Origin of the sequence: Shewanella sp. 6_MG-2023, assembly GCF_030547195.1 — a bacterium.
In the GTDB taxonomy this organism is placed as follows: Bacteria; Pseudomonadota; Gammaproteobacteria; order Enterobacterales; family Shewanellaceae; genus Shewanella.
Window position 1 is genome coordinate 1 of sequence record NZ_JAUOQU010000012.1, and the last position, 57,671, is coordinate 57,671.

Annotated in this window: 49 protein-coding genes, 5 tRNA genes and 1 pseudogene; 22 read left to right on the top strand and 33 right to left on the bottom strand. The window is 42.1% G+C overall.

The annotated features are described in order from the left end of the window. Window position 1 precedes the first annotated feature (1 nt). The 6 genes from Q4533_RS08765 (at window position 2) to Q4533_RS08790 (ending at window position 1,255) form a co-directional block, all read left to right on the top strand. A tRNA-Gln gene (locus Q4533_RS08765) sits at window positions 2–76 on the top strand. Between the two features lie 25 nt (window positions 77–101). After that, window positions 102–176: transfer RNA gene (locus Q4533_RS08770), tRNA-Gln, on the top strand. Window positions 177–181: 5 nt separating this feature from the next. Beyond that, window positions 182–258: transfer RNA gene (locus Q4533_RS08775), tRNA-Met, on the top strand. A 106-nt stretch (window positions 259–364) separates the two neighbouring features. After that, a tRNA-Leu gene (locus Q4533_RS08780) sits at window positions 365–449 on the top strand. A 56-nt stretch (window positions 450–505) separates the two neighbouring features. Beyond that, window positions 506–580 (top strand) — tRNA-Gln (locus Q4533_RS08785). 192 nt (window positions 581–772) lie between these two features. Further along, a complete protein-coding gene (locus tag Q4533_RS08790; RefSeq protein ID WP_102477092.1) occupies window positions 773–1,255 on the top strand; it encodes a GNAT family N-acetyltransferase in 483 nt (160 codons plus the stop codon). A 101-nt stretch (window positions 1,256–1,356) separates the two neighbouring features. Here Q4533_RS08790 and Q4533_RS08795 read toward each other — a convergent pair whose 3' ends face one another. The 15 genes from Q4533_RS08795 to Q4533_RS08865 form a co-directional block, all read right to left on the bottom strand. Further along, window positions 1,357–2,352, bottom strand: coding sequence for an AgmX/PglI C-terminal domain-containing protein (locus Q4533_RS08795; RefSeq protein WP_303502607.1), 996 nt, complete (start codon window positions 2,350–2,352; stop codon window positions 1,357–1,359). Window position 2,353: 1 nt separating this feature from the next. Beyond that, entirely contained in the window at window positions 2,354–2,884 is a 531-nt protein-coding gene (locus Q4533_RS08800) for a biopolymer transporter ExbD (protein WP_102438967.1), read from the bottom strand. Next, window positions 2,881–3,429 (bottom strand): biopolymer transporter ExbD, encoded by a 549-nt coding sequence (locus Q4533_RS08805; RefSeq protein ID WP_303445583.1) that lies wholly within the window; start codon window positions 3,427–3,429, stop codon window positions 2,881–2,883. Before Q4533_RS08805 ends, Q4533_RS08800 begins: the two co-directional genes overlap by 4 nt. 5 nt (window positions 3,430–3,434) lie before the next feature. Continuing rightward, window positions 3,435–4,088: a MotA/TolQ/ExbB proton channel family protein gene (locus tag Q4533_RS08810; RefSeq protein WP_102438963.1), complete on the bottom strand. Its 654-nt coding sequence runs from the start codon at window positions 4,086–4,088 to the stop codon at window positions 3,435–3,437. Between the two features lie 109 nt (window positions 4,089–4,197). Then, entirely contained in the window at window positions 4,198–4,536 is a 339-nt protein-coding gene (locus tag Q4533_RS08815; protein WP_102477096.1) for a hypothetical protein, read from the bottom strand. 1 nt (window position 4,537) lies between these two features. Next, window positions 4,538–5,419, bottom strand: a complete 882-nt coding sequence (locus tag Q4533_RS08820) for a tetratricopeptide repeat protein (RefSeq protein WP_303502608.1) — start codon at window positions 5,417–5,419, stop codon at window positions 4,538–4,540. Further along, window positions 5,394–8,651, bottom strand: coding sequence for a tetratricopeptide repeat protein (locus Q4533_RS08825; protein WP_303502609.1), 3,258 nt, complete (start codon window positions 8,649–8,651; stop codon window positions 5,394–5,396). The genes Q4533_RS08820 and Q4533_RS08825 overlap by 26 nt, the downstream gene beginning before the upstream one ends. Continuing rightward, window positions 8,651–10,852 carry a CDC27 family protein gene (locus Q4533_RS08830; protein ID WP_303502610.1) on the bottom strand — a complete coding sequence of 734 codons (2,202 nt, stop codon included), beginning with the start codon at window positions 10,850–10,852 and terminating at the stop codon, window positions 8,651–8,653. The genes Q4533_RS08825 and Q4533_RS08830 overlap by 1 nt, the downstream gene beginning before the upstream one ends. Before the next feature lie 5 nt (window positions 10,853–10,857). Further along, window positions 10,858–11,511: an AraC family transcriptional regulator gene (locus tag Q4533_RS08835; protein WP_303413813.1), complete on the bottom strand. Its 654-nt coding sequence runs from the start codon at window positions 11,509–11,511 to the stop codon at window positions 10,858–10,860. 47 nt (window positions 11,512–11,558) lie between these two features. Next, a complete protein-coding gene (locus Q4533_RS08840) occupies window positions 11,559–12,755 on the bottom strand; it encodes a DUF3570 domain-containing protein (RefSeq protein WP_303502611.1) in 1,197 nt (398 codons plus the stop codon). Further along, window positions 12,700–12,948: a DUF4266 domain-containing protein gene (locus tag Q4533_RS08845; protein ID WP_368389875.1), complete on the bottom strand. Its 249-nt coding sequence runs from the start codon at window positions 12,946–12,948 to the stop codon at window positions 12,700–12,702. The genes Q4533_RS08840 and Q4533_RS08845 overlap by 56 nt, the downstream gene beginning before the upstream one ends. 4 nt (window positions 12,949–12,952) lie before the next feature. After that, entirely contained in the window at window positions 12,953–13,456 is a 504-nt protein-coding gene (locus tag Q4533_RS08850; protein ID WP_102438952.1) for a TlpA disulfide reductase family protein, read from the bottom strand. 76 nt (window positions 13,457–13,532) lie between these two features. Continuing rightward, a complete protein-coding gene (locus tag Q4533_RS08855) occupies window positions 13,533–14,231 on the bottom strand; it encodes an outer membrane beta-barrel domain-containing protein (RefSeq protein ID WP_303502612.1) in 699 nt (232 codons plus the stop codon). A gap of 23 nt (window positions 14,232–14,254) precedes the next feature. Further along, on the bottom strand, window positions 14,255–15,016 hold the full coding sequence (locus Q4533_RS08860; protein ID WP_303502613.1) for an SH3 domain-containing protein: 762 nt from the start codon (window positions 15,014–15,016) through the stop codon (window positions 14,255–14,257). Window positions 15,017–15,162: 146 nt separating this feature from the next. Continuing rightward, a complete protein-coding gene (locus Q4533_RS08865; protein ID WP_303502614.1) occupies window positions 15,163–17,925 on the bottom strand; it encodes a hypothetical protein in 2,763 nt (920 codons plus the stop codon). Window positions 17,926–18,178: 253 nt separating this feature from the next. Here Q4533_RS08865 and Q4533_RS08870 point away from each other — a divergent pair, with 253 nt between their 5' ends. The 3 genes from Q4533_RS08870 (at window position 18,179) to Q4533_RS08880 (ending at window position 23,591) form a co-directional block, all read left to right on the top strand. Continuing rightward, a complete protein-coding gene (locus Q4533_RS08870; protein ID WP_303502615.1) occupies window positions 18,179–19,465 on the top strand; it encodes a hypothetical protein in 1,287 nt (428 codons plus the stop codon). A 2-nt stretch (window positions 19,466–19,467) separates the two neighbouring features. Further along, a complete protein-coding gene (locus Q4533_RS08875; protein ID WP_303502616.1) occupies window positions 19,468–21,912 on the top strand; it encodes a LamG domain-containing protein in 2,445 nt (814 codons plus the stop codon). A 101-nt stretch (window positions 21,913–22,013) separates the two neighbouring features. Continuing rightward, a complete protein-coding gene (locus tag Q4533_RS08880) occupies window positions 22,014–23,591 on the top strand; it encodes a general secretion pathway protein GspF (protein WP_102438942.1) in 1,578 nt (525 codons plus the stop codon). 1,602 nt (window positions 23,592–25,193) lie between these two features. Here Q4533_RS08880 and Q4533_RS08885 read toward each other — a convergent pair. The 4 genes from Q4533_RS08885 to lolB form a co-directional block, all read right to left on the bottom strand. Beyond that, the gene (locus Q4533_RS08885) at window positions 25,194–26,198 is read right to left on the bottom strand and encodes an FAD:protein FMN transferase (protein WP_102438938.1); all 1,005 of its coding nucleotides are present in this window, start codon (window positions 26,196–26,198) and stop codon (window positions 25,194–25,196) included. A 205-nt stretch (window positions 26,199–26,403) separates the two neighbouring features. Next, window positions 26,404–27,351: a ribose-phosphate pyrophosphokinase gene (locus tag Q4533_RS08890; protein ID WP_076543115.1), complete on the bottom strand. Its 948-nt coding sequence runs from the start codon at window positions 27,349–27,351 to the stop codon at window positions 26,404–26,406. A 97-nt stretch (window positions 27,352–27,448) separates the two neighbouring features. Beyond that, the gene (gene ispE, locus Q4533_RS08895) at window positions 27,449–28,318 is read right to left on the bottom strand and encodes a 4-(cytidine 5'-diphospho)-2-C-methyl-D-erythritol kinase (RefSeq protein WP_303502617.1); all 870 of its coding nucleotides are present in this window, start codon (window positions 28,316–28,318) and stop codon (window positions 27,449–27,451) included. A 98-nt stretch (window positions 28,319–28,416) separates the two neighbouring features. Further along, a complete protein-coding gene (lolB, locus tag Q4533_RS08900) occupies window positions 28,417–29,052 on the bottom strand; it encodes a lipoprotein insertase outer membrane protein LolB (RefSeq protein WP_241900962.1) in 636 nt (211 codons plus the stop codon). Between the two features lie 315 nt (window positions 29,053–29,367). Between lolB and hemA the strand changes: the two genes are divergently transcribed. The 7 genes from hemA to kdsA all read left to right on the top strand — a co-directional run bounded on the left by hemA (window position 29,368) and on the right by kdsA (window position 36,313). Then, entirely contained in the window at window positions 29,368–30,618 is a 1,251-nt protein-coding gene (gene hemA, locus Q4533_RS08905) for a glutamyl-tRNA reductase (RefSeq protein ID WP_102438932.1), read from the top strand. A gap of 14 nt (window positions 30,619–30,632) precedes the next feature. After that, window positions 30,633–31,718 (top strand): peptide chain release factor 1, encoded by a 1,086-nt coding sequence (prfA, locus tag Q4533_RS08910; protein ID WP_076543119.1) that lies wholly within the window; start codon window positions 30,633–30,635, stop codon window positions 31,716–31,718. A gap of 9 nt (window positions 31,719–31,727) precedes the next feature. Continuing rightward, on the top strand, window positions 31,728–32,585 hold the full coding sequence (prmC, locus tag Q4533_RS08915) for a peptide chain release factor N(5)-glutamine methyltransferase (RefSeq protein WP_102438929.1): 858 nt from the start codon (window positions 31,728–31,730) through the stop codon (window positions 32,583–32,585). 202 nt (window positions 32,586–32,787) lie between these two features. Beyond that, a complete protein-coding gene (locus Q4533_RS08920) occupies window positions 32,788–33,183 on the top strand; it encodes a SirB2 family protein (protein ID WP_076543121.1) in 396 nt (131 codons plus the stop codon). A 9-nt stretch (window positions 33,184–33,192) separates the two neighbouring features. Then, complete coding sequence (locus Q4533_RS08925) at window positions 33,193–33,981, top strand: SirB1 family protein (RefSeq protein WP_102438925.1); 789 nt, start codon at window positions 33,193–33,195, stop codon at window positions 33,979–33,981. Between the two features lie 167 nt (window positions 33,982–34,148). Next, window positions 34,149–35,402 carry a DUF819 domain-containing protein gene (locus Q4533_RS08930; RefSeq protein ID WP_076543123.1) on the top strand — a complete coding sequence of 418 codons (1,254 nt, stop codon included), beginning with the start codon at window positions 34,149–34,151 and terminating at the stop codon, window positions 35,400–35,402. A gap of 62 nt (window positions 35,403–35,464) precedes the next feature. Continuing rightward, window positions 35,465–36,313 carry a 3-deoxy-8-phosphooctulonate synthase gene (gene kdsA / locus Q4533_RS08935; RefSeq protein ID WP_102438923.1) on the top strand — a complete coding sequence of 283 codons (849 nt, stop codon included), beginning with the start codon at window positions 35,465–35,467 and terminating at the stop codon, window positions 36,311–36,313. Window positions 36,314–36,515: 202 nt separating this feature from the next. Here kdsA and Q4533_RS08940 read toward each other — a convergent pair. The 4 genes and pseudogenes from Q4533_RS08940 to Q4533_RS08955 form a co-directional block, all read right to left on the bottom strand. Then, window positions 36,516–36,689, bottom strand: a pseudogene (locus Q4533_RS08940) (transposase); the annotation flags it as partial. A gap of 68 nt (window positions 36,690–36,757) precedes the next feature. Further along, on the bottom strand, window positions 36,758–37,459 hold the full coding sequence (locus Q4533_RS08945) for a phosphatase PAP2 family protein (protein ID WP_303502618.1): 702 nt from the start codon (window positions 37,457–37,459) through the stop codon (window positions 36,758–36,760). Between the two features lie 25 nt (window positions 37,460–37,484). Next, a complete protein-coding gene (locus tag Q4533_RS08950; protein ID WP_303502619.1) occupies window positions 37,485–38,540 on the bottom strand; it encodes a ketopantoate reductase family protein in 1,056 nt (351 codons plus the stop codon). Window positions 38,541–38,557: 17 nt separating this feature from the next. Further along, the gene (locus tag Q4533_RS08955) at window positions 38,558–38,935 is read right to left on the bottom strand and encodes a VanZ family protein (protein ID WP_102438911.1); all 378 of its coding nucleotides are present in this window, start codon (window positions 38,933–38,935) and stop codon (window positions 38,558–38,560) included. Window positions 38,936–39,104: 169 nt separating this feature from the next. Here Q4533_RS08955 and Q4533_RS08960 point away from each other — a divergent pair, with 169 nt between their 5' ends. Beyond that, window positions 39,105–39,590 carry a YajQ family cyclic di-GMP-binding protein gene (locus Q4533_RS08960; protein ID WP_102438909.1) on the top strand — a complete coding sequence of 162 codons (486 nt, stop codon included), beginning with the start codon at window positions 39,105–39,107 and terminating at the stop codon, window positions 39,588–39,590. A gap of 120 nt (window positions 39,591–39,710) precedes the next feature. Here Q4533_RS08960 and Q4533_RS08965 read toward each other — a convergent pair whose 3' ends face one another. The 4 genes from Q4533_RS08965 to Q4533_RS08980 form a co-directional block, all read right to left on the bottom strand. Next, a complete protein-coding gene (locus tag Q4533_RS08965) occupies window positions 39,711–41,117 on the bottom strand; it encodes an MFS transporter (RefSeq protein ID WP_102475581.1) in 1,407 nt (468 codons plus the stop codon). 257 nt (window positions 41,118–41,374) lie between these two features. Continuing rightward, window positions 41,375–41,713: a hypothetical protein gene (locus tag Q4533_RS08970; protein WP_102475590.1), complete on the bottom strand. Its 339-nt coding sequence runs from the start codon at window positions 41,711–41,713 to the stop codon at window positions 41,375–41,377. Window positions 41,714–42,004: 291 nt separating this feature from the next. After that, window positions 42,005–42,589 (bottom strand): peptidylprolyl isomerase, encoded by a 585-nt coding sequence (locus Q4533_RS08975; protein WP_102475580.1) that lies wholly within the window; start codon window positions 42,587–42,589, stop codon window positions 42,005–42,007. 14 nt (window positions 42,590–42,603) lie between these two features. Further along, window positions 42,604–43,170 carry a YajG family lipoprotein gene (locus Q4533_RS08980; protein ID WP_102438903.1) on the bottom strand — a complete coding sequence of 189 codons (567 nt, stop codon included), beginning with the start codon at window positions 43,168–43,170 and terminating at the stop codon, window positions 42,604–42,606. A gap of 222 nt (window positions 43,171–43,392) precedes the next feature. On the opposite strand from Q4533_RS08980, the gene Q4533_RS08985 reads away from it, so the two are divergent. Continuing rightward, window positions 43,393–44,430 (top strand): DUF2804 domain-containing protein, encoded by a 1,038-nt coding sequence (locus Q4533_RS08985; RefSeq protein WP_102532193.1) that lies wholly within the window; start codon window positions 43,393–43,395, stop codon window positions 44,428–44,430. A gap of 87 nt (window positions 44,431–44,517) precedes the next feature. Then, window positions 44,518–45,432 (top strand): sterol desaturase family protein, encoded by a 915-nt coding sequence (locus tag Q4533_RS08990; protein WP_303502620.1) that lies wholly within the window; start codon window positions 44,518–44,520, stop codon window positions 45,430–45,432. 209 nt (window positions 45,433–45,641) lie between these two features. On the opposite strand, the gene Q4533_RS08995 is transcribed toward Q4533_RS08990, so the two are convergent. From Q4533_RS08995 to Q4533_RS09010, 4 genes are all read right to left on the bottom strand, one after another. Beyond that, entirely contained in the window at window positions 45,642–46,943 is a 1,302-nt protein-coding gene (locus Q4533_RS08995) for an MFS transporter (protein ID WP_102475577.1), read from the bottom strand. Further along, window positions 46,940–47,287: a cupin domain-containing protein gene (locus Q4533_RS09000; RefSeq protein WP_102438895.1), complete on the bottom strand. Its 348-nt coding sequence runs from the start codon at window positions 47,285–47,287 to the stop codon at window positions 46,940–46,942. The genes Q4533_RS08995 and Q4533_RS09000 overlap by 4 nt, the downstream gene beginning before the upstream one ends. A gap of 25 nt (window positions 47,288–47,312) precedes the next feature. Further along, window positions 47,313–49,604 (bottom strand): polysaccharide lyase 6 family protein, encoded by a 2,292-nt coding sequence (locus Q4533_RS09005; RefSeq protein ID WP_303502621.1) that lies wholly within the window; start codon window positions 49,602–49,604, stop codon window positions 47,313–47,315. Between the two features lie 110 nt (window positions 49,605–49,714). Next, window positions 49,715–50,020 (bottom strand): hypothetical protein, encoded by a 306-nt coding sequence (locus tag Q4533_RS09010; protein ID WP_303502622.1) that lies wholly within the window; start codon window positions 50,018–50,020, stop codon window positions 49,715–49,717. A 374-nt stretch (window positions 50,021–50,394) separates the two neighbouring features. On the opposite strand from Q4533_RS09010, the gene Q4533_RS09015 reads away from it, so the two are divergent. Next, window positions 50,395–51,135 carry a FadR/GntR family transcriptional regulator gene (locus tag Q4533_RS09015; RefSeq protein WP_102438889.1) on the top strand — a complete coding sequence of 247 codons (741 nt, stop codon included), beginning with the start codon at window positions 50,395–50,397 and terminating at the stop codon, window positions 51,133–51,135. A gap of 912 nt (window positions 51,136–52,047) precedes the next feature. On the opposite strand, the gene Q4533_RS09020 is transcribed toward Q4533_RS09015, so the two are convergent. Next, a complete protein-coding gene (locus tag Q4533_RS09020; protein ID WP_102532196.1) occupies window positions 52,048–53,199 on the bottom strand; it encodes a methyltransferase in 1,152 nt (383 codons plus the stop codon). A gap of 274 nt (window positions 53,200–53,473) precedes the next feature. Here Q4533_RS09020 and Q4533_RS09025 point away from each other — a divergent pair, with 274 nt between their 5' ends. Both Q4533_RS09025 and Q4533_RS09030 read left to right on the top strand, forming a co-directional pair. Beyond that, complete coding sequence (locus Q4533_RS09025; RefSeq protein WP_102475573.1) at window positions 53,474–53,881, top strand: hypothetical protein; 408 nt, start codon at window positions 53,474–53,476, stop codon at window positions 53,879–53,881. Between the two features lie 228 nt (window positions 53,882–54,109). Continuing rightward, window positions 54,110–55,855, top strand: a complete 1,746-nt coding sequence (locus Q4533_RS09030; protein WP_277870005.1) for an ABC transporter transmembrane domain-containing protein — start codon at window positions 54,110–54,112, stop codon at window positions 55,853–55,855. Window positions 55,856–55,963: 108 nt separating this feature from the next. Here Q4533_RS09030 and Q4533_RS09035 read toward each other — a convergent pair whose 3' ends face one another. Continuing rightward, window positions 55,964–57,562 (bottom strand): AMP-binding protein, encoded by a 1,599-nt coding sequence (locus tag Q4533_RS09035; protein WP_303458902.1) that lies wholly within the window; start codon window positions 57,560–57,562, stop codon window positions 55,964–55,966. Window positions 57,563–57,671: the final 109 nt, after the last annotated feature.

A 57,671-nucleotide genomic window follows, 5' to 3' on the forward strand; every position in this document is an offset into this window, starting at 1 on the left:
TTGGGATATCGCCAAGTGGTAAGGCACCGGGTTTTGATCTCGGCATCCCCAGGTTCGAATCCTGGTATCCCAGCCATTTTAAAGTAAGTAGACAAGATTATTGGGATATCGCCAAGTGGTAAGGCACCGGGTTTTGATCTCGGCATCCCCAGGTTCGAATCCTGGTATCCCAGCCATCTTAGGCAATGTAGCTCAGCTGGTTAGAGCACAGCATTCATAATGCTGGGGTCGCAGGTTCAAGTCCCGCCATTGCTACCATGTTTAAAGGTAGATTAGTGGGTAACGCTATGCTACTTAGTTAGAAAAGAGCAACAACAGAGTTTGCACTATATATAATTAGTGTATATTCTGAGAAAGATTTGATGCGGGAGTGGTGGAATTGGTAGACACGCCAGATTTAGGTTCTGGTGCCGTAAGGTGTGAGAGTTCAAGTCTCTCTTCCCGTACCATCAAATTTTTTCAATATGTAAACCTTCCTTTATGAAAAGTTATACATAACCAATTTTGGGATATCGCCAAGTGGTAAGGCACCGGGTTTTGATCTCGGCATCCCCAGGTTCGAATCCTGGTATCCCAGCCAAATTTAGCCTCACGGTTAAAGCAAGAGCCCGTCTTATGACGGGCTTTTTGTTGCCTGAAATTTATGATTTATCTTCTTATATTTATCCATTATCACTTATCGATTGAGGCATATGATTATTTTTGTATGATGGATAAGTCATACGTTCCAAATTATTACTTTCTAAATTATTACATTCAGAGTCTGCCCGAAATGCCAATTAATCCAATTACAGAGTCAATGTGGCCTGAAATCTATAAACTCCAATCGCAAGTGTATGTGGATATTGAACCAGAGCCGCTCGAAGTCCTTCGGGATAAATGGCAGCATTCTGCTCACTGCTGTTTTGTCTATCAAAATGAAGAGCAAAAGGTAATGGCTTATCTATTGGCTCATGTTTGGGCTAATGAAACGCCTCCTAAGCTCTATCAGACACTTTCTGAGAAAAAGGAGGGTAATAAATTGTTTCTACATGATTTAGCGGTATCTGCTCTATTAAAAGGCTCAGGAGTCGGTAAGCAAATGGTTGAGCAGTTAAAATTAATTGCTAAGCAATACAATTACTCACAAATACAACTTGTGGCAATACAAGGCTCAGTCCCTTTTTGGCAAAAAATGGGCTTTGAGATTGATCATGAGCAGGCGGCTAACGCAAGTTATGGCCCTGATGCTAAGATTATGAAGCAAGTGCTTTAATCTGTTTTACTTTCTAAGCCTTAAGCAAATAAAAAAATACGGCCAATTGGCCGTATTGTTAACTGATAAAAATTAATTAATCATTTATCGCTTACTTCTGTCTAGCTGGGTAAGAAGTCGATCGCCCAAATGGTTGTCATTGTTGCAACATCTTCTACTGGGAAGGTGATTGAACGTAACACAACCTTTAGTTGGCGCTCTAATTTGGCATTGTTAAGCTGGCTTGATTGAATATCAACCCGACTAATGCTGCCATTAGGCAGGATCTCAATCTCAAACATGACTTTACCTTTGAGGAAAGGGTCTTTACGCAGAGCTCGATTATACAAGGCATATAAACGTGCTTTGTTCGCCTCAAGTGTGCGGCGTAATGCTGCCTCTGAACGTTGGCTTCCCGCAGAAGCCAGTTGCTCTTCCTCGGCAATTGCCCCTTGAGTAGCTAACACCTCCTCTTCTGCCAACCTAATTTGTTGGGTGTTTTTAGTGCTTAAAGCATCTGACACAACGGTTTGATTGACGGTAGAGGTGGTTAAACTCTCACTTTGGGTATTGGCCGAAGCTGCTAACATCTTACGTTTGACTTTCACTTCTTGCGCCTGCGTTTGTTCAAGGGCACTTTGAGATGCCGGCTTGATATCAAACGCTTCACGCATTGAAAAAAGCTCATCTTTCATGGCTGCTAGCCCTGAAGTTTGTGCTTTTTCTTTTGCGGCCTCACGGGTCATTGTCGGCTGTACTATTGGCTTTTCAACAGGTTTATCGATAGGCTTCTCTTCAACCTTTTCCGGTTCTTTTTCAAGTTCTGGCTCAGGTTCAGGAATAACTTCTGGCTTTTCAGGCACTGGAAGTTGTTTTTCTTTAAGCATTATTTTCGCTAACTGCGGTGGTAATTGCTCTTTAACTTCTCTTGGCACTTCAACTTGCTCAAGTAAAGGCACACCGATGCCGAACACAGCGTAAATGACCAGTAGTAACACTAAGATCTGTTTAAATAACCTATCTTGTTTACTGGGCTTAAATAAATCACCTATGTCGTTAAAGCTATTACCATTTGGGCTACTGCCATTAAACGAATGGGATAAGCTTGCTGCTGTCATGCTAACTCTCCTCAGCCGTTTTACTGGCTTGGCGTTCCACGGCTAATGACATATTTCTATATCCCGTTTCAGCACAAGCAGCCATAATTTGCTTTAACGCCATATAAGGTGTGCTGCTATCGCCAATAATGGTGACGGCACGGCCTTTTTCCTTTTCTGACTCTGTTAACTCAGTACGTTTACTCGCTTGGTATGTAAGCTCAGTAGTCATCGCTTCGATAAACTCAAGGTTTTCTTGTTCACTGAAGTTAGGCTTATCAGCACTATTTTGCCAAACAGCTCGCTCTTGGATAAGCACTGTATCTTTAAGTACTGTGATAACCAGGTTTTCAACTGGCAGTTCTTCAGCAATAGAGACAGGTAACTTTATCTTTTCGATATTTTGTAGAACGCGTACTTCAGATTGATTCACAATCAAGAAGAATACCAAAATCGTAAAGATATCCATCAAGGCAACTAAGTTAAGTTTGCCACCTGATTTAAAGCGCTTATGGTGCTTAGCAAGTCGTTTAGCTCTGGGTGATTGCTTCATGATTTGCCTCCTGTGGTTTCACTTACTTGTGTTTCAGCAAGTGATTCTTCAGGTGCATCGCCTAATGAGATAAGCGGAAACAGTTCAGCATCGACTAGATTAGCCGCAACCACTGCTTTGTATGAACGCACGGTATCCATTGCAGTCACAATGGTCTGATAATCGATATTAGATTCAAGCAAAAGCACTATGTCATTTTTATCGATTTCTTGTTGTTGAAAAGTCAGTTTAAGGTCTTGTAAGTACACAGACAAAGCCTTGAAATCATAACCTTGTTCTGTTGTTTCAAAACGTTTAAGTAATATGCCCGCAGGGTAGTTGAGCTCAAGACTTTGCTGAGTAATGACCAGTTCCAATACTTTAGGTTCTTGATCATCTTCAGCTTGTTGAGATTCTGACATAACAGGCAATTGCAGATTTAGTATCCGTACTTGTGAAAATACCAAACTCAGTAATAACACAGGCACGAGCACGATCATCAAATTCATAAATGAAGTGATATCGAGTTCTGCATCTTCGGTATTAGGGCGACGACGGCGTCTCATAATTATTAGCCTCGGTCCGAATCCGCTTGCTTAGAAAATGACAGTGAATTAAGTAATTTAATGCCAGCCATTTCAATTGAATCAACAATAGTCGCAGTTTTAGTTTGCAGTGTTGAGTGAAATAGAATTAGCGGAATAGCGGTAATAAGACCAAATGCAGTGGTGTTCATTGCAACAGAAATACTGGAAGACAGCAGGTTAGCTTTTTCAGCTGGATCTGCACTGGCTACCGCAGAGAACGCTGCAATCAGCCCCATAATGGTACCCAGTAGACCAAGTAGCGTAGCAATATTGGCTAAGGTAGCAATAAATGGCGTGCGCTTTTCAAGTCTCAACATGTACTCCATGATGGTTTCTTCCATGGCGTATTCCACATCTTCACGGCGATTAGCTTGTGAAATTCTGACGATACCAGATTGCAATACATCAAATACAGGGGCTTTATTATTTTGCGCATGTTGACTGATTGTCGCGACATCACCGCTTTTAAGTGCTTCTTTGATTAACGAGAATGCTTTTTGGTTAGTGCGATGAGCTGAACTGAGATATAACCAGCGTTCGATAGTGATGGCCAAACCGACGACTAATACTAGGGCGATAGGGTATATGAACGGGCCACCATTTTGTAAAAATGCAATAATATGGTCGGTAAAACTCATGATATTTTCCTTTTTATAGAGTCGAACGAAGTTGTTTTTGACTCGTCCTAAATGTAGTTATTTTTTGTTACTGCTTTGGGTTAAACTTTTATCTTGGTGAATACACCCTTTATTGTTTTGATGAAGTATTCACACTGAAATCACGTACCTCTTGTTGGAACTTTTTAGGGTTAATCGGTTTGAATTGCGGCAAGATGATTTGCATATTGTTATCTTGTATTGCTACAGGGTTGGTAATTCCTTGCCAAGGCATGATGTAAAGCACTTTGGGTTGCTCTTGCGTGCCGGTCACTTTACTTTCAATTAATACGGGTTTGTTTGCTGTGCTGACGGTTTCAGCGGCATTAAGCTGGCCAATGCTAATGACTGATAGCAGCAAGAGTGTCATAACAGCAATAACAGCTGCGTTAACGCGGTATGTTGTCATCGGGGTTAATGAACTAACCATCTTATCCTTCTCCTTGTTGCAAATTGAGCCCAGCGCGCTGAATTTTTATTTCAACGCCAGCCAACCATCGCTGGGCTTGACCATCATCAGGTTTTAGCAATAAATAGGATTGATAATAACGTCTAGAATCCAATAGTTTTCCTCGGTATAGCTCGAGCAAAATAGCGAGGTTAACTTGTGCTTCTGGATAATTAGGCCAAATAGATAATGCGGTTAAATAATCTTTTTCTGCCTGTTCAAATTGACCTTGCTTTCTTGCTACAAGGGCCTTCAACTGAAAGGCGTAAGGGTTTTTATCGTTAACGGCAATGGCTTGATCTAACAAAGATTCAGCCTGACTAAAGTCACTTTTATTAATGGCGATTAAGGCTTTGTTTACTAATGCACCTGATAGGGTTGGCTGCGCCAAGAGTACCTGATCAAATAATGCATCAGCTTGATCAAATTGCTGTTGTTTCATCAGAGCAAGTGCATCTTGATACTGAGTTAACACCGTACTGGGTACATTGGCTAAACGTTGCTGTGCTTGCTCAGCATATAAGTTGTAATTGTTGGCTGTTAAGTCATTTAAAGCGCCATTACTTGCCGTTTGCTTGTTCGAGCTGTTCCCTACAGAGCCATTTGCCACAGAGCTAGCATTGCCATCATCTGTGTTGACCATATCCACCATACTGCTATCTAGGGCATCAATACCGTTAGCTTCGGCGTTTTCACTCGCTTGATCATTCGTCATCGTTGAGCATGCAGACAAGATCATTAGGCTGAAACCCAGTAATAACTTGATGGTGACATGAGCTGAGGAAAGTGTGTTATTCACTTTATTATTCACTCGCCTGTTTACTCTCTTACTTAAAGGTTTAGTGAATTGATTCAACGACATCATGTGTCACCTCCTGTTTGTTATATAACGCAGGTGACAGCTCAGTTAAGGTTGCGAAGCTTTTGCCAATCCATTGGTCATAGATATTTTGCCAAGCCCGCTCAGTGTTACTGATATGAATTTCAATAGCCTTTTCCTCAAATGGATAGGCGAGCTCTTCAAGCAATATTTCGTACTCTTCCAGCGCTAATTCATCTAGGTCACTAGGGCGCTCAGAGTCCATAACATCAGCCGCTAACTGGCGATACATTTCAGCTAAGTTAAAGGTCGCTTGCGGCACATATTGTGCTCGTTGAAAGTCCAACACTTGCTGGTAATAACCAATAGCTTGTTTCATCGCGTCTTGTTTACGCTTCAAGGTTTTATTTAATGGCGCGGTTAGCTTAATCGCGATAAATGTTTGCTGGTGTGCTTGGGCTAATTCAGAAGCTGCAATTGAGGCAATTTCAATTTCTCGCCCAGCAAAGGTATTCGCTTTAGCTTGCTGCTTAGCGTGGAAGGTTAATATCTGGCGATACCAGTAATATTCCTTGTTGGGCTCGTTAGAAACTTGATAAAACTCGCTCATTTTAAGGCGTACTTCTTGTGCTACATCAAAAGGCTCAGGGTAATCTTTAGCGTATGTTCGATAGGTTAAGCGGGCTTTTTCGGTTTCGCCTGCTTTGAGGTAGTACTCCGCAGCAGTATATTGCGCCTCACGCTTTAGCGCTCCTTTGGGTTCATTGGCAACAATAATCAACAGTTGCTCAGCAGCCAATTCCCATTGTTCTAATGCTTCATATGACTGAGCAAGTTTTGCTGGGATTGATGCACTGAAGTGATGTTTAGGGTAACGCTTTTGAAATGGCACCAATACCGTAATAGCTTGTTGCCATTGCTGTTGCGAAAGCAAGATATTCGCCGCTTCAAACTCGCCACTGACTGCATATTTTGATTCAGGCACAGCTTTGCTAATCCGTAATAAATCGACAACAGCAAGTTGCGGATTGTCGTTCTTGTTAGCCTGTGCTTGGAAGTAAATGCTTGATGCTAATAAATCGCGCATTTCAACTCGTGATGTCGCTTGCTGCGCTGTCGGTGTTTGACTGACACTTAAATATTTTAACGCCAGATTATAAGATTGCTCAGCAAGGGCATATTGGCTTTGCTGATATAACCCGTGAGCATATAACTGAGTCACAAGTTGTACTTGTTTTAATTGAGTTTTAGGCAGCTGTTTACCGTGCTCTACTGGATTGATAACACTTGATTTATCTAGGGCGATATAAGCCTGAGGTTTTTGTACACTGGCTAATTCATCAGGTGTTTGTCGCGCTACTACCGCTATTTGTTCTGCACTTTTCTCAGAGGGTTGATTAATGACACCGTGAGTCACTAATACAAATTCGCTGAACTGGGCTAAATCCAGGTAATTTTTCGATGCAAATGAATATTGGGCGCCGTGAGTTGCAAGCTCTAGAGCGCGTTTATCATCTGGATAGTTGGCGATAAACTGTTTATCTAAGGCGACCCTCTCTTGGACAACGACCTGAGTGCTATCCAAATTTGCATTAGCTTGATTTTGCAGCGGCGTTAGGATTTCTCGAATTGTGATTGTGGTTGCATAAGCAGCCTGCTTTTTGAGGGCTATCTGCTCTTGGTTTAGCTGCTTATTTGGTTGGCTTAAGTGATCAGCTTGTTGGTTTGGCTGGTCTGCTTGAACCGAATCATCAATAGAACTGATTTCACCATAAGCGATAGTTTTATAACTGTTAAGTGCTTGTCTAAATTGCTTGGCTTCAAAATTAGCATCAGCAAACAGGTATTCATCAGTGTGAATATCTTTGCTGAGTAAGCTGCTTGCCTGTGGCAATTTTGCGAGTTGTAAGTAAGTACTTAATGCATTTGCAGCCGCTTTAAAAGCGCTTACTCGGCCAATGCCTGCAGGCTGATTTTGCGCGTTGGCGTAAACTCTGCGGCTATGCTCATCACTAAATGCCAGTAAATGAGGCAGTAACTCTTGTTGATGCTTTGCACTTGCTTGACTCCAAAAAGTGCTATTTAACCCGTACTGGTTAATATAATCATTTTTGAGTTTATGCATTGAAGCAAATTTACCTTGGCGCTGATAAAGCTCAAGTAAAGCCAATGAGTAACGAGCAGACCAAATGTTATCTTGTGCCAAATCGATATAGGCTTGATAGGCCAGCTCTGCATCATGTTGCAGCTCTTGTTTCAGTAAGAATTTTGCTAAGTTATCAAATAGAACATGTTGATAAATAGGTAAGTAACGCGTGTCTTGTTTTGATGTCACCAGTGCAACTAAGGATACGGATTGTTGCTGCTGACTGAGTGAAATACTTAAAACTCGCTGCGCATCAATTGCTAGGTTTTGCTCGCGACTGCTCAAACTGGCAAAACTGAAATCCGTTGCGGTTAACTCATTTTGCTTTGGTTTATGGTTAGCTAAAATCGTATCGAACACGGCTAAAAAGGTACTATCAGCCTCAGGTAAGCGATTCAGTTTAAACAGTGACCAGCCAGACATATAAATGCTGTTGAGTAAATATTTATCATTGTTATCAGCTGATTGAACCTGTTTATAAGCGCTTATCGCAGCAGGGTAATCTTGCAAGTTGTAATAGATTTCGCCGCGCCTAAAGTTAAGCTCCGCTAAATATTGAGTGTTAGGGTAGCGGGATAATAACGATTCCATCTCGATTAAGCTTTCATCTAGCTGGCCTTGCAAATCTAGCGCTTTTGCCAGTTGATACTGCAGATGCTCGTTATCAGCGCGATTAGGGTAGCGCTGTAATAGTGTTTGATACTCAGCGATTAATTTTACTAGCTGTTGATCGTTTTGCTTGAATTGTTGCAAAGCTTTTTGCTCTGCAGCTAACGGGTTAACCCCTGTATCTTCATCAAGAACTGTGGTTTCAAGCTCACCAAACATTTGCTCTTCAAGATTTTCAGTCTTAATTTGAACCAGACGATATTCAACGTGTGTTCTGACTTCTGGGTTGGGTTCTAATGTCAGTAATTGCTGATAAATTTGCGCAAGTTTTTGGCTTCGCTGCGCTTTTGTCAGAGCAAGTGAGTCCAATGAAACTTGGGGTTGTTGTTTGGCTAAATCAGTTAATGTCGCTCTTTTGGGATTGTTATTAGCTTGAGTATCTAGGGTGCTTTTACAACCGCTGACGCCAGCAATGATCATGCAGCTAACGAGTAGAGATAGCGTTGGTTTTGATGGGGTCATTATAATTTCTCCCCATTTATAACAGGTTGGGACATTTGCTCTAATACAGCCGCCATTTCATGGCGAGAGGCCAGTAATAACTGTTCAAGCTGAATTTGTTGCTCAGAAACAAAGGCTGAGATTTTTTGTTGAATTTGAGCTTTGGTTGAGGATTCAAGTGCTGCGATATTTTGAATTGTTGTAACCAGTCTCGTTTCTGCTTGAGCTTGGCGCTGCTCAAACGCAGTGGTTTGTTGCTGAGAATTGGCTAACTGAGCAAAGCGTTGTTGCTGCAGACTTACCAGTACGAGTTGTTGGTCGACTTGTTTAAGTAATTTTTTATGTTGCCATAACCTTTGAGGAAATTGCTGTTGCAACTCCCAGTTAAGGACTGCTTTAACGCGGTTTAGTCTTTGTTGATACTCTTCAGTGCTGCGCTGACCACGAATAGCCTTGATAACGTTTTCACTTTCATTGACGCGTTTAAGCCATGCTTGCTCTGCGTCATTGGCAAAAATATCTGCGTTTTCTTGTGCCTCAGCCTCAGTAATCATTTGTGCTAACAGCTGCTTTTGATTGGTTAACTGCTGAATCAATTCAGGATACTGGGTTTGGCTTTGCTGTTCGATGATGCGAGCTTGACGCTGTTTATTGAGTGTTAAGCTCTCTTTTATCCAGGCATTTTTTTGCTGCTGACGGTCAATATTGCTCGTTAACAGTGATAACTCAGATAAGGTATCGATATCGTGTTTCAGCTCTGGATTTTCTAAGGCTTTTTGCAGCCATTGACCATTAGCTCCCGTTTGAGCGTTTACATTACTGTTGAACAATAATGGCGTTAATTCTGTTTGCTTAATATCGGTATGAAAGCGTGCTAAGTCAGCTAATTGTTCAACATAGAGTTGCTCGGCTTGTTGATAGCTATATAGGCTCTCAGAAAGTGTGTTTTGCTGTTTGATTTGAGCAGAAATGAGTAATGCTGATTGCCAACCGAGCTGGGAGTATTGATAGTCACGTTTTAATAAATCAAGCAATGCCAGTGAAGTGTCATATCGCTTGATCTGCTGAGCTGAGAAGGCAAATAGAAATAGTGCAGACTCAGTGTAATGACTGTGCTCAGGAAAATCTTGTAATTGATCGAATGCTGCTTGGTATAGACCTTGTTTAACATACAGTTGGGCTAACAATAATTGAGCATAATCATTAATGGCTTGCTGCTGGATTTGTTTGTCTGCCTTTAATTCATCAGCTGTCATTATGCTTATGTCAGTGATTTCTTTATTAACATTTTTACTAGAAACTTGAGCTCGTTGTTGTGGACTCTTTTCGGTAAATAAGCTTTGCCAGAAATTCGTTTCAGTTGCTGCTAAGTTTATGTTTTTAATGCGTACCAGCAGTGTTTCTGCGCGTTGATAATCCTTTGCTTGCATCAATTGCAGTGCTTGGTTAAGCATGACGTAAGCAGATAATGCTGACTTTGCAGTTAATTCAGTATCTGCTTGGTTTGATCCCGCGGCTGACTCATCAAGTATTTTCGCTGAAGGAGTCACAGATGCAGGCCAATATGCCAATTGATGTAGGATCTGATATTGCTCAGCATATGAAGCAGGCAGTTGAGTGATATTAGCGAGGGTTTGCTGGGCAGCACTGTGTTTACCTTGCTCTATTTGTTGTTCTGACAACTGTAGTAGCGCGATAAGCTTTAGCTCATCAGCAGAGGTGGCAGTTTTATTGCCTTGTTTATCTTCGGTTGGTGGCTCAATACCTGCCAACTTATCGTCTGCTTGTTGTTGAATTAATGCTTGCTCGAACGTGGCCAACGTCTCTGTAGCTTGATGATGTAAACCGATGGATACCTGTAAGCCAGCTTCAAACAAATGGCTTTTTGCGGTATCAGCATCAAAGCGCTGTCTGTTTAGGCTAACTTGGCTTAATGCGGCGTTGTAATCACCTTCAAAATAAAAGTATAAGGCTTGGCGATAAAGTTTATTGCGCAGGTTAGCTTGCTGAGCAAGGGTTAAATTAGTTGCAGTCGTTGCATTAGCAACTTCAGTTGGTTGCTTATTTAGTTCATCAGTTGAGACATCAGTGGGCATATCAGCACTGATAGCTGCAGTTGAAAAACAGCCGCTAACGATAAGCAGTAATATCGCTTTTAGCTGAGGCGTTGCTACTGCATAGCGGCTAAAGTCACGGAAAGCTTGGTTCATATTAACTGGCATAACCGTTATAAAACCCACTCTTCAACTTTCACATCTGCACGATAACTGGATTCATTATCTTCAAGTTTCAATTCCACCATCACGGTTTCATCTGTCTTTTCAAATTGATGAGTCACTGCTCTTTGTACGGTGCGACCTTCTGCATCAACACCGGTAAAAATAGCGGTAAGCTGATGCTGTCCCATTTTCAAATTTCCCATATAGACTTTTTGAATGCCGCCTTTTTCCAGTGCACGACGTTGGCGTTGGGTATATAAAAAACCGGCTACATTTTGCTGATTAATTTTTAGCTCGACACTGTCTAGGGTAAAAAAACGTCCAATATCCACTGACACAAATACAGCTATTTGAGTGCTTGCGGGGAACAATAAGTCTTCTTCAAGAATGAATAAATCACGATTTAATTTAATGACTTGGCTTTTGATGTTTTCAAGATCGCTTGCTACCTGACTCTGACTATCAGCGCTACCATTACCATTAGTCATTGCATTAGCACTCGCGTCACTATTAGTATTGGCTAACGCGGCACTTGGCTGCATCGCGCTCCAGAACACGGTTATAAATAGCCCCAAAGTGAGCCATATTTTAAAATTTGTAGATGACTTAACAGTGTTACCCTGCGCTGTACCTTGTCCAGTACCTTGATCTGTGTTGTTCATATTCCTACCTTGAAAATGGGCTAAATCGCTAACATTACGCAAAATGATTAAAAGTAAACGCTATAAAAAGCGCGGATGACGTTAGCGGAAAAATTGTAAAACGGTTCGTTACCTACGCCACCATCAGCAGTGGGATCTCTAAAGTTGTTGTAGTCGAAGGTGATGTAGTCCCATTGAATACTGGCTTCTGAACGAGTATCTCCAAAAGATAAGCTTTCAGGCATTAAATAAGTGACACCTAGGCCTAAGGTTAAGTCATTAAAGTCACTTAACTCTTTATCGCGGGCTAGGTAGTTTTGTGCATCTTGATAAGGGAATAAGTCACTATAAAATTCAGCTTGAGTTTGCTGGTAGTAACGCACTTTAAATTCAAGTTCTAAGAAGTCACCAATAGGGTGGCGGTATCCGAGTTCGACATCATTAGCATCAATTTCCCAGCTGTCGTTGAAGTAGCGATAATGAAAAAATAACGCCGCGCGATAGGGCAGAAAGTAGCTTGCCGATAATTTGGTTGAAAACGAGTTACGAGTCTCTGGATAGATTTCAGACTGATAGCCAACACCGGATGGGTTAGTTGTATCTATGTAGCGTACCGTACGGTATGGGTTATTGAGGTAACCTTCGTCAGCAATGGCTTCAAAGTTAAGTTGCGCGGTTAAGTTGCGAGTTAAAATTTGACTTATGCCTGCGCGAATACGGTACTGCTGGCTTTGTTCTTCAAATTGGTCATCGCCATTGCGGCGTATTTCATTATCACCATATGACACACCAAGACTTAAATTGGTTAAATCGCCAAAGGTATCTTGAGATACATTAACGCTAAAGGATTGTGCGAGGTAATCGTCTTCATCACTCTGGCGGGCATTAAAGGTCATTAAGGTCTTATCGTTGAGGTATTCGACCCCAACTTGGCCTTCATGGCGCTTTTCGCTATATGGACTTGCTGTACTGAGCACATCTACAGAGGCCGAAGAAATGCTATCGAGGTAGTAGTAGCCAGTAAACGCCAATGATTCTGAGGTCTTTTTTCGAAGCAATACCGAAGGACCGTCAATTTTCATCCCGCCGCCTTCATAGCTGTGATAAAGCACATCAGCGCGATCAGGCTCTAGCACTGCTGCTAGGCTGAGTGGCGAGCAGAGAATTAATCCTGTCAGTGTGGCTGTCTTTAATAAGCACTTGAGCATCTTAGTTACAACCACAGCCACCGCCTCCAGTTCCTTCTGCTCCGCGAGCAGACTCACGGGCCTCCAATACATGCGCTACGTGCATATTGGCAATGGGGTGCCTACCAAATCGCATAATAGGATCGGCAAGGTTTTGGCGTTCATAAGGTTTTACCCAAGGTTCTATGTCTAAACTTGAGCAGCCCGATATTATGAATAGTGACGACAGGGCCGTTATGAGCATGAGCATTTTTTTGATTGGATTCATCATAGGGTTACTCTCTGATCAGCTTTTTAATCGCAGCGGCGTATTTTTTCTCGTAACCGTCTTGATAACCTAAGAACACATATCGCACTTTGCCGTCGCGATCGACAATCACAGTCGTTGGCATGGCTTTTACATCGTAGGTCTGAGATAGGCTGTTTGTTTCGTCAAAAAAGATGTCAAAACTTAAATTAAGATCGGCTAGAAAGTCTTTACCTGCTTGGTTTTCTTGCTCAACATTGACGCCCCAAACGGCAACGCCTAAATCTCGATATTTGTCTTCAAGCTTTTGCAGTACTGGCATCTCTTTTCTACAAGGTCCACACCAAGATGCCCAGAAGTTAATCAGGATGATATTGCCGCGCTGCTCAGAGAGTTTAAGGTTCTCACCTTGCATGTTTTTTAAGGTGAAATCTGGTGCCATATCGCCTTCTGATAACGCATTGGCTTGAATCGATACACTTAAAGTAAATAGGGTAAACAGGGCAATGAACCCACGCTTAAATAACATCATTGATAATCCTTTTTTTCTTACTATTTAATTTTTGTTTAACTCTTTTTCGAGCTAGGTTGTGACCAACGGCTATAGATTAAAAATAAACAGCAATACCGGTAGAAAAGGTTAAATTGTGCGTCGTTTTTGATGAGCCTGTTATTTGAGTGTCAAAGATGTAGTCACTCATCGCCAGATCCCATGCAACCCAGTCATTGAGAAAAACACGGTAGTTAGCGGTTAAGTTCACCGTAAATTGTTCATCACCGGCAAACTCAGTGTTACCACCACCGACTTCAATGGAGAACACACTGTTAAAGACTAAATCTTCACTGAAAAATATTTCACCAGGCAGAAGGTTATAACCAATATTGAGGCCGTAGTAGGTCATTTCGCGCTCTTCATCTGTCAGTAAAGGCGCGGTATTAGCAAGCTTCTCAAAACTGGTATATCCGCCTTCAGCGACTGCATATCTGCCTTTGACATAAAAGTGTTCACTGATGTGATACCCCAGATGTGCACTAATCCAAGGGCTATTTTCAAAGTCCTCAATTGACATCAAGCCACCTTGAATACCGACCTCGAAATTTTCGGTATCCAATACATCATCGAGTACTTCGCGGCGCTCAACATCGGCTTTAACTCCGACGGTATTTGATTGGCTAGCTTCAGCTGAAAGTGCAATGGCGCTATAGCCCATGCCTAAAGTGACGATACTTAGGGTTAAACAAGATTTAATTGCGTTTTTTACCATGGTATTAATGCTTATTTTTGTTGTTATCGCTGTTTTCATCATTGCCTTCATTATTCCCATGCCCATTAGAAAAAGACGCTAAAGCCGACTTTCCAAGATTGAAGTTGTTCATTTTCATCTCTGTCGGTTAAGGCCAACGAGAGTTTATATTCGGCGCGTAAGATAAAGTTACGTGCGAGATGGTATTTAATCCCAGCCGCTGCACTCATTAAGGTGCTTTGACGTGATTCAGAATCCGCGATAACACTGTGAGGCTTAGTGTTGATAATGCCGCCACCTATGCCAATGTAAGGGACCAAGGTAAATTCAGGAAAAGGATGGCTGTAAAGCATGGCTTCAAATAAGTCACTATCAGAAATGCTACCTAAGGCTTTACCTGCAGATATTTCAGCACTAAAAACAGGGGTGAAAACATAGCCTAAGTGCACGTTATAAAAGTTAGCGCCTTCAAGGTCGCCATACATTACGCCCGATTCCCAGTCTCTTTGCATAAAGGCTTCAGTGCCAATGACATGCTGGTTAACCGCTTCACCATGTTGGCTGAGTCCGCGTAAGTCATCTTCATGAAACCAACCTTCAATGCCACGCTTATCACGGACTTTGAGCCAAGATGTTCGTTTGAGTAGTACACTGACCTGTTCATGTTGCTCAACAACATGTACGACGGGATAGCCTGCACTTGGGCCTGAATGAAGCTCAACAAAGGGAACATCAATGGTTAACTGCGCCGCCGAGGATTCAGCGTGAGCAAGGTTGGAGTTCAATAACGTTAAACAGAGTAATGTACCTGCCAACATGAATTTGAATGGGCAGGCGAAATTAAACATAGTTTCCTTTTTGTAACATCATCAGTCCTTGTTTATTGTTGTTTTTATTTGGCTTTTAACTTTGTTGTTATCAAGGTTTTTCTTATCAAGCCGTCTCTTACCAAGGTTGCTCTTATTATGGCGGCTGTTATCAAAAGCCTTTTCGACTAATCTTGAGCGTAAAAAGGAGTGTTGTAATACTGAGCCCCAATATCTATCCATTCGCTTAATAATTTAAGTTCGTCGGCTGTCAGCATATTTTGATGGGTTTCATCATTCATGGTATTAAAAAACCTGCTACTGGCTCTGGCACCATTAGTCGAGATAATTGCTGGTACATTCACTGTGGTTAATACAGGAATTGGATTACCTTCGGCATCGAGTATCAATTCACCATCGGCATCCAGTTGATAAACCACGTTACCATCGGCATCTAGCACTTCGACTAGTTTGTCGATAACGATCCCATCCACTTCTTCTTGTTCGACATCATTAAAAAATAACTCACGATAACTCGTTAGGTGATCGATTTGATCTATTGATGGAGCTGCAATCAATTCAAGCTGACCAGCTGGCACCTGGGCAAGGTTATTATCATCGACATTGCTATGGCACACGGTGCAAGTGTTATCCGCAAGGACCTCTAAGGTGTCTTCGTCTATGGCTAAACGAGGTAAATCCCAAAGGGGCTGAATATGTTCTTCATAGTTGATTTGAATGCGGCAATATGGGGTCCAATTATTAAAACATTCACTGCCATTTGGTGCAGGGGTTGTTAAGTTTTCATAACTCAGATTCATACTCGGGTTTGGCGCTGAGATAGCTGGATTAGTCCAAATATCATCGTAACGTAGGCTCGCCGATAGCTCTGCAATGCCATTGATCATAGCATCGGCCTGCGCCATGGTTTGACCTTGTATTGGAATAATATTGCTGCTGGCATTAGGGTATGCAGAGCCACCAATCGCCCCTGTGTTAATGCTGTCTGCTTGGGCATCATAACGGCCATGAGGTAATTGGCTGTTAGCCGTGTGACAACCCATACATTGCAGGGTTTCACCGGCTTGTAAACTTATCCATTGGCTGTGGCGACCACCAATGCGTTGGCCGTTGCTATCTAAGACACTGATGGCCAATGGCACATTTGCAGGGACTTTAATTTTCACTGAGCCGTCTGGCTGAATTGGGGTGTAGCCAATAATTTCGCGCATTAATTGATTTCGGCTGCGGCCAAAATCGGTATTGGCAATATCACGAACTTCATCTGGTGGCATAGGTACGCCGCGGACGACTTTTAAAAAGCGCGCTGGTAATTCACTGGCTGGGGTTAATGAAGGATCGCTTAATCGACTAATACCGCCTTGATTACTGCTGCTGTCTTGACCATCAAAATCATATACGCTGCGAATGTGAATTGCCGCCGCGAGCTCTTGGTGCAACTGTGGATCAAGTTCATTACCAACCACTTGATCGGCGATAAAGGCTTTAGGTTGCGATGAAGGCTGCATCACTAACGCTTCAGTAATCACTTTACCTTCTTCGCTATTGGCGACTAACTGCTGAGTACCGTCGGCATCGTTAAGTAGCCAAAGCTCATATAAGGGATCGGCAAGTGTTAAGGTTTGATCCAGTAACTGTTCATCAGTTAATTGACCACATGCACGGATTTGTTCTTCAACAACAACCCGACAAAGATCCCAACTCAATAAATAACGTTGGCTGTTATCAGGTAATGGATATAAATGAGTTAAGCGCCCAGAAGGAGATAGCGCGTCTGCGAAGTTAAATTTAAAATCAAAACTGAGCGGTAAATCGCTTATGGCATTGTTAGTTGTGTTGTCGGTTTCGCCCGATACCGCAGTGGCTTGCTGGTTATCAATATACTCATCGATATTGATTGTCACAGGCCTTTTTTGATAACTCATTTCATCCTGTGATGACAGCAGCATTAGTATATTGCCATTTGGTAATTGCTGCGGTTTAACAAACTCAATTTGTTCATCTTGCTCATCGAGAGTCATTTGATGAGAATGCCAGCCGAACATTAATTCATTCTCAGTGCCATCTGGATTCATTTTGTAGAGGTTAATACCATGGTCGCTACCCATGTCATCCCAACGGCTATAGAGGATTTGTCCATCTTGCAATACCAGTGGGTAGAAATCATGACTAAGATTGAAGGTCAGTTGCTCAATACCGCTACCATCATCGTTCATTAAATGGATGTTGAACGTTTCGTTATCGCGGCTTTCATCGAGAGCGGTGTATTGCGGTTTACCTTCATCGAGTAAAATGGCTCGTGATAAGCGCTGGCGGGTTGAGGCAAATATAATCCGTCCATCAGGGAGAAAGGATGCCATCAAGTCATCACCTTGTTCGGCAGTCGTATCACTGTCTATTAATCGGGTCAGTGATTGGTCAGATAATTGGTAACGCCATATATTCCAACTTGGTTGCTCATCTTCGTCGGCATCAGCAATTTCTGGCGCGCGAATAGAGACTAAAAATTGTTGACCATCATCAGAGACTGATAAATCACGAATATCTATGCGTTGGATAGTGTCAGGATCTTCGGTGATTAAATCGGCAAAAAGTTCGGCGGTGATATTGGTAACGGGTGAGTCAGTAAACGCATTTCGTTTTACAAATAATTGTGCGCCAGGATTAAATTGGCTTGGGTTTCTACTTTGAAAACTAGCGGATTCTGGGTTGTCATCACTGGGCTGGGTAATGAGATCGCGCTGAATGTAAACCACAGGGTATTCAACTAAAACAGGATCAGGCTGTTCATCCTTAAGCGCGGTATCCGTGTTACAACCGCTAACAAGAAGAAACGCCATTAATGCTTGATAACTAAAAGCTTTATAGCCTAAAACTTTATTGTCAAAAGTTTTACGGCCTAATCCCTTTAAGCCGAAAAATGGCTTCATTTATTACCCTTAATATATAATTGTTATTATTGTTATCGTTACATAGTTAAAACGTAATAACTCTTGACATTATTGCCGCCTAGTCTCAGTGTTTCAATACTTTTTAATAAAAATTATTTTGCCAAGTAAAAATAAAGTTAACAAAAATAAAAACAACAAGCTTTATGATTCCCGAAATACTTATCATTGTCTGCGTTTTTATAACTCTGCCGCTTAAGGCGTTTGTTGGCTGAAATAACGACAAGGAGACAGTATGAAGAGGCAACTTTGTACGGTGAAAAGTCAACGATTTTCAAATAAATTCAATGTGCTAAGAACGCAATTAAGACTGAATAAAACCCGAGCCTTTTTGCATAAATTAACACTAGGTTCAATAATTGTTTTTGCTCCTTTGTCTCATGCTGGGACGTTAGAGCAAGCAAAGCAGTTACATGATCGTATCGCCGGTGTTCCCGCATCTGAACAAACCCTCAATGATATAGCGCAATTACTCGACGATAGTAAACCGATAGAAGCGGCTTATTTAGCAATGGAAACCCCAGCTTTTTATTCCACGACTTTAAAATTGTTCGCCACCCCCTGGACTAATATCGATCAAGACAGTTTTGCACCACTAAATGATTACAGTGCAACTGTAATTGGTGCGGTACGAGATGACGTTGATTTCAGGCAGGTACTGCAAGCCGATATGGTGTATGTGGGGAAGAACAGCCTTAATTTACCAGCCTATAGCACCAGTAATAACCAACATTACCAATCATTAGAAGATCAGTTTATTGATTTAAAAGATGGCTTGGAGCGAACCAGTCAGTCTAGCTTAAATGGTTTGCCAAGTGATGCTACAGCAGGCGTTCTAACCAGTAGAGCGGCTGCCAAAGCATTCTTTTATTTAGGTACAAACAGAGCCATGGTGCGTTTTACCTTAATGAATCATTTGTGCACTGATTTAGAGCCCCTAAAAGATAATACCCGTTCACCCGATAGAATCCGCCAAGATGTTAGCCGCAGCCCTGGTGGCGATAGTCGCTTATTTATCAATAACTGTTTAGGTTGCCACAGTGGCATGGATCCATTAGCTCAAGCGTTTGCATTTTATCAATATGATTTTAACCTTGAAGCCGATCCGGTTGGTGATAATGGGGCTATTGCTTACAACCAAAGTGGCCAAGTTGATCCCGATACAGGCACCAGGGTGCAAGGTAAATACCATATTAACTCGACCAGTTTCCCTTACGGTTATGTCACTGAAGATGATGAATGGCATAACTATTGGCGTGAGGGGGTTAACCAAAAGCTTGGCTGGGATGAAACCCTTGAAGGTAAAGGCTTTGGTGCTAAGTCATTAGGTGAGGAGTTTGCTAATAGCCAAGCTTTCGCTCAATGCCAAGTAAAGAAAGTATTTAAAACCGTGTGCTTACGAGATGCAGAGTCCAGTGAGGATATTAACCAAATTGCGGCGACCACTGAGTCTTTTCAACAAAACTCATATCAACTTAAGCGTGTATTCGCTGAAGTTGGCAACTACTGCATGGGAGAGTAACGGTGAAATTATCTCAAAAAACCTTATCTAGCCTCTCGGTGCTGAGTTTATGTTTAACCCTCACGGCATGTGGCGGCGGTGACGTAGAAAGTAATCCGCCTCAACAGCAAGAACCAGACTCTGGCGTGTATACCGGTCCTGCACCTGCCACTGAAGACATTCAAAAATATAAAGTCTCATTGTGGGACAATATCTCAACTCAAAATCGCTGTGGAGCCTGTCATACTGAAGGTAATCAAGCGCCATATTTTGCCAGTCGAGAAGACGTTAACGACGCGTATGCTGCGACTAATCCGCTGGTTGATTTAACTGATCCAGCTTCATCTCGCTTAGTTGAAAAAGTGGCTGGTGGCCATAATTGTTGGCTAGACAGCGATAGTGCCTGTGGTGAAACCATGACTTCGTGGATCAAATTGTGGTCAGATGAACGGGTCAGTAGCGCCAATACAATTGAGTTAACTGCGCCAGTCATTCGAGAGCCAGGTTCAAGCAAAAGTTTCCCAGATGACAGTGCGCTATTTAGCCAACATGTTTACCCCATTGTTAGTCAGTACTGCGTTGATTGTCATAACGAAGGAGCGACTTTTGCTCAGTCACCTTTCTTTGCAAGTAACGATATAGCTCAAGCTTACGAGTCGGCTAAAAATGTCATCAACATCGATGAGCCATCTCAGTCTAGATTAGTGGTTCGTTTAGGCAGTGAGTTTCATAACTGTTGGACAAATTGCCAAGAAAATAGCAATGAAATGCTTGCTGCAGTGACAGCGATGAGTGATGCAATTGCTGTCGATGAAATTTCACCAGAAATGGTGGTGTCTAAATCACTACGCTTAACGGATGGTATTACCGCTTCAAGTGGTGGTCGATTTGAAACGGATGTCATTGCCTTATACCAGTTCAAAACTGGCGAGGGTTCTACAGCATACGATACCTCTGGTATCGCGCCAGAAGCGAATTTATCGCTGACGGGTGATGTTGAATGGCTCGGCAGTTGGGGCTTATCTTTTACTAATGGTAAAGCGCAGGCCAGTACCGCCAACAGTAAGAAACTCCATGATTTAATCACCTCTACTGGTGAGTTTTCAGTTGAAGCTTGGGTAACACCAAATAATGTCACCCAAGAAGGGCCTGCAAGAATCGTCACTTATTCAGCAGGTGATGATGCACGTAACTTCACATTAGGCCAGAGCCAATATAACTATGACTTTATGCTGCGCACTGAAGCTTCAAGCACCAATGGCGAACCAGCCTTAAGTTCGCCAGATGCCGATGAAGTGTTGCAAGCGACACTGCAGCATGTGGTATTAACTTATAACGCTACAGAAGGGCGAAAAATTTACGTCAATGGCAACTTAATTGAAGTGGCTGATGAAGATATTGCGCCGTTGGCATCTTGGGATGACAGCTTTGCGTTGATTTTAGGACGAGAGGCTTCAAACCAACATGTCTGGCAGGGTGATATTCGTTTGTTGGCGATTTATAACCGCGTACTAGAGCAAGAACAAATCAGCCAGAACTATGATGTTGGTGTAGGTGAGAAATTCTTCTTGCTGTTCTCGGTAAGTCATTTAATTGATTTACCCAATACCTATGTGATGTTTGAAGTCAGCCAATTTGATAATTACAGCTATTTATTTACTGGTGCTTCATTGGTGAATATCGATGGGACGCCAGTGGCTGAAGCATTTGATATGCGTTCAGTTCGTATCGGGATTAATGGTAAAGAAAGTGCCCAAGGACAAGCTTATTCTAACGTAGATTTAGCCATTGAAAGCGGTCAGGCGTTAGCTGAACCTATGTCGCTGTCGGCATTAGGCACTATTATTGGTCTCGAAAAAGGTGCCAGTCAGGATGAGTTTTTCCTTACTTTTGAACAAATCGGTGAACATGAAAATGTGGTTGTGCCTGGGGTGATAATCACACCTGATGAGTTACCAGCAAGTACCGAAACCGCGCAAATAGGCTTAAGAAACTTTGCTGAAATTAATCACTCAATGAGTGAGTTAACTGGTGTACCTCAGCAAACAACCAAAGTGTTTGACACCTATGCGCTAGTAAAAAGCCAACTGCCGAGTGTCGAAAATATCGATACCTTTATTTCTGCACAGCAAATGGGGGTGACGCAACTGGCAATTGCCTATTGTGATGTCGCCATTGATGACGATAGCTTACGCAGCGCTTGGTTCCCTGATATTGACTTCACGCAAGAGCCAAACGTGGCATTAAGCAGCGCAGAAAGACCTAACTTGCTCAACCCGTTAATTGGTCAACTTATGCCGCTGAATTTATCGAGTCAGCCAGATGCTAACTTGGTTTATAACGAGCTGGATTCACTCGTCAGTAATTTGTCTGTGTGTGGCACAAACTGTAATGCAGAGCGAACCCAAACTATTGCTAAAGCCTCATGTGCAACAGTGTTGGCAAGTGCTGTGATGTTGATTCAATAGGAGCGTAATGATGATAAAAATACCCACACAGATTACGACGTTTCCAATATTGAATATCGACAATCAAGCGGCGGCAAAAAAGAGTTTAAAAGGACTTCAACATGACTAAACGTACTCATCTTCACCCTGACAGTCCTTTATTGTTTTCCGATCATCGTAAACCCATGACTCGGCGTGAGTTTATCTCAACGGGCCTGGCAAAAGGTGGCCAAGCGGTCGCGGGTTTATCATTAATGAGCATGTTTGCTAACCCAAACCAAGCCAATGCTGCGTTGTCTTCTGACCTAGAAGCATTGCGAGACTCATGCGGTATTAGCGTACAAGGGGCGGGTAAAATTCCGTTTATCAGTTTCGATTTAGCGGGCGGCGCCAATATTGCTGGCTCAAATGTGCTGGTTGGTGGCGCAGGTGGTCAGCAAGATTTCTTGTCGACAGCAGGCTATAACAAGCTGGGTTTGCCCGGTGATATGGCGCCATCGATTGCAAACCCTGATGTTGGTATGTCTGATTTTATTAATACTGATTTAGGGCTCGCGTTCCACTCTGATTCAGCGTTTTTACGTGGCATATTGGAAAAGGTTTCAGCCGATACCGCATCACGGATTAATGGTGCGGTGATCCCTTGTCGTTCTGATAACGATACGGGTAATAACCCACATAATCCTATGTATGCTATTGCGGCGGCTGGTGCTAACGGCTCGCTGATGCCACTCATTGGCTCGCGCAGCACTGACTCTGGTGGCAACTCAATGGCAGCGGCTAATTTTGTCGATTTGAGCATGCGCCCAACTAAAATCGATCGACCGTCTGATGTGACAGGGCTTGTGGATGTGGGTGATTTGTTTAACTTGTTATCTCAGCGCGATGCCGTAACGGTAATGGAAAGCATCCAGCGCATTAGCGCCCAGAAAATGGCTTCGGTGAACACTCAAGTGACTCGTGATGATGTGATTAAAGACTTAGTCAATTGTGGCTATGTGAAGAGTGCTGATTTAGCCGATCGCTTTGGTGATCCATCGACGCTTAACCCTGTGTTAGATCCTGACATTGTGGGCCCAAGCGGTATCTTTACCATTAATGAATTTGATTCAGAATCAGAGTTCCAAAAAACCGCTTCTATTATGAAGCTGGTGGTCAATGGATTCTCTGGTGCTGGCACTGTCACTATGGGTGGTTTTGACTATCACACTGGTGAGCGTGGTACAGGTGAGTTACGAGATTTACGCGCAGGGCGTTGTATGGGCGCATGTTTGGAATATGCCGCTCGTCGCAATCAACCTTTGATGATGTATGTATTCAGTGATGGCTCGGTTGCCAGTAATGGCCGCATTGATGACTCAATGGAAGGGCGAGGCAAGGGCGAATGGACGGGAGATAACTCGTCTACAGGTGCATCTTTCTTCTTGGTGTATAACCCAGCGGGTAAGCCACAATTAATGGGCGCAAGTGCCGATCAAATGGCGCAAAACCAACAAATCGGCTTTATGCGCTCTGATGCCTCAGTGGATACCGCATCAGCCCCATCGGCAAATAACGTGAACTTGTTAGTAGATACAGTGTTGCTTAACTACATGGCGCTTCATGGTGAACAAGGCCAGTTCAATATGGTGGCACCAAGACAAGGTTTGGGCAACAGTGCGATGTTAGATTCGCTAACAGCGTTTCAGCCGATAGTTTGATTAAAATATAAGTTTATTTTGCTGGTTAAATTGAAAGGCTCAGAGGTTTTCTCTGAGCTTTTTTGTTTTTATATTTGTTTTTATATTTGTTATTAATTTTAACTCAAAACCAAAACTAGAATCAAAGTCGTGGCGCTTCGCCCACACCAGACTAAAAGGGAGTGGACTGCGACTCCCTCTTAGAACACCCCGCAGCTCCGGCGAAATTTAAACAGCAAAATTTCCAACGGAGAATGATCCAGCTTTAAACTTCATTTTGAGTCCGCTTTGGCAAGCTACAAAAATCACTAACGCTTACGATGGGGCGTCCCTTCCCCTCGAAAGCTAGCCAGACATCCATGTCTGGACTCACGCGATTTTCTTGCTTACCTCAATTCAAATTGAACATTCAAAGAAGCTCAAAAGCATAATAAGTACAAACAACTTTCAAAATTAGAAACAACAAGAGAACTTGCAGGCTCAATGTTCCCCTTGAAATTGCTGAAATGTGTTGAAGAAAATGGCGTAAGCCTGACAGGACGTCAGGCTAGCTTTAGTTGGCCAGGGATGGCCTATCTAAAGCGTTAGCTATTTTCGAATAAGCATGAGGCCTGCTCGTTTTTTAGAGCAATTTCGTAGGGGCGGCAAGGGATGTCGAGAAGGGAAATGCTGTTGTTTCCCTTTCGTTTGGTGTGGGCGAAGCGCCACGACGTTGAACTTAATCCAAACGAAGTTTGGAAATTAAGCAATCAAATATGGCATCAGCTTATATGTTTACTTTCCAATATAGATACTCGTTTATCCAACAGGACTCTGATAGAGTGCTTATTAATCAATGACTTTGCATTGGTAAAGTTTAATTTTTTTGGTTTATTAAATGTGCATGCGCACAATACAAATGTTAGTACTACAAGGAAGTGGATAAAGTTAATCGACTATTCTTATATTCATTTGATGAGCTAATAGCTGTAAAAGAGCAAGAGCTTAATATTGGTAGGTGTCTGGCTAGTTTTCTTTTTATAAGTCACTAATAGATCCAATTACACCTTTTAATTAATGCGTTATAAATTGAGATGAACATATTCTTACTTTTGATATGGCGTTATACAACAGGGAGTATGAACGGGATGTTCAAATAAAATAGTATTAATTTACTTTGCTCGACACTGGCAATTTTATGCGCTTTCTATATAGAAATAGGAAGTGTTTTATTTTGGTATGGCGGGCTTCTAGTCATTCCAGCAATTGCAATTTGGTATCAGTTTAAGTTTGCTCTTGGTAATTTTATATTACGCCTCAGTATTGCTATTTTACCTTGGTTGACTCTTTGTGTTATTGGTCTATTTGGGGCATCAAATACAGAGCATGATGGTCAGAGATCCATAAATATGTTCTTTTTTGAAATGCCATTATATTCTGTTGCAGTCGGGACTTTTGTTGTAACAGCGTGCTTTTTGTTTAAAAAAGCTACACTGCGGAGTTGGTTGCTACATAACGAGTTATTCAAAGGAAGTAAAACGCATTGATTGTGCTTCTTCGCTGCTTATTTAAATCAACTAATATTTGTCCTTATAAATAAGTAGGGACAGAAAACTAAGCAAATGCCATTAATCCACCACTTATCTAATCCTGTTGTAGTCCCTCTGATACATGTAACGTCTGTTGATTATCAATAATAATCGCTTCGTATTCTGGCAATTGGTTAATTAGCGCCATGCCTTCTTGTAAGCCTTTTACAAACACGGCTGTTGATAGGGCATCAACGTAAGTTGAGTTTTTACCAATGATGGATACGCTGACCACTTTTCTGGCCGAGTCGCCGGTTTTAGGATTAATGATGTGGTGGTAGCGCACTCCATCTTCGATGAAGTAGCGCTCGTAATCACCTGATGTTGAAATTGACTCGTTAGCCAGTGGTAATTGCACCGCTGTTTTTTCAGCGGCTCTAGGGTGCTTAATACCGACAAACCATGGGCGGCCGCGTCTGTCACCGAGCAGTCCTGTATCACCACCTGCGCTGACTAAGGCGTGCTTAATACCTGCAGCTTGTAAAATGGCTAAGCATTGCTTAACGGCATGTCCTTTAGCTATTCCGCCTAAATCAATCCGGACATCTTGGTTTTTAAAACGAACACTAGATTGTGATTTGTCTAAGGTTACTGCGCGGTAATCTATAGCTTCGAGGGCTTGGTTTATCTCGGGTTTCGCTGGCTTTTGTCCTTGGCGGTAATCGTATTGATAACCAATTGAGGCGTAAGTGATATCAAATGTGCCGTTTGTCAGCTCAGCAATCTTGTGTGAATCAAGCAGCAAATCAAACAGTTCTTGATTAATCACAACGGCCTCTTTCCCTGCCAGTTGGTTGATTTTGCTTAATTCGCTGTCTGCTTTATAAGGACTCATTAATCGGTCGATGCGATGCATTTCTTGTTCGACAGCGATGATGAGGTTATCTGCAGTTTGTTTTTCATTTGACTCTGTATTCTTCTCTGCTTCTGAAAGCCAAAATTCAACATGAGCTTGGGTCCCCATGACTTCAAAGCTCTTTTGATGCCACTGCGCAGTGACTTGAGTGGATAAGATTAGGCCAACAAAACACAGTGAGATTAATGAGAAAGGCTTAAACATGGGTAATGACTTATTGTTGAATTATTTTTATAGCCAATAGGGTACTGAGTTATGGGTTATTAATCTAGATTGATTTATGCCAAATAACAGCCAATAAAAAACGCACTCGATTGAGTGCGCTTTTTCGATGTCGGTGCTAAGTCGAAGACCTAACTCAAAGACCTAAGCCAGATACCTTAAGTCAGCGACTAATTCAAATAATTGATTAGTGGCGGAACATCGCAGAAATAGACTCTTCATTGCTAACACGACGGATCGCTTCAGCAAGTACTGCTGACATTGTTAGCTGAGTTACCTTTTCAAGTTTAGCGATCTCAGGGCTTAATGGCACAGTATCGGTAACGATAACTTCATCGATAACTGATTCAGCGATATTTTTCGCAGCATTGCCAGAAAATACCGGGTGAGTTGCATAAGCGAATACACGGTTAGCACCATGTTCTTTTAACGCTTCTGCCGCTTTACATAAAGTACCACCAGTATCGATCATGTCATCAACAATAATACAGTCACGGCCTTGAACATCACCAATGATATGCATTACTTGAGCTACGTTCGCTTGTGGGCGACGCTTATCGATAATTGCTAAGTCAGAATCATCAAGTAGTTTAGCTACAGCGCGAGCACGTACTACACCACCAATGTCTGGAGAAACAACAACTGGGTTATCAAGTTGCTTGCCTAACATATCTTCTAGCAGTACTGGGCTACCGAAAACGTTATCAACAGGCACATCAAAGAAACCTTGAATTTGCTCAGCGTGAAGATCGCAAGTTAATACGCGGTCAACCCCAACACTTGATAAGAAGTCTGCAACAACTTTAGCAGTAATAGGTACACGAGCACTACGAACACGACGATCTTGACGAGCGTAACCGAAGTATGGAATTACTGCGGTAATACGACCAGCAGATGCACGGCGAAGCGCATCAACCATAACGATAAGTTCCATCAGGTTGTCGTTGGTCGGTGCACAAGTCGATTGGATGATGAATACATCAGCACCACGTACGTTCTCATTGATTTGAACACTGATTTCACCGTCGCTGAAACGGCCTACTACTGCATCGCCAAGTTTGCAAAATAAACGGTCGGCTATTTTTTTGGCTAGTTTAGGGGTAGCGTTACCAGCAAAGAGCTTGATATCGGGCACTTTATGAACCTCAGGTGTTGGCTTTAAGTTAGTGGCTAAAAATGTGACTTAAGGATGTTGTCATCAATAAGCAAAAAACATTTCTAGAAGGTATTTGTTAATCTTGGTTTAAACGTGTCATCAAAGGTGACAGGTTTAAGCCTTTAGCAACAAAGCCGCTCATGGTCTTTGGCAGTTGTGCCAAGGCGTCCAGAGCCGATTGTTGCTGTTCGAATTCACCGAAGACGCATGCGCCTGTTCCGGTCATTCTTGACGGCGCATATTCTACCAGCCAGCTTAAGGCATTGGCAACTTGAGGGTGCTTTTCTGTGACAAGTTTTTGGCAATCATTTGACCAATTTTGCTGCATTAAAGTATTAATTGCTAATTTAGCAGTGTCGCGAGTTAAGTCTGGCGCTTGGAAAATTGCTTGGGTTGACACATGGACTTCAGGCACTATGACTAGGTAGTACAACTCTGCTGGTTGCACTGCAATAAGCTGTTCACCAACACCTTCAGCGAAAGCAGCAAAACCATTAATAAAAACAGGGACATCCGCGCCAAGTTCTAGGCCGATTTTTGCTAGGGTTGCATGGGGTAAATCAAGCCCCCACAACTTATTTAATGCCACTAATGTGGTGGCCGCATCAGATGAACCACCACCTAAACCGCCACCCATAGGCAAGTTTTTACGTAACCAAATTTGTGCGCCGCCCTGATAATTGCAATATTCTTGTAAAGATTTTGCGGCCTTTAGAATTAAGTTATCTTTTTCTGCGACAACTTTTGATAATTCTGAATGCAAGCTTATTTGTTTCGACTCAGTCGTCTGAAAATCTAAATAGTCACATTGGTCAATAAACTGAAACAGGGTTTGCAGTTCGTGGTAACCATCGGCTCGTTGGCCGGTAATATGCAAAAATAAATTGAGCTTTGCAGGAGCTGGCCATTCAGTGGAGATTGCCAAATTGTCTTTATTTGTTGTCATGTAAAAGCCATTCAAGTGGTTTTGTCATTTTGAGTCGAAGTGCCTATATAAGTACTTATATAACAGCGCATCATCAATAGCCGATAAACCAATATCGATTAGTTATTGGTTTGTGCTAGATTGGTTGTTAGCGCTTGCCATTGATTTATCTGTATTTTTATTTGTACATCAGCGCGATTGATTTGCAGTAATCTGGGCAGCTTAGCACCGCTTTGTTGCTGATAACTCATAAAGCTTACCAGCCAATCCCCGCCATTATCAGCACTGCTAAAACGTTTGATGCTGCCATCTGGATTATATTCTAGCACTTCATCATCAGGGGCGACTTGACCTGTGATCCAAAGCGGTAATTTATTAATGGGAATGGTCATGCCGCTGACGCGGTAGATTAGCCGCTCAGGGTTGTTGTCTGTGTAAGTTTTATCTTGAATGTCTAAACTGGCTAGGCCATTTTCAGACTTAAGTGACAATACAGTTGTGCCAATCATGGTGGTAAGGGTCAATTCATCGCGATCATATTGGCTGCTTTGATCGTGCAACCAAAATAAGTTGGTGCTAAATTTATCGCTGCTAGAACGAAAAGCCAGTTTACCTTGTAATTCCCATGCTTGGGCGTCACTGGGGTGCTTTACCTGTGTTTCTGAAAGCGTGTGCGGCGGACGAATAGAACAAGCCGTTAACAATAAACAGCTCATCAACAGTAAGTGTTTTAGGTAAGTTGTTAAAATTCGCAAAGGGACTCACTGGGATAAAAAAGCGATAAGGCATGATACTGGGCAATAAGCTGATTGTAAAAATGCTTTTATAAATAAAACTGATTTGATTAATTATTACTCCTATACTAGACAATATTAGCTAATGTAGATATACATAGCCCTGTTTTTCTTGGTGTATTTTGTCAAATGATGGATGATTTTGTTAACAAGATAGAATTTTTAGAAAAAAAATAGATAATTATTCCGTTTTGTTAAGCCAATTGTGTTTTTAGTTTTACCAATTAAGTAGAATGACCTAATTAATGATCCTGCGAAGAACTTAAAACGAGTCACATGAGCCTAGTAGCAATCGGAATAAATCATAAAACCGCCACGGTCGATCTTCGAGAGAAAGTCGCCTTTTCACCGGATAAGATTCACGATGCGATGAAGAGTCTAGCTAGTCGAACTAGCTCGGGTGAATCCGTGATCGTGTCAACCTGTAACCGTACAGAACTTTATTGCAACAACGGCACTAAAGAAGACATAATCGAATGGCTAGAGGATTATCACAATCTTAGTCATGATGATCTCATGCCTTGTATTTATAGCTATGAGGATCAGGAATGCGTTAAACACTTAATGCGCGTGTCTTCAGGTCTAGATTCTCTAGTATTAGGTGAGCCACAAATTCTTGGGCAAGTTAAACAAGCCTTTGCGAAAGCTAAAGAGGCAGGCACAACGGCAGTTACTATTGACCGTTTGTTTCAAAACACCTTTTCAGTGGCTAAAAAAGTGCGTACTGAAACCGAAATTGGCGCCGCCGCGGTGTCAGTGGCGTTTGCCGCTGTCAGCATGGCCAAACATATTTTCTCATCACTAAGTACCACCAATGTATTATTGATTGGCGCTGGAGAAACCATTGAATTAGTTGCCAAGCATTTAAAAGACAATGAGGTTGCCGGTATTGTGGTGGCTAACCGAACGGTTGAGCGTGCACAGGCGATGTGTGAAGAGTTTGATGCAACGGCAATTACGCTGCAACAAATACCAGACTATCTACCTAAAGCCGATATCGTGATATCCTCTACCGCCAGTCCATTGCCTATATTAGGTAAGGGCATGGTCGAAAAGGCACTGAAACAACGTCGTCATCAACCCATGCTATTGGTTGATATTGCAGTTCCTCGTGATATAGAAGCAGAAGTTGGCGAATTAGACGATGCTTTCCTTTATACTGTGGACGATTTACACAGCATCATTGAACAGAACATGGCTTCACGTAAAGAAGCCGCCGAGCAGGCAGAAGTAATTGCCGATGAACAATCTCATATCTTTATGGAATGGGTGCGTTCGTTAGAGTCTGTAGACAGTATTCGAGAATACCGAAGCCAAAGTTTGGCAATTAAAGATGAATTAGTAGAGCGCGCCTTGAACAAATTAACTCAAGGTGGTGACAATGAACAAGTGATTTTAGAGCTAGCCAATAGGCTAACCAATCGCTTAATCCATGCACCGACACAAGCGTTAACTTCTGCTAGTCGTCAAGGGGACTTGAATACCTTAGGCCAATTACGTGTCACGCTTGGTTTGGATAAAAATTAAGGTAATAAAGCTAAATGAAAGAGTCGGTTATTCGCAAGCTGGAAGGCTTGCTTGAACGTAATGAAGAAGTATTGGCATTACTGAGTGATGCACAAGTTATTGCGGATCAAGACCGCTTTCGCGGCTTATCAAAAGAATATTCTCAGTTAGAAGATATTGTAAAAAGCTTTAAAGCGTTTCAAGAGGCTCAAGCCGATCTTGAGTCAGCGCAAGAAATGCTTACTGAAGATGACGCAGAAATGCGTGAAATGGCTCAAGAAGAAATTAAAGCAGCCAAAAAAGCCATTGCAGAACTTGAAGATGAATTACAAATCTTATTGCTTCCAAAAGATCCAAATGACGACCGTAATGCCTTCGTAGAAATCCGTGCCGGCGCCGGTGGTGATGAAGCCGCTATATTCGCGGGTGACTTATTCCGCATGTATTCACGTTTTTGTGAGTCGAATAAGTGGCAAATGGAAATCATGAACGCCAACGAAGGTGAGCATGGTGGCTTTAAAGAATTAATCGTTCACGTAACTGGTGAAGGCGTTTACGGTAAATTGAAATTTGAATCTGGCGGACACCGTGTTCAACGTGTACCAGAAACTGAATCCCAAGGTCGTGTACATACCTCAGCCGTTACCGTGGTTGTATTACCAGAAGTGCCAGAAGCAGAGCAGATTTCAATTAATCCAGCAGATTTAAAAGTCGATACCTTCCGCGCATCTGGCGCAGGTGGTCAGCACGTCAACAAAACCGATTCAGCCATTCGTATTACTCACGTACCGTCAGGTATTGTGGTGGAATGTCAGGATCAACGCTCGCAACATAAAAACCGTGCCCAAGCCATGAGTGTGCTTTCAGCGCGCTTACAAGCGGTTGAAGATGAAAAGCGTCGTAGCGAAGAAGAATCAACCCGCCGTAATCTAGTGGCAAGTGGTGACCGTTCTGAACGTATTCGAACTTACAACTTCCCACAAGGTCGTATGAGTGAGCACCGCATTAATTTAACGCTATACCGCTTAAATGAAATCATGGAAGGCGACTTAAACGCTATTATTGAGCCATTAATGCAAGAGGAACAAGCGGACTTGCTTGCTGCATTAGCTGACGACTAAGGAGTAACCTTGTCACAGTCTTCTTTCTCTACCATTGCGGAGTCTTTGCAATGGGCTTACAGTTTATTGGTCGATTCATCTGAATCGGCCAATATCGACGCAGAAGCCTTGCTTCTGCATTGCATCAATAAGCAGCGTAGCTTCATTTATACTTGGCCTGAAAAAGTCCTCACCACAGATCAATTCAAAGCTTATAAAGCCATGGTCGAAAAGCGCCAGCAAGGTGTGCCTGTGGCACATATTATTGGTGAACGTGAATTTTGGTCATTGCCATTTATTGTTAACGCCACCACCTTGATCCCGCGTCCTGATACTGAAATTTTAGTAGAAACCGCGTTAAATTTGCCTGTAGCGGAAACGGCTAAGGTACTGGATTTAGGTACGGGAACAGGCGCGATAGCATTGTCATTGGCATCTGAGCGACCACAATGGCAAGTCACAGCCGTTGATAAAGTCACTGATGCGGTAGAACTTGCTAAAGCCAACCGGCAAAACTTAAATCTCACTCAAGTTGAAATTTTACAATCAGATTGGTTTAGTGCAATTGAAGGCCGGCAATTTCAATTAATTGTCTCAAACCCTCCTTATATTGACGAAGCCGATGAGCATTTAGCCATGGGTGATGTGCGCTTTGAACCATCAAGTGCATTGACCGCAGGTGACGCAGGTTTTGCTGATTTATTTCATATCGCAACCTATGCGCGGGCTTACTTATCTGAAGGTGGCTATTTACTGCTGGAGCACGGCTTTGAACAGGCGCTGGTCGTAAGACAAAAGCTCATTGAACTTGGTTATGACAATGTCGCAACCGTGCGAGACTTTGGCAGTAATGACCGTTGCACCTTAGGTCAATGGAACAAGGTTTAAGCCACTTGCAACCGCCATTTTTTCGTTCGTTAATCATTGGCAGTGATCCATCGCGTTAATTGCCCAGTTAATACTGAGTTAGTTGCTGATTTACTCATGTAGTGACTGGCCTAATGGGGCGATTTTCACAACATTGCTAATAAGCCGCCAGATCGAGTAAACTAGCGGCCATTTTATCGGTAGCTCAAAGAGAAAAACAATAATGGAAACCTTTTACAGTTTATATCCAGCTGTTAAACACACGCACTTAACCTTCATCTTTTTAAGTGTGGTCTTTTTTGTCACTCGCTTTGTACTACACATGCGCAAGTCGCCAATCATGGATAAAAAGTTTGTTAAAGTTGCCCCTCATGTCATTGATACCTTCTTATTGTTATCAGGGCTAATCTTGTGCTTCATGATCAAACAATATCCATTTGTCGATGAGTGGATGACTGAAAAATTAATTGCAGTTTTAGCCTACATTGGATTGGGCGTTATGGCACTTAAAGGTAACCGTAACAATTTATTCAAAATCTTCGCCTTTTTAGGTGCTATCGGATGGCTCGTATTAGCTGCCAGGCTGGCTCATTTTAAACAAGTTGTATTAATGGGTTAATAGAGTTTAATGGCAAAACATCAAATGAAAGATGCAGTTAAGATCCCTGAAACTGCATTTGAAATAACACAACATCTTGGCTTTTCTCAAGAGAAGAAAGCGCTTTGGGCTTGGTATGAAATTGCCGGCTCAGTGATGAGCTTATATGTCGAAGATCAGCAACAGCGCTTTGAAGGTTTATTGCACTGGTTTTATGATGATTTAGGCTTTTGTGTGCGTGATGATTACTTTAGTGTTGATGCTGCCGATCTTGGTCGCTGCATTATGACCCGTCAAGGTAACAGCACCACCTTAGCCACGGTATTAATTTTACTGGCTAAGCAGCTTGATATTAGCTTAGAAGCGGTATTATTACCGGGGCACACCGTAGTGAGAAGCCATATAAATGATAATGTCATTTATATCGATCCGCTAACGGGGCAGCAATTAAGCCGCCACCAATTGCATATACTGGTGCGTGGTGAGTTAGGTAATTCGGCCATGCTTAAGCCTAAGTACTTAAAAACAGCCAGCCTAAAACGCTTAATAACTCGTATGTTACATGAGCTAAAAGCGGGTTGCATCGTAACCCAGAAATTTGAACAAGCGATGGAATGCTGCAATTTATTGCTGCAGTGGCATCCTGATGATGTGAGCTTAAATCGAGAGCGCGCTTTTATTGCCCAGCAACTGGGGTGCATTAAAGTGGCCATTTCAGATTTACAGCACTTTATCGACAGCAGTCCACACGACCCGGTGACGGAAATTGTCAAAATCCAGCTGAAAGAGTTAAGTCAACAACCACAGACTTATCACTAAGTGGTTAATATAATATTCAAATTCAGGCTCATTTATGAGCCTGAATTGTTTATCGCAAAGCAGTTAATCTGTCAGTAACTTCGCCAATTTAAAATAATAAGTACTTTAAAGTACATTCATAACAATAATAAATTCACTATGAAATGCATTTGCAAGGGAGCTTTTTCATGACCACCACACCCATGGTAACCAATGACGCAACAGCACTGGGATTACTTGCCGTCATTCTCGGCTTTGTTTTCTATACCAGTTCGTCAGCACACCCATTTTGGCAAAAATTCTATAAGTTTATCCCAGCCTTATTGCTGTGTTACTTCTTACCATCACTACTGAATACCTTTGGTATCGTCGATGGTGACACCTCAAAATTATATTATGTTGCCTCGCGTTACTTATTACCTGCTTGTTTGGTGTTATTGATTTTAAGTGTCGATTTAAAAGCGATTTTAAGTTTAGGCCCTAAAGCCATTGTGATGTTTTTAACCGGCACCGTGGGCATTGTGATTGGCGGTCCCATTGCGTTATTGATTATCTCAGCCATTAACCCTGACGTATTAGGCGGCAATGGCCCTGATGCAGTATGGCGCGGAATGACCACTCTTGCGGGCAGTTGGATTGGCGGCGGCGCTAACCAAGCCTCAATGAAAGAAATTTATGAAGTGGGCGGCGATATCTTTTCCGTGATGGTGACTGTAGATGTAATTGTCGCTAACCTGTGGATGGCAGTATTATTGCTGATGGCATCTCGTGCTAAAGAGATTGATGCTAAAACAGGCGCAGACACCACCGCCCTTGAAGCCCTTAAAGCCAAAGTTGAAAAGTACCATGCAGAAAATGCCCGTATACCTTCACTGCGTGACTTAATGCTGATTGTGGCCATAGGTTTTGGTGTTACCGGGTTAGCGCATTTTGCGGCAGACTTTTTAGGACCATTTTTTGAAGTTAATTACCCTTGGACTCAAGACTACAGCTTAACCTCCAAGTTCTTCTGGCTGGTTGTTATCGCCACTACTATTGGTTTAGCTTTATCCTTTAGTCCAGTAAAGCAGATAGAAGCTGCGGGCGCCTCGAAAGTGGCATCGGCATTTTTATATATCCTTGTTGCGACCATTGGTTTGCATATGGATGTATCCAAACTCGCTGATGAGCAAAACCTGTGGTATTTCGCCATTGGTATTATTTGGATGCTGGTACACGCAAGCTTTATGCTTATCGTGGCTAAAATTATTAAAGCGCCGCTGTTTTATATGGCGGTGGGCAGTCAGGCTAACGTTGGCGGCGCAGCGTCAGCCCCTGTGGTTGCAGCAGCGTTTCATCCAGCACTTGCGCCAGTTGGCGTATTGTTGGCGGTATTGGGCTATGCTGTAGGCACATATATGGCTTGGATGTGTGGCCAGTTACTGCAGATACTTGCGGTATAACATTATTTTTTAATGGGGTTAGCAGCGGCTAATCCCATGGTATTGATTAAAGAGAAATGACTATGGATCATAAAATCATTGGTTTAAATGAGCTAGAAATTGCGAATGATAAACCGTTTGTTTTATTTGGTGGCATGAATGTGCTTGAGTCTCGCGATCTAGCAATGAAAATTGCAGAGCATTACGTAGAAGTAACCCAAAAACTGGGTATTCCTTACGTATTTAAAGCGTCATTTGATAAAGCAAATCGCTCATCTGTGAACTCATATCGTGGTCCAGGTATGGAAGAAGGCTTAAAGATTTTCGAAGAGATTAAGTCGACCTTTAATGTACCTATTATCACCGATGTGCATGAAATTCATCAATGCCAGCCAGTGGCTGATGTGGTTGATATTATTCAGTTGCCAGCATTTTTAGCCCGTCAAACGGACCTAGTGGTTGCTATGGCAGCAACGGGTTCAATCATTAACGTGAAAAAGCCGCAATTCTTAGCGCCCCATGAAATGCGTCATATCATTAAGAAGTTTAATGAAGCCGGTAATGACAACATTATTCTGTGTGAACGTGGTTCAAGCTTTGGCTATAACAACCTAGTAGTGGATATGCTGGGTATGGATGAAATGAAGCAGTCTGGTTACCCAGTCATCTTTGATGCAACTCATGCACTGCAGCGCCCAGGTGGTCGTACTGATAGTGCAGGCGGACGTCGCGCTCAAGCAACCGAACTTGCTCGCAGTGGTATGGCATTAGGTTTAGCGGGTTTGTTCATTGAAGCGCATCCAGATCCTGATAATGCCAAATGTGATGGCCCATGTGCATTGCCACTTAACCAGCTTGAAAACTACTTAACTCAAATGAAAGCGGTAGATGATTTGGTTAAGTCGTTTGAGCCGATTGATACCAGTAAGTAGATAAGAGATTCTTTAAAAGCCCTGAACTTATGATTAAGTTCAGGGCTTTTTTTTGCTTGAACTTAACGTTGTTTGGATAGGTTAAGAAATCGTTTTGATACTCTAGTTGGTAATAAGATCAAGGTCGTGGTGCTTCGCCCACACCAGACCAAAAGGGTATCAACAGCAATACTCTCTTGGAACACCCAGCTGCCCCAACGAAAAATGCTGAAAAGTGTCTGCCATTATTAAAATCTTTACCCTCCCCAGCAGCTGCATAAAATGCGGTAACTGTGACTGGCCCGATACCTGGAATACTTTCTAAACGCCAACAAACTTGACTACTTTTTGCCTCTTGTTGTACCTGCTTATCACAAGATTTAATCTTTTCCTCAATACCAATTTGTGGTTAGCTTTGGTATCGACATTTAAGCGGTTAAAAATGACTTAATCAAAGACAGTTATTTATGGATTTTTTGTGCCCGCAATTGGGGCAAGGCAATAATGACTCACCAACTGACTTATCAATACTCCTAGTACCGCCCCTGCCAGTAAGTCACCTAAGTAATGGTAGTTTTGCCCTAATTGACCGATAAAAACGCTTACCATGGCTGTTAACCACAACCAGTAAAGCTTTGGGCTGTATTGCCAAAATAAACTGGCGAAGGCAAAGGTAAATAGCGCATGCCCTGAAGGAAACGAATGATAGCTTTGCGACAATGAAAATGGCGCAAATATCTCCACGCCATGCTCAATCCAAGAGGGGTTATTATTAACCCAAGTTTCTGGCCAGGTGCGGCCGCTGATAATTTTAGCCCCAAAACGGACCACTGTGGCGCTAATAGCGACCAAGACAATGGGCTTAACTAAATGAATGAATGCGTTATTACGACCTAATAAGCCAATTAAAACAAGCACGCCTGCCAATACTTCTAAGGCTAATGGGGTATTTGCCAGTAGTTTAAATACTGAGGTTAATCCAAAGTCGCTTTGCTTACTATCATGTAAAAGCTGTGCCAAAGGTCGATCAATGTAGCTTACGCTTACCAGTATGGCGATAACGGCAACAAGGTAGAATAAACCGACTCGAGCACTAAACGGCAGAGCTTGAGGCTGTAATAAGGCTTTGGGCTGCAATAACATAAGTTTAGCGGCTTGTTTTTTCATAGCTATGGTTTTTCATCTATTGGGTTTATAGCGCACTTTCTAGCGCGGTTATTTCAGTTAGCATGCTTTGATTTATCGCAGCTGTTAAACCGTGATGGGCTGCGCGGGCGACCACGTAACCGTTAATTTGCAGTATCTCGGTTTTGCGATTGTGATGAATATCTTGATGCATAGACGAAAAGTTGTTGGCTGTGAGTTTAATTACCTGATTGATGATGGCAACAGAATCAAGCAGCGAAAGGTTAACCCCATCAGCTTTGGCGACCATGATGCACTCTTGCGTTATCGCCTCGATTTGCTGCTGAAATTGCGGCTGGACCAATTCACCATTAGCACATTGGGCTAATGCCGTCAGTGGGTTAATGGCGCAATTAACCAGCAGCTTTTGCCACAAACTAGTGACGATATCATCGACTACCGACATATCTTCAACAGCAGCCAGTAATTGGTTTTGTATTGCTAAAGGCATTACTGGGCCAGATAAATGGCCAATAATGCTTTTACCTTTACCCGTATGGCGCACCTGCATCGGCGCCAGTTTTAACGCCGCTTGAGATGTCGTGCCTAAAGATAACCCCAGTTTAAGTTGAGGGTGTTGCTTTAGAAGGGCTAACACCTCTAAATGTGGCCCCATACCATTGTGTAGCAGCAGAATATGACAACTCTGTGGAATAAGCGCCAATATAGAAGCAATAGCATCAGTCACTTGATAAGCCTTTACGCAGACAATGACTAATTTAATATTGGCTAACGCAGCCTTGTTAAGCTGATTTATGTTCGCTTGGATACAGGGCTGATGCAAACTGTCACCGTTAAGAGTTTCAAGAGTGATTGTAGAGCAATCATCATGGCTTGTAGCGCCTACAGAGCGACTGCGTGTGAGTAGTAATGGCTGCTTGATTGCTGCTAACTGGCAGTACAGCAAGCTGCCAATAGCGCCAGCCCCAATAATCGCAATATCAGTCTGGTACACATGATTATCGTTAACATGATTGTCGTTAACATGGTGGTCGTTAACATCAAAAACTGGCTTTTGGGTAGTGTTAAGGATATTGCGGTCGCTGTTAGTGCGCTGTGGCATGTGGTTTCTCTTGAGTGCTATAGGGCAGATTTGAGCGGTCCCTTTTTGAATAACTTTGCAGCTTGATATTTTCTAAACACAAATAGCAATAAGTAAAATAATACCACCCCAATTAAATCTGCAACTACATCAGCAATAGAGGCGCTACGATAGGGGATCTGCGATTGTATCAGTTCAATTAATACCGCATAGGCAGTCATTATCAGCCCCATCCAGTACCATTTAGGCTTGAAGGCAAAATAAGCTAAAAACGTTAAGCCCAAAAAACTGACGGTATGGCCGACTTTATCCATATTAGAAAACGTCATTGGATAGTTAGGTTTAGAGAAAACCAAGTAACTGATGATGATGACAGCGAAAGCAAAAGCGGCGCTAAAAAACAATTTCATTTTCATGCTGTACATATCTTAGCTGGATGCAATGTCGTTTGAGTAAATCAATAATAAAAAAAGCAGCGTTCAAAGTCATTAAATTCCAACTATTAATTGTTTTCTCTTTAGTCTAGGCTTTGCCTACAGGCTTAGAGTGTTAAAATAACCCTAAATAATTTATTGGAGAATGACTATGCCATCTATGGATGTCGTATCAGAAGTTGACGAAGTTGAATTACGTAATGCCGTTGAAAACTCTCGCCGTGAATTGGCGGGACGATTTGATTTTCGCGGTAAAGATGCTGAAATCGAATACAAAGATCATGTGGTGACTTTAAAAGCCGAAGATGATTTCCAATGTCAGCAGTTGGTGGATATTTTACGCATTCAGCTTAGTAAGCGTAATGTTGACCCATCAGCCATGGATGTGGATGACAAGACGGTACATAGCGGTAAAACCTTCAGTCTAAAAGTGAAGTTTAAAGAAGGCATTGAAACACTTATCGCCAAAAAATTAGTCAAAGCGATTAAAGATAGCAAGCTTAAAGTGCAAGCCGCGATTCAAGGTGACTCGGTTCGAGTGACAGGTAAAAAGCGTGATGATTTACAAGCGGTCATGCGTTTAACTAAAGAAGCTGACTTAGGCCAGCCGTTCCAATTTAATAACTTTAGAGATTAAATTTCTGAAGCGTAAAATGCTGCTGTATTAAGTTGTGCTGCGGATAAGCCTCTTAATATAAAAAAGCCCAATGTAATTGGGCTTTTTTTATGCTGAATATCTTGTGATGAATTAAATAGATTAGTTTTTATCGGCCTCAGCTGACAGTATAGGCTCATCAGTTTGTTGATGTTTAACCGAGCTATAGCGTTGTAATAAACTAATTAAAATCAATACCGGAAAGCCAATTAAACTGGCGGCGATAAAGAAATTTACATAGCCAAAGGCATCAACATAAACCCCAGAAAACCCAGCGATAAACTTAGGGAATAGCAACATGATAGAGGAGAGTAGGGCATATTGAGTTGCGCTGTAACCGCTACTAGTTAGGCTTGATAAGTACGCAATAAATGCCGCAGTAGCAATACCAGCGCTGAAGTTATCCACTGAAATAGCAAAGGTCAAAAATGGCATGTTGTAGCCAATGTAAGCTTGCCAAGCAAATAACAGGTTAGTAATGGCCACTAATAATGCACCTAAGAAAAGGATCTTCATGGTGCCATAACGCACTAATAATACCCCGCCAAATGCTGCGCCAACTAAGGTCATGATTAAACCATAGACTTTACTAACAAAAGCAATTTCCTCTTTACTAAAGCCCATGTCGACATAGAACACATTGGCCATAATTCCCATAACAATGTCTGAGATGCGGTAGCAAGATATAAGTAATAAAATCAGTATCGCGGTTTTACCATATCGCTTAAAAAAGTCGATAAAGGGCAATACGCTGGCGCTATACAACCAAGCCAATGGCGCTGCAAGTTTAGGCGGATACTTTTGTGCAAAGCGTTGTTTAAGTTGTAACTCTTGTTCATCAGCGCTTTTGGTGTCAACTTCAGGCTCTTTACTGCAAAGAGTGGTAATAATACCCACTGACATTAATAACGCCATCACAAAGTAAGCGGTTTGCCATGATTCAAGATTGTAGCCATCATTGCCAGGGTCAACCCAAGCGGCAATGGTTAACGCCCCTGCTGTGGCGACAATCATTGCGCCGCGATAACCTACTTGATATGCCGCAGCTAAGGCTGCTTGCATTTTTTCTGGAGCAGATTCAATACGAAATGCATCAATGACAATGTCTTGGGTGGCTGAGGCTAAGGCGAGTAAGAAAGCGCAAATGGCAAGCCGCTCTAAATCCACTAAGGGATCGCTAAATGACATGCCGGCAATGGCGCCCACAAGACATAACTGCGCAAATAGCATCCAGCCACGGCGGCGGCCAAAAAATCGGGTAAAAATAGGCAAAGACATGCGGTCAACCAGTGGTGACCAGGCCCATTTGAAGGCGTAGGTGAGGGCTATCCAACTAAAGTAACCAATGGCGGCGCGGTCAACGCCAGCTTCTCTTAACCAAAAGCTTAAGGTTGAAAATACTAACATTAACGGCAGGCCAGCCGAGAACCCGAGTAACAATAAAATAACCACGCGCTTATGATAATAAACTGACAGCGCTTCTCGAGTTCGACTAAATAATTCTGACATAAGACAACAGATAAGAGGAGAATGGCTCTAGCTTAAGCGGGCTCGCTAGATGGTTCAAGTTATTATCAAGTTATTAATAGTACAGCAATTTGAGCTTGGTCAATAAACAAGGGTATTTGTAATACTCAGGTTTGTTAAACCATGAGTTTAAGCTCAACGCTGCTATGAGTGAGCATTGGTTATATTGATGATTCAAATAATAAAAAAGTAATTAGCATAGCGCTTATAACAAGCTGTGTTGTAACTAAAAAGACCCACTAAATAGTGGGTCTAATGCCAACACAACCTTGAGGCACTTCACCACCGCTATTAATGTAATCACAGCAATCGTGAACTTGTTGACGTAAATATTGATTACCGCGGATAACCATTGCTGGCCATTCATGAAAACAGTGCAATAAATGCCAAAATACTTTTTCAGTATCAGTTGGAGTCATAGTTTCAGGAGGATTATCTAAGTCGACGGCTTGCCACTCTTCCAATACATCCCACATGTAGAGCTTGATTTCATGGTGATCTAGTTGGTTATCTAAGAAGGCTTTTCCATAATACGCCAGTTGAGGGGCTTTGGTTTCTATAAAATCATTGGGCGTCATCGTCTTTGGCGTTGTTATCTTAATTGGCATGAGAAGCGTCCTTATAATTCCATTTATTGACCAATAAGGTTTGTTATAAGATAGACTAAAGTATAGTTGGTTATCTTGAACATTCACTCGGATTTACAAAGTAAAATGAAATTCAGTATTTATGACTAGATAATCATCGCTAGGCATTGTAAAAAACTACAAAAAAGCGGCGTTAAATGTATATTTAACGCCGCTTTTTTAAATAATTGATGAATTTACGTAACGTAAATGAGTCACCTATAACCATGAAATTTATAAGGTTTATCGTTTCAGTAGTGTCGCTTTATTCAATTTCACTTCTTTAACGGGCACATCAGGCCAATTGAGTTGGGCATTATGGCCAGTTGGAACATATGACATGGCTTCCAGTACTGCCATTCCTTCTACGACTTCGCCAAATACCGCATAACCCCAACGGCGCTTGGAAGGATTGAGGTTTTTATTATCGCCTACATTGAAGTAAAACTGACGCGTGGCAGAGTGGGGGTCGTTATCGCGAGCCATAGCAATGGTGCCCATAGCATTGGATAAACCATTACCGGATTCATTAACGATAGGGTCTAGCGATGGAAGTTCTTCAAACTCCGAGGTTAATCCGCCACCTTGAACCACAAAATCGGCAATGACGCGATGAAAAATCGTATTGTCATAATCGCCTTTGACCACATAGGTCAAAAAATTATCCACAGTGAGTGGCGCACGGGTTCTATCTAACTCAACCACGACCTTGCCCATGCTGGTATCAAACTCAACTTTTGGGTAAAGCGTATCGGGCTGAATATCCACGGCTGCTTGAGCAACCATGGTTGATAATGCAAGTACGCTGGCTAACATCCACTTAAGCATGGCTTCTTCCTGGGTTATTGTTGTAAGAAATGGTGCAGTTCAGCATCATTAATAATTTTGCTGGTCAGTTCATCGATGAGCTTATTCATATCCAGCTCAAGGGTGGCGTAATCTGGGCTAAATGGGCCCTTTAATAAACCTTTAGCGTTATATATCTTAGTAAATTCTTGGGTTTGATTTTTAGCGACCACATTGATGGTTAATGTCGTCTTTGCCTCAAAACCGAAAGTCGACTCGGTGACATCTGTCAGTAAATAATCTAATTGAAATTCAGCCGAATTGGTCGCTGCAGGGTCAACTTGATAGCCCGCCTTGGTCATGGCTTGCTTAAATACATTGTCCAGTTGCTGCCTGATAGGTTCACTTGGGCTAATTAATTCTGCTGCTTCACCTTCTTTATTAAAGCGAACAATAAAGTTAGCTTTGCGGACATCAATGGTGTTTACCGCAACAGTGGCATATTGGTCGATTTGATTCAGTGGTTGGGGGACACTGGGGTTAAGCGCAATATGGGTCGGGGTGTAACTGGCGCAAGCTGAAAGAAATAACGAGCTGCATAACAACAAAGGTAATGATTTCATGTCACAAAACGGTAAAAAATGATGGCCTCAGAATAACAGATTTTTACTGCCTTGCCAGCCCAATAACCTGAGTTAATCAGTTTCACTGGTTCATTTATTAGTCTGGATTATTTCGCCATGATGATGAGAGATTAGTGGTGATATCCCATGGTAACAAACCATTGACTTTAGCCCTGAAAGTATAGAGGTTAGAGTCTAATCATATTATTCATTGGATGCTAAATGGCTTTACATCATCGACAACCCACTTCGGCATTAGCGCCAGAATCGTTAATTAAAAATGACGGCCAACCTATATATGGGCATTTTGATGGCATTGTCGCAGATCTTGGTGTTAAGCAATTTAGTTACTTTACTGACATGGATAAACCCAGTTCATGGTTTGCAAAACATGTCGATTTTAAGCAATTTCAATTTATTAATATTACTACCCCTCGTTATATCATTGGGGTGGCTATTGCCGATATTCGCTATGTTGGCAGCAGTTTTTGTTACCTCTATGACATAGAAAAAAATCGCTTAACACAGACGCAAACCTTAAAACCGTTAGCGCTGGGTATGTCACTGTCTCAGTCACCTAAAAATGGTCAGTCGCGCATTAAGCATCGCCAATCTCAGATTGAATTTGTTATTAAAGACGGTGTCTGGCAGTTATATATCGCCGCAGACAATATTCAGGCTGAGCTTACATTAACAGCGCCCATGTTAAGTTTGCCGATGAGTTTATGCACGCCAACCGGCTATAACGGTTGGACCTATACCCAAAAACACAATGGTTTAAAAGTATCAGGCAGTTTAACGGTCAATGATGAACCGCAGCCGCTGAATCAGGCTTTAGCGAGTTATGATTTTTCTGCCGGATACATGCGCCGAGAAACCAGCTGGCGCTGGGCGTCAATCAATACTCAAGTTGAATCGGGTGTGTTGGGGCTTAACTTAGCCGCGGGCGTTAATGAAACAGGCGCCACTGAGAACGTGTTATGGATTAATGGTGAACGCCATTTTATGCCAGCGGTAAGGTTTGAGTTTAATCGCCAGCGCAGTGACGATGATTGGTACATCACCGGGGGGGACAATCAAATTGATTTAAGCTTTCACGCATTAAAGTGTCGCAGTGAGAAGATTAACCTTGGGTTTCTTAAAAGTAATTTCAGGCAGTATATTGGTTATTTTAGTGGCCAGATAACCGACAATAATGGCCGAGTGCATCAGTTACAAAATCAACTTGGATTAACCGAAGATCATTTTGCAAAGTGGTAATGAACCTAAGCCTGTTAGCGCCAATGGGTTAATGCATTTATAAATAGATTCATAAAATACAATAATAAAAAATAAAGAAGGTTTTCAATGGATTTGAATATACTGATCACTCACCCCGAGATCTTGCTACTGGTGCTGGTGCCACTATTTTTCCTGTGCATTTTACTGGAGTGGTATCTAGGCACTAGAGCCAATAAGTTACCCGAATCAGCCAAGTACGCCCCTATGGAAGTTGCGTGTAATTTTTGCCTTGCCGCAATGCATCAACTAACTGACATTTTAGCCGGATTATTTATCGCAAAATTATACCTGATGGTATTTGATTGGAAGCTACTTGATATTCAAATGGGAATTGGCAGTTTTATTGCGTTGATGATCGCCCAAGATTTCTGTTATTACTGGTTTCACCGCGCAAGCCACCGTGTGCGCTGGATGTGGGCGGCTCATGTTGTTCACCATAGCTCTGAAAATATGAATTTCAGCACTGCTTTTAGGCAGAGTTTGATGTACCCCTTAGCGGGAATGTGGCTGTTTTGGCTGCCATTGGTGGTGATTGGGTTTGACCCCAATTGGGTGGTATTTGTAGTACTGCTTAATTTGGGGTTACAGTTTTTTGTGCATACCCAAGCGATTAAATCTCTTGGCCCGCTTGAGCTTATTTTTAATACGCCGTCACATCATCGGGTGCACCATGGCCGTAACCCACAATATATTGATAAAAATTATGCAGGCGTGCTGATCATTTGGGATAAGTTATTTAACACCTTTGAGCCTGAAAATGACACGGTGATTTATGGTATTACCAAGCCGGTTAATAGTTTTAATCCTATAATCGTGAGCTTTGCTGAGTGGCGAGACATGTTTAAGGAAGTGACTATGGCGGGGTTAACATTAAAGCAAAGATTAGCGGTGTTATTGTCGCCGCCGGCTCAAGTTGATTTGAAGCTCAATACTAAGGTTGATAGCGTAAAAACCTTGAGCGAAGAGTATCATAATCACTAAAGGTAATAGCCAATAACGAAGGTTTAACCTACTTAACAGATACTCGGAAGGGGTTGAGTACATGAAAAGTAGGTCTCACCAAATAAAAAAGGGCTATTTGGGTTCAGCCCCAGCGACAATTAACTAGTCACTTTATGTTTGCTCAGAACATAAGGTTTATTGCTAGATAATGTAATGCTAAATCGTTGTTAATCTATCTTGAGCTGAGGCTATTTGCTTTTGGGGCTAACAGGCTCAATTCTGGGGATCAATATCCACACCGCAGCAATGGCAATGAGAGCTAAAGATGCACCAATAACAAATGCTGGCGTGTAGTTACCGTCAGCCGTTAAATAGGGCACTAACGCTGTTAACCCTAATGCCCCTAGCTTGGCAGCCATTCCTGAAACCCCTGCTAGTGTACCCACAGCTTTTTTCCCAAATAAATCACTGGGCAGTGTTTGTACATTACCAATAGCCGTTTGAAAGCCGAACAAGATCACCGCCATGATCATTACCGCGGTCGTTGGCCCACCTGGGTTTGCCATAGATAAAAGCGATGGCAACATAATCAAACAACCCAGGGTAATCGTCAGCTTACGGGTTTTATTGGTATCCCAACCTGCTTTTAAACGGTTTTGTGCCAGTAAGCCACCAAACCATGCCCCAAGCATTGCTCCCACATAAGGCACCCAACCGTATATCCCAATAGACTTAACATCCATGGCGTACACTTCATTGAGGTAAATAGGGATCCAGAAAACAAACAACCACCAGATAGGATCGATTGCTGCAGACGCAATAATCACCCCCCAACTTTGCTTATGAGAAAGTAGCTCTGTGGTGGTCGGGTTATATTCTTTTGCATCAACTTCATCGTCAGCGTTAGTGCATTTCTGACCTGTTAAAATGTATTGTCGCTCCTCCTCGGTAATCCAAGGGTGAGACTTAGGCGGTGCTTTAACTAAGATAATCCAAGGGATTAACCATAATAAACCAACCAAACCAATGACAACGAAGACCATTTGCCAGCTAAAATAAACGGTCATATAAGCGATAAGTGGAATCGATATAATGCCGCCAATCGCAGCGCCTGAGTTAAAAATGCCTTGAGCTAAAGCACGCTCTTTTGTAGGAAACCAATCAGCATTACTTTTAGCTGCGCCTGGCCAGTTACCAGCCTCAGCCAGACCCAGAATTGCTCTAAAGATACTGAAGCTCAGCATGCCTTGTGCGAATGCATGCGCAGCTGTTGCAATCGACCACACCCCAATTGAGAGCACAAAGCCTAGTCGGGTACCAATCCAGTCAAATATTTTACCAAATATCGCCTGACCAAAGGCATAAGATAATATGAATACAATAGAAATATTGGCATAGATCTGTTTGCGCTCTAGTGCGGTTTCATTAGGGAATATATCTTCAACAATATCAGGCCAAAGCACGCTTAGCGCTGAACGGTCGATATAATTAATTACCGTAGCTAATGCGATGAGTAGAATCACCCACCAGCGTAAGTTTCTTATTTTCATTTTAGTCCCTCAATGAAATCTTCTCTTGCGGGACTAAAGGTATCAATTAAAATACCGCCTGTTGGGCAAGTGGCCCCATGGTCTGCATGAGGCGGGATCATACAGCTATCACCCGCTCTTAGAATTTTAGTGACGCCATCGATATTAAAGTGAAATTCACCTTCCACAACGTATGAAACTTGTGAGTGTCTGTGGGCATGATTGTAACCAATGGCTCCTTTCTCAAACCAAATTTTTACTGCCATTAGCTCTTGATTAAACCCAAGCATTTGACGCTTTAAACCGCCGCCAATGTCTTCAATTTCTGTTTCATTTCCAAATGAAAAATGTTCGCTCTGTTTCATTGTGACTCCTACTGCTTATTTTTAGTTATTGGTTTTTATGGATAAATTTAGGGTTTTCATAAAGCGCGCTAATGGTTGGTAGTAGCGTATGAGTAAATTGGTTATGACTGAGTTGAGTGATGGGGTCACCTGTGGTGTGTTCTATTTTGACTGCGGCACTGTCAGTAAATTGATTATTAGCCATATCGGTCACTTGCACGCCATGAAGGTATAAGCTGGCTTTGAAGGGATTACGTTTTCCAAGGCCAACCTGATTGATGTGATTATTCACAAATGTAAGGTGAGGGCCGAAGGTACTTTCGTCTTTACCGCCGCGATATAAATTAACCAGTGAGCCTTGAATATGCTCAAACTGATTGTTGTTTACTTGTACATACTCAGCGTTATAAATGCCTTTATCATCAGTCTCTTTATTGAGCCTTAAAATATCACCGCTGATATTGATAAAGTGATTATTGCTAATGACAATATTATCGGCAAAAGCTCGCGCACCTGAGTCAAAAAAGTGAAATGAAGGCTGGTTATCAAGTTGTTTGATTTCACTATTTAATAAGCTGAATCGATAATTGGTTAACATGCCGGAGCTGGTGGTTTTTACCACACTGTTTTCTGCAACATCGTTAGCTGCAATATCGTTACCTGCAATATTGGTACTATTTTTACCGCTAATGACTAAACCATCGAGCTTTAAACTGCCGTTATTTTGAATTTCAAATAGGCTGGATTGGCTAAAACTCAGTTTGGCTTGTTGCTTTACTCGTGCCTTGATGGTGAGCGGCTTATTGATAAGTAACACTTGTTCAAGCTGATATTCGCCGTTATTGAGTGCGATAACATCGCCAGCGCTTGCATGGTTAACGGCTTGCTTAAGCTCTTGCGCGGTTGAAACTGCGATTTGGTTACCTGAATCAAAGGCGATTTCTGGTTCTGTTTTCGGATACCAACTCACGCCAGTTGCGCTTTTTAAAGTGGGAGTGAGTGAGGTCGATATGCCATAGGCGCTTAAGGCGTTATTGCTTGGATATAACAGGCCATTTTCAGCCCGTACGAGTTTAATCGATTGCGCATCAATGCCTTGAGTAATGCTGTTATTGTTAAGCTTATTAGAAACGTTGTTAGTAAAGCTTATCCCTGAAATATCATCAAATATGGCGAATGGTGATAGTTGATTGCGATTAACTAACAGGTTTTTTGAAAACTGAGTTTCTAGCGGCGCAGCAGAGCGTTCAGCATCACTACCTGCAGCTAAATGAATATGGTTTACATCAATAAAACTGTTGTGATTAATATTGGCATTAACCACTTGGTGATAACGATTTAAAGGCGAGTTAGGTACGCCATTCATAATGGTGAAGCCACTGCCAAAGCGATAACCCGTTAAGCCTTCAAAGTAGTTGTTGGTGACGATTTGATCGCGATTGATCACCCGAACGCCGCCAGTGTGCTCTACGCCATTACCTAAAAATACATTGCTGCTTATTTGGTTAGCATTACCATGACGTAGGGTTAAGGTGCCGCGGGATGCAAAAAAGGTGTTGTTACGAATGGTGTTGTTGCCGGACTTAACGGAGATGATTTCTACTTCGCCATCACAGCGGTCAAAGTAGTTATTTTCGATGACAGTTTGCGATGCCGACATGGAATGATGGCTAGTGCCAATGCGGATTGTTTCACCGCCATTGGATCCCAAGGTTGGCCGAGGACCAAAGTAGTTATGATCAATCTGATGATTATTTTGCTGACTTAACGGCGATTTTAATCGCACCGTTAAGGTCACGCCTTTATTACGCTTACCCACTAAATGATTGTGGTCGAAGCGGTTATTTTTACCATACAGCGCCACCCACTGATCAGAATCAAATCGCTCTGGCTTATTGAAGTTGTCGATGACCACTTCAGATACTCGCGAATGATGAGCAAAATCATCATCACTGCTTCTAAAGGCAATCACTTCACGGCTTGGACTGTAGCCATTTTTAAATACTAAGCCGCTTACATGTAAATACTGGCCAGATAAACGCAAATTAGATTGTCCTGATAATATGACTTTGCCTTTGGTTTGCGCTGACAGTGTGATGGGGGCCGCTTTTGTGCCTTGACCGCTAAAGTTGATTTCAAAGTCTTGCCAAATACCGTCAGCCAAGATGATTTCATCACCTGCGACAATATTTTTTATTGTTTGGTTATATTCCACAGGCGTCTTCACTGTGTAAGTGGCTGCATTGAGCGATAAGAAAGGGCTTAATGCCGATAGACACAGCATAAGAGCAATATGTTTTAAGTTTTTATCCTTGCTAGGTAAATATTGATATTGCATTAGTACGCTCATTGTTATTTTTATACTGAGTTTTAGTGTTGTTTTAATCGTAAATAAACTCCTAGCTCAATAGTGGGGTAGGAGTGGCAATGCTAAGTTTCTAATGCGGATTAAAACTTAACTTTCGCGCCAAGGAAATACTTAGGCCCTGAACGAGAGTAGTCAGAAACTGTGGTGTCATTACCACGAGTCATGATTTGTGGCTCGTCTAGCAGGTTTAGCGCTTTAAGTGATACAGATAAGTAATCAGAATCTTGCACATAACGGTTTGAACTATCTGGAAACGGCAAGTTATTAGGTTGGAAATACGATTCTCGGTACTTATAAAGTACTCTGAATGTTGCCCAATCACCTTCCCAATACACTGACGCAGATGCCACTTGTGGTGAGAAACCAAATAGATTTGCATCAGGCACAATATTTTGGCTGCCAGTTAAGCTTACTTAACCTTAATGCGTCGCTTATTTTATTAAGTTTCACGTTTATCTCCCCAGATAAAATATTGTATTTAAATGCGAACACAATCCTTTAAACATGATCTTTAAATACAACCTTTCGCTGCATAGAAACTAACCAATGGTCACGGTGCGTGTCAACCATTTTGTGTTACCAATATTAAATTGACTTTACTTTTTTGTTATTACCAATAACATTAAAGTAACAATGATTACTGCTTGTATGATTGCTGAATTGCAATCTAAACTGATAAATAGGCTTTGCGTTGAATTACTAAATCGATATGATGTAGGTTATGCAAATTGTTATTTTTTAAAATATTGAAGGACCAAACATGAAAAATAGACGTATGTTTTGGCGCATCGTAGAAGAGATTGAAGCGTCTATTACTCGCGGCGAATATGTACCTGGTAGTCGTTTACCTCCAGAAAGGGAGCTAGCTGAAAAGTTTGATGTTAGCCGTCCAACCATTCGTGAGGCGATTATTGCACTGGAAGTGCGAGAGAAAATTGAAGTTAAAACGGGTTCGGGTGTTTACGTCTTACAATCAGTCAATCAGTCCCAGCTAAAAAACAAAATCAACGCCTTTGAATTAACCCAGGCTAGAGCACTTGTTGAAGGTGAGATAGCTGCACTTGCAGCAAATACTATTACCGAAGAAGAATTGGTAGAGTTAAATAAGACATTGATTATGATGGAAAATAAGTCTTATGTAGAAGAAGCAGATCAAATGTTTCATAACATCATCGCTAACTCTACTCGTAACGGTGCATTAATCAAAATGTTTGAAAGCTTGTGGGCACTGCGGGCATCAAGTCCAAAAATTATTGACGACTATGATAGCGTTTGTAGCAAAGACAACCAGAAGACCTTAGATGAACATACTGCCATTTATGAGGCTCTCGCCGCAGCAGATGCTTCAGAGGCGCGTGCAGCTATGCACAAACACTTTAATCGCTTGATTAATGTATTGTTTGATACTGTTGAGGCTAAATCACTTGAAGAAGTGAAACGTAAAAACAGTGAGAAGCGTGATTTATATTCAATTGATAACTTGGTTAACAGATTAAGTTAACCATCAATACACACTTTAAAGGACGCTAAGCGTCCTTTTTTTATGGTTGTAGAGAATTCTGTTTGTTTTTTTGTACAAAATCAGCGGCCAAAGCAAGGGCTGCGGTTAAAGGTTGTCTTTTTTACTCTTATCGCTAATTCAAATCGCTAATTCAAATCACTAATTTAATGACTTAAGCCGAGTTGGTCTAGAGTCTAACCCTGGTGATATTTTACCTTATCAATTAACAAGGATTGTCAGTTTATTGGACATTATATTAAACCTTCGGGATAAGCTTTTATTGATTTACAGTGAAAAAGTGATGATAGGTGCTTAAAAAGCATGTAATTACCTTGCTATCTTAAAAGTTTTTTTATTACTAAATTGTAACAAATTTTCTGAGAATGATATTTGTTTGTATTTTTGGCGTTGGTTACGAAGATCATCTAGCTGGTCTATTGGTATACCAATTTTTTCTGTTGTTATTACCAATTCAATTGCCTTATCTAAGCTTTTATTTAGGGGCTGGTGGCAGCTTATTAGCTTGAATAATAGCGTCTCGGGTTAGTTAATAGCGTTATAATTTGCTATAGGGTGTCATATCAATATCGATTTATTAGGCGCTTTATTTTATAGCCAGTCTTCGATCATTAGCCGTTATGGTAAGCTCGATTGTTACAGCTGGTAATAAACTTACATGAGTAACAACTTAAGTGGTAATGCTCGTCTTGGCGGTTAACTGTTTTGACTCGGCCGAGTAAAGTATCTGTGGGGGAGAAGTATTGAAACTAGGGCCTGATATGACTAACACAGATTAGCGGCACAGATTAACTGCACTGATTAGCCACAATGAGTCGTTTAACTGTTAGCGCGATTAAGCCTTTAAGTTAAAGGCTTAATCGAAGCTTGAACAAAGGTTGAGTCTGGCAGGGTTTACTTAATTGCTTGTAAAATAACAAACTTACCATTTGACGCCACAGTGTTGCAGTTTTTAAATAAACGCTTCAATTTTACATGGTAAGCCAAATGCCGATTGCCCACGACTTGTAACATGCCGCCAGGGGCTAAACGTTTACGGGCATCAACAAACATCTGCCATGCAATGTGATCGGTTATTGCTTCCCCCTGGTGAAAAGGAGGGTTACACAACACCAAATCAGCCACCATTTCAGCATCTAAGTGGGTTAAACAATCATCCCAATGAAACTGCGCTTTTTCACGAGCAAAGCCATTTGCTTGCCAATTGTGACGACTCGATGCAACGGCCATTTCTGAGTCGTCTACAAAGTGGATAGTTGCTTGCGGGTAAAGTTGTCCGGCTCGCAGGCCTAAAATACCATTACCACAACCAAGATCTATAACGGTATTAAACTCACCTTCTGGCAAGTTATCTAGCATGATACGAGCACCAATATCGAGCTTGTTAGCGGCAAATACATTGCTTAAGTTACTGATGTTAAGTGATAACTCATCAACAGGCCAGTTGACAGCTTGTGGAAGTTGGCGTTTATTACCGTCAGCAATACAAGTGATTACGCGGGTTTTCTTCCAAGTTAAGCTAGCATTAGCAGCGCCTAAATTTTTCTCAATGACGGCTAAAATCGCTTTATTGATGGTTTTTGCTTTAGCGCCAATGAGTACCTGAGTACCTTTTGGTAAAACCTGAGATAAGCGCTGCAATTGATGAGCAAAATAACTGAGGTTTTTTGGCAGCTTCATTAACACTAGCTGCAAGGTGTCAGGTAATAGCTCACGGCTATGAAAACGCTGGATATTATCTGATGGCAGTTGATTGGCTGCTAAGTTTAACTCAGCCCCCAGTAAACTGGTTTTCGCGTCGGTTTCCACAAATAAAGGCCAGCTTGGCTCAATCGCAACAAGGCCGCATTGCAGCGCCCCAAAATTATCATTAATGATGGCGGTATTAACTGGGCTCGTGTTTGACTGAATCTGGCTTGACTCAATAATATGTTTTATCAGGTGTTCATCGGCGGCATCCCAAGCTTGCAGGTTGGACTCTTGCTGCTTTGGATAGCGAAAAAGTGTTAACTCAATTCCTTCACATGAGAATTGGTTTGCCGTCATTATAATTACCTGTCATCAACATCATCAAAATAGCCGATAATTATCGCAGATAAGCGTTTATTGTGCGAGAGGAACTCAGGGCTTATCTGCAGTTAATCGCCCCGTTTAATCGCCATATCTATAATGATGACGCCTTACACCCAAATTGCCCTGTGGCGTATTTGTTCGACATAGGCTGATAAGGTTTGCAGCGCCAAGGTGACTGATGCTAGATTACATAGGCAATAGATTAAGCTCAACGCGCTAATAACATTAACATTTACAAAGGAATTGTATGAAAGGTGCAGGTGGAACGTCAGGTGGAATTGGGTCATTTTTTATTGGTTTGATTATGATGTGCGGTGGTTTTTATATGCTACTGAATGCCATTAAAATCACCAGTTCATTTGGTATGGGGCATAGTCTATACAGAATGGGCGGTATGAACCTGACCAGTGGCATGATCATGATCCCATTTATGTTTGGAGTAGGTTTGATGTTTTACAATGCCAAAAATATTTTTGGCTGGATCCTAACCTTTGGCTCACTGGTTGCGCTTATCTTCGGCGTGATTAGCTCAATTAATTTTCGCTTTACCCAAATGAGCGCGTTCGAATTAATTGTTATCTTAGTGCTGAGTGTTGGCGGCTTAGGGATATTTTTACGCTCACTGAAAACCATCGACAGTAACAGCTTGAGCTAATCTACTGTTTTGTTTTACTGCAAGCAATAGTAAAACCCTGCACCATTTTGCAACAATGCTGAGTTCAATAATTGGCTCAGTATTGTCAATGCTATATTTATCTTCATCTGCTTGATTGTTTATTGGTACTATTTGGCTACTTAGTTTTTATTGGTATCTATTTTGACTACTGACTCGCCTTCACAGCCACTTGAACAAAAGCCATCGTCTAAACAAGCATTTCCAGTATTGCCGTGGATTATGACATTTCTTAAGCCTTATCGAATGAGAGTGGTAGCGGCAATTATCTTTTTATTTATCGGCTCATTTGCTTGGTTATCACTAGGCCAAGGAGTGAAGATGATGGTCGATGAAGGCTTTGTGGCTGATAACGCTGGCCGGCTCAATGAAATCGTCTTGTTTATATTAGTGATAACCGCAGTAAGTGGCACGGCGGTCTTTTGTCGCTTTTACTTAATGACTTGGCTAGGTGAGCGGGTTATCGCTGATATTCGCTTGAAAGTATATAACCATTTATTGTCATTATCGCCGGCATTTTTTGCCGAGCAGCGCACTGGTGAAGTGATTTCACGCTTTACCGCTGACAGCACGTTATTGCAAAGTGTGGTGGGCAGTAGTTTGTCGATGGCGTTTCGCTCAAGTGTTACCGTGCTCGGCGCTATAGTGATGATGGCGCTGACCAGTATTAAGTTAACGGGCTTAGTGTTACTGGCTGTGCCTATGGTGTTTGTTCCGGTTATTTTTCTTGGTAAAAAAGTGCGTCAGTATTCACGTACCAGCCAAGATAAAGTGGGCGATCTGGGGGCGTATATCGATGAAACCCTCCATGAAATTCATACCGTGCAAGCCTACGGCCATGAAAGTAAAGATCGCTACGTGTTCAATGAGCAAGTTGAAGCTGTGATGACCGCGGCTAAAAGCCGTATTCTCTATCGCTCTATTTTAATATCTTCAGTAATGTTTTTAAGTATTGCCGCTATTGCCTTGGTGCTGTGGGTTGGGGCGCAAGATGTGATGGCGCAAAATATTACCGCTGGTGAATTATCCGCCTTTATGTTTTATGCGGTAATGGCAGCAGGTGCAGTGGCCACCATTAGTGAAGTGTTCAGTGAAATTCAGCGCGCCTCAGGCGCTGCAGAGCGATTAGTTGAGTTAGTGAACACTCCTATTGATTTACCACAAGTTACAACGCCTCAGATGCTCCCTGATGAGGTTAAAGGCCAACTGAGTCTAGAGCAGTTACGTTTTGCTTACCCTAGTGTTGCCGATGATGTCATTAAAGGCATTGATTTACAGATTAAGGCGGGTGAAAGAGTTGCGTTGGTAGGAGAAAGCGGCGCCGGTAAAAGTACCTTATTTGAATTGCTGCTACGTTTTTATCAACCTCGCTCAGGCGCTGTTAAGTTAGATGGATTTGATATCTCGCAGTTGAGCTTAAACCAATTACGCGAGCAGTATGCATTAGTGCCACAAGACTCAGTTATTTTCGCCACTAACGTACTTGAAAATGTTCGCTATGGCCGGGTTGATGCCAGCGAAGATGAGGTTATTAACGCTTGTAAAACAGCTAAAGCTGATGAATTTATTAATGAGTTACCTGACGGCTATCATACCTATTTAGGTGAGAGAGGCGTTAAGCTCTCAGGTGGTCAAAAACAGCGCATTGCCATTGCCAGAGCCATATTGGCAGACAGACCTATTCTATTATTAGATGAAGCCACCAGTGCCCTAGATGCGGTGAGTGAAGTGTATGTAAAGCAAGGTTTAGATAATCTGATGCAGGGCAGAACCACCTTGATCATTGCCCATCGATTAGCCACAGTGATTAATGCCGACAGAATTGTGGTGTTAGAAAAAGGCCAAGTCGTTGCTGTGGGCACACACCAAGAGCTAATGCATACAAGTGAAATTTATAACGCGTTTGCCAGCTTGCAATTACTCGCTGACATTGACATAGGGCAAGAATCTGCTTAGCGCTGACTATTTTCAGTTTAGCCAGCGATAAAAAAATGCCTTCAATTGTGAAGGCATTTTTGATGTTGTTACGAATGATATTTCTTTTAAATCATATACCGTGGACTGCTACTTTCTTAACTCGCGGCGTAAGATTTTACCCACAGTGCTTTTCGGCAGTTGCTCGGTAAACTCAATAATGCGTGGAATTTTATAGGCTGTTAATTGGCTGCGGCAATAATCTGAAATTTGCTGTTTGGTTTGCGCTTCATCAATTGAGGGATCTTTTAAAACGATCACTGCTTTAACTGCTTCACCGGATTTTTCATCTTCGACACCGACTACCGCGCACTCAAGCACTAATTCGTTTTGGGATAAAATATCTTCCACTTCATTGGGATAAACATTAAAACCTGAAACGATAATCATGTCTTTTTTGCGATCGACTATTTTGTGAAAACCATCTTCAGTAGCGACTGCAATATCGCCAGTTTTAAAATAACCGTTACGGGTCATGACTTTGGCGGTTTCTTCAGGCTTTTGCCAATAGCCTTGCATCACTTGTGGGCCTTTAACTGCAAGTTCGCCAGCTTCACCTAATGGCACTTCTTCATCGTTTATATCTAATATTTTAACCTCGGTGGCCAATACAGGTTTACCAATAGTGCCTAACTTTTGGTAACCCGGCGCATTTAAGCTCACTACCGGGGCGGTTTCTGATAAGCCATAACCCTCAGATATCATACTGCCAGTAGTTTTTTGCCAAATATTTGCCGCAGCACTTGTCAGTGCTGTGCCGCCAGAGAGCGTAATGGTTAACTTACTAAAATCCAATGCTTGAAATTCTGGTTGGTGGCATAGGCCAACAAATAAAGTATTAAGCCCTGCAAAGCCAGTAAACGGATAACTGGCCATAGTCTTTATTAAGCCTGCAATATCGCGTGGGTTAGGGATTAGCACTGAGCAGCTGCCAGATTCAAAATACAGGACTAAATTCACCATAAAGGCATAGATATGATAAATCGGTAACGGCGCGACAAAAATGTCCTTGCCTTCAGTCATAGTGCTGGCAATACGCGATTTTACTTGGCCTGAGTTAGCCAACATATTGCGATGACTTAGCATGGCACCTTTTGATAAGCCCGTGGTGCCGCCAGTGTATTGCAGCGCGGCTAGATCTTCTTGCTGAGGTTTGTAAGGACTAAAGCTTGATTGTTCACCTAAGGCGAGCATGTGGTTAAATTCGACTTTTGCAAAAGGGGTGTCGGCTTGAGGCTGAGGATTAATTAAATCCAGTGCATGGGTGCTGATGACTAATTCAATATCAGTTTTCGCAACTACATTATTTAATGTGGGTAATAAGTCAGATAACACCACCAAGGCTTTTGCGCCGGAATCATTAAACTGATGGATTAGCTCACGTTCAGTATACAGCGGGTTAGTGTTGACTATGATTAGCCCCGCACGAATTGCACCGTATGCGGCAATCACAAATTGAGTGATATTTGGCAACTGAATCGCGATGCGATCCCCAGGTTTTAGCTGACTATGGTTTTGCATGTAGGCGGCAAACTGACGTGAAGTAAGTTCGAGTTCTTTAAAGGTGGTTTGTTTCCCCAAACAAGCATAAGCCACATTATCCCCATAACGTTGGCAAGTTTGTTCGATCAAATCTACCAATGAATCATATTGCTGTAGATTGAGTTCTTTATCTGCGTCATACCCCATGCTTATCCCCTTTGTTGTTTTTTTGCTGCATTTCAAACAGGCGTTTAGATTAGAGTGGTTTTAGTTAACAGGTCAACAACATTCTATAGCTTTGTAAAATTATAGTATT

Coding starts and splice junctions, on each gene's coding strand:
- Q4533_RS08790 (WP_102477092.1), top strand. CDS start 773: ATGCCAATTAATCCAATTACAGAGTCAATGTGGCCTGAAATCTATAAA.
- Q4533_RS08795 (WP_303502607.1), bottom strand. CDS start 2,352: ATGACAGCAGCAAGCTTATCCCATTCGTTTAATGGCAGTAGCCCAAAT.
- Q4533_RS08800 (WP_102438967.1), bottom strand. CDS start 2,884: ATGAAGCAATCACCCAGAGCTAAACGACTTGCTAAGCACCATAAGCGC.
- Q4533_RS08805 (WP_303445583.1), bottom strand. CDS start 3,429: ATGAGACGCCGTCGTCGCCCTAATACCGAAGATGCAGAACTCGATATC.
- Q4533_RS08810 (WP_102438963.1), bottom strand. CDS start 4,088: ATGAGTTTTACCGACCATATTATTGCATTTTTACAAAATGGTGGCCCG.
- Q4533_RS08815 (WP_102477096.1), bottom strand. CDS start 4,536: ATGGTTAGTTCATTAACCCCGATGACAACATACCGCGTTAACGCAGCT.
- Q4533_RS08820 (WP_303502608.1), bottom strand. CDS start 5,419: ATGATGTCGTTGAATCAATTCACTAAACCTTTAAGTAAGAGAGTAAAC.
- Q4533_RS08825 (WP_303502609.1), bottom strand. CDS start 8,651: ATGACCCCATCAAAACCAACGCTATCTCTACTCGTTAGCTGCATGATC.
- Q4533_RS08830 (WP_303502610.1), bottom strand. CDS start 10,852: ATGCCAGTTAATATGAACCAAGCTTTCCGTGACTTTAGCCGCTATGCA.
- Q4533_RS08835 (WP_303413813.1), bottom strand. CDS start 11,511: ATGAACAACACAGATCAAGGTACTGGACAAGGTACAGCGCAGGGTAAC.
- Q4533_RS08845 (WP_368389875.1), bottom strand. CDS start 12,948: ATGATGAATCCAATCAAAAAAATGCTCATGCTCATAACGGCCCTGTCG.
- Q4533_RS08850 (WP_102438952.1), bottom strand. CDS start 13,456: ATGATGTTATTTAAGCGTGGGTTCATTGCCCTGTTTACCCTATTTACT.
- Q4533_RS08855 (WP_303502612.1), bottom strand. CDS start 14,231: ATGATGAAAACAGCGATAACAACAAAAATAAGCATTAATACCATGGTA.
- Q4533_RS08860 (WP_303502613.1), bottom strand. CDS start 15,016: ATGTTTAATTTCGCCTGCCCATTCAAATTCATGTTGGCAGGTACATTA.
- Q4533_RS08865 (WP_303502614.1), bottom strand. CDS start 17,925: ATGAAGCCATTTTTCGGCTTAAAGGGATTAGGCCGTAAAACTTTTGAC.
- Q4533_RS08870 (WP_303502615.1), top strand. CDS start 18,179: ATGAAGAGGCAACTTTGTACGGTGAAAAGTCAACGATTTTCAAATAAA.
- Q4533_RS08880 (WP_102438942.1), top strand. CDS start 22,014: ATGACTAAACGTACTCATCTTCACCCTGACAGTCCTTTATTGTTTTCC.
- Q4533_RS08885 (WP_102438938.1), bottom strand. CDS start 26,198: ATGTTTAAGCCTTTCTCATTAATCTCACTGTGTTTTGTTGGCCTAATC.
- ispE (WP_303502617.1), bottom strand. CDS start 28,318: ATGACAACAAATAAAGACAATTTGGCAATCTCCACTGAATGGCCAGCT.
- hemA (WP_102438932.1), top strand. CDS start 29,368: ATGAGCCTAGTAGCAATCGGAATAAATCATAAAACCGCCACGGTCGAT.
- prfA (WP_076543119.1), top strand. CDS start 30,633: ATGAAAGAGTCGGTTATTCGCAAGCTGGAAGGCTTGCTTGAACGTAAT.
- Q4533_RS08920 (WP_076543121.1), top strand. CDS start 32,788: ATGGAAACCTTTTACAGTTTATATCCAGCTGTTAAACACACGCACTTA.
- Q4533_RS08925 (WP_102438925.1), top strand. CDS start 33,193: ATGGCAAAACATCAAATGAAAGATGCAGTTAAGATCCCTGAAACTGCA.
- Q4533_RS08930 (WP_076543123.1), top strand. CDS start 34,149: ATGACCACCACACCCATGGTAACCAATGACGCAACAGCACTGGGATTA.
- kdsA (WP_102438923.1), top strand. CDS start 35,465: ATGGATCATAAAATCATTGGTTTAAATGAGCTAGAAATTGCGAATGAT.
- Q4533_RS08945 (WP_303502618.1), bottom strand. CDS start 37,459: ATGAAAAAACAAGCCGCTAAACTTATGTTATTGCAGCCCAAAGCCTTA.
- Q4533_RS08950 (WP_303502619.1), bottom strand. CDS start 38,540: ATGCCACAGCGCACTAACAGCGACCGCAATATCCTTAACACTACCCAA.
- Q4533_RS08955 (WP_102438911.1), bottom strand. CDS start 38,935: ATGAAAATGAAATTGTTTTTTAGCGCCGCTTTTGCTTTCGCTGTCATC.
- Q4533_RS08960 (WP_102438909.1), top strand. CDS start 39,105: ATGCCATCTATGGATGTCGTATCAGAAGTTGACGAAGTTGAATTACGT.
- Q4533_RS08965 (WP_102475581.1), bottom strand. CDS start 41,117: ATGTCAGAATTATTTAGTCGAACTCGAGAAGCGCTGTCAGTTTATTAT.
- Q4533_RS08970 (WP_102475590.1), bottom strand. CDS start 41,713: ATGACGCCCAATGATTTTATAGAAACCAAAGCCCCTCAACTGGCGTAT.
- Q4533_RS08975 (WP_102475580.1), bottom strand. CDS start 42,589: ATGCTTAAGTGGATGTTAGCCAGCGTACTTGCATTATCAACCATGGTT.
- Q4533_RS08980 (WP_102438903.1), bottom strand. CDS start 43,170: ATGAAATCATTACCTTTGTTGTTATGCAGCTCGTTATTTCTTTCAGCT.
- Q4533_RS08985 (WP_102532193.1), top strand. CDS start 43,393: ATGGCTTTACATCATCGACAACCCACTTCGGCATTAGCGCCAGAATCG.
- Q4533_RS08990 (WP_303502620.1), top strand. CDS start 44,518: ATGGATTTGAATATACTGATCACTCACCCCGAGATCTTGCTACTGGTG.
- Q4533_RS08995 (WP_102475577.1), bottom strand. CDS start 46,943: ATGAAAATAAGAAACTTACGCTGGTGGGTGATTCTACTCATCGCATTA.
- Q4533_RS09000 (WP_102438895.1), bottom strand. CDS start 47,287: ATGAAACAGAGCGAACATTTTTCATTTGGAAATGAAACAGAAATTGAA.
- Q4533_RS09005 (WP_303502621.1), bottom strand. CDS start 49,604: ATGCAATATCAATATTTACCTAGCAAGGATAAAAACTTAAAACATATT.
- Q4533_RS09015 (WP_102438889.1), top strand. CDS start 50,395: ATGAAAAATAGACGTATGTTTTGGCGCATCGTAGAAGAGATTGAAGCG.
- Q4533_RS09020 (WP_102532196.1), bottom strand. CDS start 53,199: ATGACGGCAAACCAATTCTCATGTGAAGGAATTGAGTTAACACTTTTT.
- Q4533_RS09025 (WP_102475573.1), top strand. CDS start 53,474: ATGAAAGGTGCAGGTGGAACGTCAGGTGGAATTGGGTCATTTTTTATT.
- Q4533_RS09035 (WP_303458902.1), bottom strand. CDS start 57,562: ATGGGGTATGACGCAGATAAAGAACTCAATCTACAGCAATATGATTCA.